The following is a 57,671-nucleotide window of genomic DNA, read 5'->3' as shown; positions in this document are numbered from 1 at the left end:
GCGCCGCGTTGATGGCGCCCGTCCGGGCGGCCAGGTCCGCGGTGATCCGGTCGGCGGCCGGGCCGTCCAGGTCGGCGATCCGCAGCCGCAGGTGCGGGCCGCCCTGCCAGTAGCGCAGGAAGAACCAGGGCCGGGGCGGGCCCCCCGGCACCCGGTCGGCCGCGAGCCCCTCGACCACCGGGACGACGGCCCGCACCAGCAGGTCCTCCAGGGCTGCGGGGCGCAACGAGTCCGCGTGCAGGTGCCAGGTGCGCCACCGCCCTCGCGGTGCGGGGGTGGTCGGGTCCGCGGCCCGTGCCGGGAGGCTTGCGTCCGCCGCCCGCGCCGGGGTGCTCGGGTCCGTGGCCCGGTCCGGGGCGCTCACGTGCGCAGGTCCAGCATCGGCTCGGTGAAGCGGGACGTTCCGCAGACCGTCATGAACACCGGGGTCTCCTCGCGGCGCAGGCCGAACAGGGGTTGCACGCGGTACTCGACGAAGGAGCGCGCCGGGCGGGCGACCAGCCCGTGCGCGGCCGCCGCCAGGCACAGCCCGTGCACGGACCAGCCCAGGCAGAGCTGGAGCAGGCCGAACGCGGACGGGCCGAAGTCGTCGAGCAGCGCGTCGACGTCCACCGAGTGGACGAAGGCCATCGCCGCGTGGCGCATCCCGGAGTCGGTGTTCGGCGCGGGCTGCTGGGCGAAGCCCGGCTGGAGCGCCGCCATGATCCCGGGCCGGGCCGGGCCCAGCACCAGGCCCCGGCCCTCCACCTGGTGGACGCCCGCGGGCAGCCCACCGACCCGCTGCAGGGCCACGCTCAGCCGGACCCGCTCGGCGACCTCGGCGAGCAGCCGCCCCGGCGGCGGACGGTCGGCCCAGGCCAGCAGGTCGGCCAGGCAGTCGGCGGAGACCTCGGCGGGCCGCAGGGCGAATCCGTACAGCCGGTCCGGCATCCGGCCCGCGGTGCGGTTCCACAGCACCTGCGCCCAGTCGACGGCCCCGGCCGCACCACCGCTCACCGGCCCGCCCCCGGCCGGCCCGCCCGAGGGGAGCCCGGTCGCGCTGCTCCCGGCCGGGCTCCCTTCGGGCAGGCCGCGGGCCGGGGCCGGGGGGCCGGGCGGCAGGCCGTGGCGGCGGGCGCTGACCGCGGCCGCGTCCCGGGCCGACGGGTCGTCGGCCCCCAGCAGGGGGTCGCGGACGTCCCGGGCCGCGGGCGGCGGGCCCGGCAGCACCCGGCCCGGAGCGGCCGGCCCCGGGACGTCGAGCCGGACGGCCAGCGGCGCGGACCAGGTGCCAGGCCCCGCCGAGCGGACCGCGGCCTCGGCCCGGGCGGTGGCCGCACCGTCCAGGGCGAGCGCGGCCGGTACCCCGAACAGGTCCGCCGCCACGCACAACGACCGCAGCGCGACCCCGAGTTCGACCTCGGTGACGGCGTACCGCAGTCGGCCGTAGGCGGCGGGCAGGTCGCTGTACCGGCCGGCCAGCAGCACCGAGGTGCCGTCCACCGGCCCCGCGGCCGCACCGCCGGACGGCGCCACGTCCACCAGCGCGTGCCGGTACGGGTCGTGGTGGCGGACCGCCGCGCCCTGGGCGAGGAAGGCGTGCACCGGGTACTTCGCCCGCCCGGAGGCGACCGAGCGGTGGTCGGCGTACCGGTGCGAGGGCTCGCGCCGCTGCAGGCCGAAGGCCGTAGTCAGCAGGTGCCCCAGCCGCTCCTGCGGCTCCAGCGCCGCGACCGCCCCGGCCCCGCACGGGCCCGGGTAGGGGGTCGCGGCCAGCAGCTCGTGCGTGCCGAGCGGCAGCGGGACGCCGGTGGCCGAGCGGGCCCGGTGGGGCGGCAGGGCGCTGGTCGTCGCGGTCCGGTCGTCCACGAGGTGCTGCTCGCCGAGGTGGCCCTTGCCGGGGCCCTGCCGGAAGGCGAAGCGGCGGACGTCGTCCGGGGTCGGCGGGACGGCCACCGACGGAAGTGCGTTCACGGGCAGGTCCGGGGGTGCGTTCACGGGCAGGGATCGGGGTGCGTTCACGGGAAGGGGCGGGGGCGCGTTCACGGGAAGGGGTGGGGGTCGAGGGGCAGGTCGGCCGGGTCCGCGTCCAGCCGCGAGAGCAGCCGGTCGAGGCCGGACAGCCGCTGGTGCGCCTGGCCGAAGCACATCGGCAGGATGCCGGGCACCACGCACTTGACCACGGACAGGCCGAGCGCGGCGTGGTCGGGGGTGGACTGGTCGACGGCCAGCACGGTGCCGAGCCCGGCCGTCCGGTAGAGGTCGAGGACGTACTCCAGCGCGCCGGTCACGTCCCCTCCCGCCGCCCGGACCAGCGGGCGCGGCCAGCCCCCGAAGGCCTCCGCCAGCGGGAGCAGCGGGCCGCCGAGCACCCGCTCGACCCGGGGCAGCAGCTCGGGGAAGGTGTAGCGGCGCCAGTGCTGGACCAGTTCCTCGACCTGCCAGGGGTCGTCGATCAGCGGCTCCAGCGGTTCCGGGTCCCAGGTCAGGCCGCCCGTCACCAGCTGGGCCAGCTCCCACAGCGCCGAGCGCACCGCCTGCTCGGGGTCGGGGTGGCAGCCCGCCGTGCTGAAGCTGGCCGGGAGGCCGCCGTCGCGCCGCACCGCCAGCGCCCAGACCGCGGGCACCGGGATGTCGGCGGTGGCCACCAGCAGGTGGACGTCGTAGCCGTGCTCCTCGGCCCGCTTGAGCAGCAGCCGGGACTGCCGGTCGCGGACGGTGGCCGGGTCGACGGCGGGCAGCGGGCGGGCCAGGTGCCACGCCTGGAGGAAGGCGTCGCGCTCGGCGAGTTCGAGCAGCGAGTGCAGGGCCGCCTCCTCGAAGCTCCCGCCGAGGGCGCAGCCGCTGGAGGACTCCAGGAAGGCGCTGCGGGTGTCCGCCGCCGCCTCGGGCCTGATCCGGTAGCCGTACCGGTAGAAGCCGACCTCGGCCGGGACCAGCCGGGGCTCGCCGCCCAGCGGCGGCCGGGCCCACACCCAGTCCAGCGGGGTGTCCGCGGTGCAGCGGCGCACCTTGCTCAGCGGGGAGGCGAACTGGCGGTCGGTGTAGCCGCCGAGGGTCGCCGGGTCGAGCGCCCGGTCGCCCAGCTCCCGGTGGGTGGTCCAGGGGACGACGGTGGCCGCGTGCGGGTAGCCGGCCTGCCGCTCCATCGCCTCGAACATGCCGACCGCCTCGGCCTCGCGGAACCGCAGGCCCCGCCCGAGGCCGGAGGGCGTCCCGGCCAGGACGTCCACCTCGCTCATCGGGAAGCTGCCCGCCGAGTAGCGGGTGATCCGCACCACCGGGCCGAACCGGGGGTCAGCGAAGGCCGCCCGCATCCGGTCCGGGTCCATCGCGAAGGGGGCCGGGCCCTGCCGGGTCGGCACCTCCGCCGCGGTCGGCCGCCGGACCGGCCGGGGCGGGACCGGCGGCGCGTCGTCGGCCGCGGCCAGCAGCGGCGGACCGCCCCCGCACAGCCGACAGCGGAAGGTCCGCATCACCCGGTGCCGGGTCACCCCGCCGGTACGCGAGACCACCACCAACTCACCGGGCCCGGGCGCGCCCTGCGCAGTGAGCACCGCACCGACCACGTCCTCCAGCCAGGGCGGTACGGGGACGGCCCGGCCGGGGGCGGGCGGTTCGGTGGTGGTCGACAGTTCGGTGACGGGCGAACTGTCGGCGGCCCGCCCGCCTTCACGTCCGCCTTCGCGTTCGCGTTCGCGCCGGTCGTTCTCGGGGCGGCGCTCGGTGTCCCAGCGGCGGTAGCTGTCGGCGGCGGCGGCGCAGCCCGGGCAGGCCGGTTCGCCGTCGGGGGTCCAGCGCGGCCCGATCTGGATCTCGGCGGCGCCGATCCGGACGGACAGCAGGTCCGTGCCGGTCGCCCGGGCCGCGGCCATCGCCCGGAGCTCCCAGTCCGGGTCGTACTCACCCCGGACGGACAGCAGGCAGCCGTCCAGCCGCCCGGCCCAGGTCTGCCAGTCCCAGGAGTCCGGCGTGCCGGGGCCGATCCGGGGCCCGGCCGTCGCGGGCCGTCCGGTGGCCTCCGCCGCGGTGGGCTGCATCGCCGCGGTCTGCGTCACCGTGGTGTCCTCGATGTCCTTCGTGGCCTCGGTCATGCGAGCTTCACCGGCCCGCAGTGGAGCGGGATCGGCCCGGCGACCGGGTCGTGGGGCAGGCGGCGGGCGCGCAGTGTGCGGCCCCGGGTGGCCGGGTCGGTGCGGAGGCGGTCCAGTGCGGAGCGCACCGCGGCGGCCGGGCAGTTCTCCAACGTGCCGGTGCCGACCGGCTGTTCGGCGAACAGGGCCCGCACCTCGGGGTCGGCCTGGGCCCGGGCCACGGCGGTGGCGAGGGCCGTGCGGGCGGCGGCGGCCGGGGTGTCGCCCCATTCGGCGGCGGCCACCGTTCCGTCCTGCTCGGTGACGGTCACCAGTGACCAGTCGAGCACCGGGCAGCGGCGGTGCGACAGTTCCACCGTCCGACCGAACCAGGACTCCAGGAGGCCCAGCAGCGTCCGGCCCTCGGTGCTGCCCAGGCCGTCCCAGCCCAGCGGCTCCCCCGGGCGGTCGAGCAGCAGTTCGGTGCCGAGCTGCCGCAGCGCCCCGTCGAGCAGCCAGCGCTCCTCCGTCGCCCCGGCCGCGCCGTCGGGCCCGGCCATCCGGCGCGCCGCGGCCAGCAGCGCGGCGACACCGGCCGCCGCCCGGTCCGCGCCCCAGCCCACGACCCGGACGGGGGTCGGGCCGGTCAGCAGGTCGGCGGTCTCCAGCGCGAACGGCAGTTGGTCCAGGTCGAGGTCGCGCCCCAGCCGCACCGGCCCGGTCCACCGGGCCGTCAGCGGTGCCCAGGCGGCGAGCAGGTCCTGCGCTCCGGGCAGCTCCCGCTCCTCCGCCGGCACCCCGGCGGGCCCGGACCGCCCGTCCCCGGCCGCCCCGGCGGACGCGGCAGGGAGCCCCGCACCTGCTGAGGCGACGTCAGCACCGCCCCCGGCCACCACGAGCGCCTCCGGGAGGGGGATGCGGGCGGTCCGGAGTTGGTGGCCGTGGATCACTGTGGCCTTCCGGGGGGCGGGGTCGATGCCGGTGAGGGCGGCCAGGACGGCGCGGGCGGCGAGGGCTCCGGCGAGGACGGCGCTGAGGGGGCGGGGGGCGGCGGCTTCGGGGTCGTCGGTGGTCCAGGCTTCGGCGCGGCGGACGGCGGCTTCGAGGGCGGCCGGGTCGGTGGTGGCGTCGGGTTCGGCCACCACGGCTGCCCGGGGCCCGGCGTGGACGGTGACCACCCGGGTGCCGGGGGGAAGCGCCGCGGGCGGGTCGGACGGGTGCTCGTGGTCGGTGACCAGGACCGTCCAGTCCGCCGCCGCGACCGCCTCGCTGCCACCGCTGCCGTCCGCGGACAGGCTCGCGGACACGCTCGTGTCCGTCACGCCGTGGCGCCGCAGCGACCGGGCGGCCGTCCCGGCGGCCGGTCCGCCGCCCAGGACGTGCACCTTCGCGGCCCGCAGCCGGGCGAAGTCCCGGTAGGGGTCGGGGCTGTGGGCCTCCAGGTAGGCGAGCGTCTCGGCGTGCCGGGCGGCGGTGGCCGGGTCGGGTGCGGGGGTGGTGAGGGCGTCGAGGTCGAGCAGGACGTCCCGGTCGAGCAGGGCGCGCAGGACGCGGTCGAGGACCGGGCGGGCGGACTCGTCGCCGAAGGCCGCGACGAGGGCGTCGACGTCCGTGCCGTCGGTGAGTTCCGCGAGGCGGCTGTCCAGGACGGTGTACAGCACCGGCGGCCCGGCGAGGACGAAGGACTCGCCGCCCCGGGTGACGTACACGCCGCGCTGGACGGGGGCGAAGTGCGTTCCGGGACGCAGTTTGACCCTCACGCGCCCTCCCCCGCGGTCGCGGCGCCCCGCGGGCGCTCCGAGCCGTGCTCCGAGCCGTGCTCCAGGTCGTACTCCAGCAGCCATTCGGCGGCCGGCACGCCGCTGCGCACGCCGGGCAGCGCCTCCTCGAAGTACCCGGCGCTGCGGCGTTCCAGGAACTTCGGCAGGGCGCGGACCATCAGCGCGCTGCCGAGGTCGAGGTACTGGGGCTTCTCCCGGCTGCGGGTCCTGAGGTAGCGGGTGAGGGCCGCGGCGGCGGCCTCGCCCGAGAGGTCCCGCCCGGCGGGCAGGCCGAGCGGAGTCTTCATGACGATCTCCTCGGGGACGTCGTGGGCGGCCCGCCAGCGCGTGGTGGCGATCAAGTGGGCGGCCTCGTCCTCGGGTTCGCCGCCGGGGGCGGTCGGCAGGTCGTCGCCGGGGTACCAGCGGCGGCGTTGCAGAACCACGTCCCCGGCGACGAGCCGGGGGTAGCGGACGGTGGAGCCGTCGGTGCCGGTGCGCCGGGCGTGCAGTCGGCCGATCGGGTCGAAGGCGACCCGGCCGGTGTCGTGCAGCCAGACGGCGAGGGTGATCGGGGTGGGCTGGAGTTCGGCCCACTTCATGCCGAGCGACATCACCCGGACCGGTCGGCCGTCCCGGTCGAGGAGGTGGAGGCGGTCGGTGGCGGGGTCGTGGGCGAGGGTGGTGGCGAGCCAGTCGGCGGGGGTGTGGGTCTCGTCGAGCAGGCGCATCCGGTGGTTGATGTTGGCGCGGTGCAGTCCGTGGTCCTCGACGAGGCGGACGCCGTCGGTGCCCTGGTGGCGGATGCGCCGGGCGATCCGGGTGGCGGCGTCGCTGCCGAGGGCGGCCTGGGCGCCGAGGAAGCGGGTGACGAGCTGGCCGTGTCCGGTGTAGCAGGCGTTCAGGACGAGTCGGCCGTCGACGGGCTGGACGAGCAGGCCGTAGGAGGCGGTGGGGAGGTGGAAGCGGTCGGGGAGGCCGTCGGCGAGCGCGGCGAGGTGGGCGGGGTCGACGGTGGCCTCGGTGGCGTCGCCGGCGTCGCGGAAGCGGTCGGCGAGGATGGCGAGGGCGCTCGCGCGGCGGCGGCGCAGTTCGGTCAGGGAGCCGTCGGCGGGGCCCCACTCCTCGGCGGTGGCCCGGGTGAGGGAGAGTTCCCGGGAGCGGACCAGGCTGACGAGGTCGTCGGCGTGGTCGATCAGGGGGACGCGGGCGCCGGGGCCGAAGCGGTCGGTGAAGGCGCGGCTGAGCAGGGCCCGGATCTCGTGGTGGCGGTCGAAGAGGCCCTGGAAGGCGGTGACCCGGCCGAGGTCGGCGAGGGCGGTGCGGTAGCCGTCGGGCGAGACGGCGGCGGGTTCGAGCAGGTAGTCCTCGTTGACCTGGAGTTTGGCGGGGCAGGCGCTGAGCCGGTTGAGTTCGGCCTCGGCGGTGCGGATCCGGGTGAGGGCGGCGCGGCGTCCGCCGACCGAGTCGCGGGCCATCAGGTCGAGGTCGGCGGCGACCGCGGCGACGGCGGCGGCGGCTTCGGGGTGGTGCTCGGCGAGCAGTTTCTCGGCCTCGGGCAGCGGGTCGGCGGCCTGTTCGTCGAGGAGCGGGGCGGCGACCAGGATCTGGGCGTCGAAGGCGGCGCCGACCAGCCGGGCGGCCTCCGCCGCGGGGACGGCGAAGCGGCGGGCGAGTTCGGCGGTGAGCAGGTCGACGGGCAGCGGGCCGAGGACGAGGAGTTTCAGCAGGGCGGTGAGCTGCTCGTTGGACTCGGCGGCGAGGGTGCGGCGGCGTCCGTCGGCGACGTGCGGGAAGCGCAGGTGGGTGCCTTCCCGGCGGAGCATCGGGTTGCGCTGGACGGCGGCGGGGGGCGGGCCGGGGCGGGGGGCGGCGGCGATGCCGTTGACCAGGCCGGAGAGGAGCGCCCGGTCGGGGGTGAGGACGGCGTGGGCGCGGCGGCGGTCGAAGGCGGGTTCGTCGAGGCGGCGGCCGTCCTCGGACCAGTGCGCGAAGCCGACGGCGGTGAGCCGGGACAGCGGGCTGACCCGGAGCAGGGCGCGGGCGAGGTGCTGGAGCAGTCCGCGTTCGGACTTGCGCTGCCGGGCGGTGGGCGTTCCCGGTGAGGTGCGGTAGCGCTGGGCGGCGTCGAGCACCTGGGGGGAGTTGAGGGCGAGCGAGAGCTGGAGCGGTTCGGAGCCGACGGCGCGGGCGAGGCGTTCGCGTTCCTCGGCGAGGAGGCCGGGGAGGCCGGTCTCCAGGGCGGTGCGGGCGAGCCGTCCGCGTTCCTCGGCGGCCAGCCAGGCGGTGACGGCGGGCGGGAGCGGGGTCTGCCAGGTGCCGTGCAGGTCGGCGGTGTCGGGGGTGCGGTCGTTGAAGACGGCGCGCTTGAGGCGCAGCAGGCGGTGCCGTTCGCGGCCGGTGGCGGTGCCGGCGAGGCGGTAGAGCTCGTCGCAGGCGGCGTCGGCCAGGGCCCGGCAGTCGCGGTGGGCGCCGAACAGGGCGCGCAGGACGGTGCCGAGCCGGTCGCCGCCCAGGCGCAGGCCGGGGGTGGGGTTGACCCGGTGGACGGGGGTGTCGGCGAGGTGCCAGGTCTCGGTCATGCCAGCTCCCTGCTGAAGGCGCGCACCCGTTCGATGGAGGACGTGCCGGTCACCTCGTCGGTCCCCTCGCCCAGCCCGTAGCAGAGGTAGTAGCGCTGCATGGGGGTGATGCCGAAGCAGGTGAGGCTGGTGTAGAGGACGTTGAGGACGATCCGGTGCGCGATGTGGCGGTAGGAGGGGCTGCGCAGCATGCCGCCGTCCAGGAGTTCGCCGATGAAGTCGCTGCGGACGGGGGTGCCGAGCGGGTGTTCCCAGTCGCCGCCGGAGGCGTTCTGCAGGACGCGGTCGTCGACGGCCTGTCCGGCGGTGTGGGCCTCGGCGACGCCCCAGGCGTACTGCATGGCCCGTTCCCAGGCGCGCAGGGTGTCGCTGTGGACGGGGGCCTGGAGGGCGTCGAGGAAGACCGGGCGGTCCTTGGCGTAGCGGGCGGCGAAGGCGGCGGTGAGGTCGGTGTGCTTGCCGGTGGCGGAGGCGACGCCCTCGGCGTGCGAGCGGTAGGGCAGGGCTCCGGCGCTGATGCCGCGCGGGTGGGTGCGGGCGAGCAGGGCGAGGACGTGGGCGAGGTGCGGCAGCAGGTCGGCCTCGGGGACGGTCAGCGAGCCGAGGACCGGTTCGAGGAAGCGTCCCATGATCTGGTCGACGGCCCGGGAGAGCGCGGGGGAGTCGGCGCGCGGCCGGTGCGGTTCGGTGGTGACGGTGCCCTGCGGGTGGTGGGGCAGCAGCTCGTCGCGGACGTTCTCCCAGCGGGCGAGTTCGCCGGCGCGGCGCAGGTAGGCGTCCCGGTCGGGGGTGCGCGCGTCGCGGGCGGCGGCCAGCGCGGCCGCGGCGGCGACGAACTCTCCGGCGTCGACGGCCCGTTCGCCGTAGGGGCGCAGGACCAGGTGGAGGTGCGAGCCGTGCAGCCAGCCCCGGCGCACGTGGACCACGGGGAGTTGCTGCGCGTCCTTCAGGCGCAGCAGGGGCTCGCTGATTTCGCGCAGCAACTCCCGCGGATTCTCCGAATAGTCAAAAATCCGTATGGCCAGGCCCGGATCGATGGTTCGCATGGCGACTCCAGGAAATGCACGAATCGGTCGGTCGGTGTGAAACCGGCGGCACGATCGCTGACGGCCGTTCGGTGGGGTTTCACCGGCTCTGCCGGTACCCGGCTACGAGAAGTCGGGTGGGCCGTTCAGGTGCTGCGAGGGGTCAGCAGCAGGAGGAGGAGGTGCTGAGCGAGCCGCTGCCGGCCGCCTCGCTGTTGAGGGAGTCCTCGGTGAGGATCTCCTCGCCGTCCTCGGTGTAGCCGAAGATGATGATGACGGAGGCGCCCATGTCGGGCAGCGCGACGGCGTCGTTGGCGTCCAGGACGGCCAGCTCGTTGACGTCGAACGCGGCGAAGTCCACAGCAGTGCTCATGGCGGTTTCCCTTCTGGTCTACCGGCGGGCTGCCGGTAACTGGTGGATGAGCTAACTGCCTGCCGGGAGACCGCGGCAAGGAATTCGGGCGGCAGCAAAATGCCGCCCGCCCCCGACTTGTCGCGGACATGAAATGCAGGTCAGGCCGCCCCCTGCGGCCATTCCGGACATTCCGGCGGATCCGGCCCGCCGCCGCTGGCACCTTCCTGTCAGCGGGCCTCCCCGGCCCGGCCGGGGCTGGACTCCGCCGCGCGGCACCGGCCAGAGTGACGCGGTGCCCGGCCGCCGCCGACGGACCGCCGGGGCCGGACCCGTCCCGGCCCCCACCGCCGCCCCCGGGCGACGACGACGCGGGCCCCGCCGCACGGGCCCCGCCTTCCGTCCGCCCGCCCCCGCGGCGTCCCGTCCGCCCCAGGCCTGGAGGAACCCCCGTGATCAGCGCGCAAGGACTCAGCCACTCGTACCGGACCCGCTTCGGCGTGGTCGAAGCCGTCCGGGGCGTCGACCTGGAGGTCGCCGAGGGGGAGATGGTCGGCTTCCTCGGCCCCAACGGCGCCGGGAAGACCACCACGGTGCGGATGCTCACCACCCTCCTGACGCCCGACGGCGGCACCGCCACCGTCGCGGGCCACGACGTGGTCCGCGAACGGGCCGCGGTGCGCCGGGCGATCGGCTACGTCGGCCAGTCCTCCGGCGGCACCGAGCACCTGGTCTCCGACGAACTGCGCACCCAGGCACGGCTGCAGGGCATGACGGCCGCCGACGCCGCCGCCCGCGCCGCCGAGCTGACCGTCCGGTTCGAGCTGGACGCCTTCGCCGGACGGCCGCTCTCCCGGCTCTCCGGCGGCCAGCGCCGCCGGGTCGACCTCGCGCTCGGCCTGGTGCACCGCCCCGCCGTGCTCTTCCTGGACGAGCCGAGCAGCGGCCTCGACCCGCAGAGCCGGGCCAACCTCTGGGACCACCTGCGCGGCCTGCGCGCCGAGCACGGCACCACGGTCTTCCTCACCACGCACTACCTGGAGGAGGCCGACCAGCTCTGCGACCGGATCGTCGTCATCGACGGCGGCCGGGTGATCGCCTCCGACACCGCCGAGGCGCTGAAGAGCCGGATCGGCGGTGACGTGGTCACCCTGGAGACCGACCGGATCAGCGACGCCGCGACCGTGGTCGCCCGCCTCGTCCCCGGCTGCGACCTGGACACCACCCCGGCGGGCGTGCAGTTCCACGTCGCGCACGCCCAGCGGCTGCTGCCCGAACTGCTGCGGGCCCTCGACCTCGCCGACGTCGCCCTGGAGTCGGTCTCCGTCAAGCGCCCCACCCTGGACGACGTCTTCCTGCGCCTGACCGGCCGCTCCCTGCGCGAGGAGGGCCGCCCCGCCCCGGCCCCCGCTCCGGCCCCCGCCGCCGAGACCGCCGAGGCCGCTGCCGAGACCGCCGCCGAGGCCGAGACCGCCACCGAGACCCCGAACACCGAGGTGACCACGTGACCACCGCCGCGACCAGCTGGATCATCTTCCGGCGCTCGATGCGCTACACCCTCCGCAAGCCCGCCTGGGTGGTCTTCGGCCTGGTGCAGCCGATGCTCTACCTCGCCCTGTTCGGCCCGCTGCTGAACCGGATCAGCCAGGCCCCGGGCTTCGACGGCGGCAACACCTGGCGGGTCTTCGTCCCCGGCCTGCTCGTCCAGCAGGGCCTGTTCTCCGCCGTCTTCGTCGGCTTCGGCATCCTCTCCGAGATCCGCTCCGGCACGCTGGACCGGATGCGGATCTCCGCGGCCGGCGAGTCCGGCCTGATGCTGGGCCGGATGCTCCGGGACGCCGTGGTGCTCACCGCCCAGGCCGTGCTGCTCACCCTGGGCGCCCTGGTCGCCGGGCTGCGGGCCCCGGTCGGCGGGGTGCTGGCGGCGTTCGCCCTGGTCACCGTGGTCGGCCTGGCGGTGGCGGGCCTGGCGTACGGGCTGGCGCTGACGGTGCGGCACGAGGAGGCGTACGGGCAGCTGGTCAACGCCCTGATGCTGCCCGCGATGCTGCTCTCCGGCGTGCTGCTGCCGCTGGCGCTGGCACCGCACTGGCTGTCCCTGCTGGCGAAGGCGAACCCGGTCTCGCACGTCGTGACGGCCGAACGCGCCCTGTTCGCGGGCGAGTTCGGCAGCAGCGACACCCTGGTCGGGGTGGCCGTCGCGGCCGCCCTGGCGGTGGTCGCCGTCTGGTTCGCCGCCCGCGCGATCCGCCGCAGCTCGTGACGGCGCCCACCGCGGCGGCCCGGCCCGCCGCCACCGCCGAGGTGCACCGGCACCGGCTGGCCAACGGCCTGCGGCTGCTCGTCCTCCCGGACCCGGGCAGCCCCGCCGTCGGCCTGGCCGTCGCCTACGGGGTCGGCTACCGCTCCGAGTCCCGGTCCGGGTTCGCGCACCTCTTCGAGCACCTGATGTTCCAGGGCAGCGCCCGCCTGGGCCCGCAGGAGCACGCCCGGCACGTCCAGGCCAACGGCGGCGTCTTCAACGCCACCACCCACCGCGACCACACCAGCTACTTCCAGGCGATGCCCGCCGAGGCCCTGGAGCTCGGCCTCTTCCTGGAGGCCGACCGGATGCGGGCGCCCCGGATCACCCCGGAGGCGATCGCCACCCAGGCGTCGGTGGTCGCCGAGGAGATCCGCCGCACCGTCACCAACCGGCCCTACGGCGGCTTCCCGACCTTCCAGCTGCCGCAGGTGCTCTTCGACTCCTTCGCCAACACCCACGACGGGTACGGCGACCACGCCTCGCTCGCCGCCGCGACCGTCGCCGAGTGCGCCGACTTCTTCGCCCGCCACTACGCCCCGGGCAACGCGGTGCTCGCCGTCTGCGGCGGCGTCGACCCCCGGCAGGCCGTCGAACTGGCCGAACGGCACTTCGGGACGGTCCCGGCCCGGACCGCCGCCACCCCGCCCGACCTCGCCGAGCCCCAACTCGCCGTCCCCCGCGTGCTGGAGCGCACCGACCGCCTCGCCCCGCTCCCGGCGGTCGCCGTCGGCCGCCGGATGCCGCCGCCCGGCACGCCCGGCCACCTGGCCGCCGTGGTCGCCGCCGCCGTCCTCGGCGACGGCGAGTCGAGCCGACTGCGCCGCACCCTGGTCCGCGAACGGCGGCTGGCCACCCAGGTGGCGGCGGTGGCCGGCCTCTCCGGCCCCTTCGACTCCCGCGACCCGGACGCCTTCCTGGTGAACGCCGTCTGCACCCCCGACGCCTCCCCCCGGCGGACCGCGCGGGCCGCCGACGAGGTGCTCACCGACCTGGCCGCCCAGGGCCCGGCCGAGGACGAGCTCCGGCGCGCCGTCCGCAGGCTGCAGACCGCCTGGTAGGCCGCGGTCCGACCCGCCGTTGGACGCCCGGCCGCGGTCCGACCCGCCGTTGGACGCCCGGCCGCGGTCCGACCCGCCGTTGGACGCCCGGCCGCGGTCCGACCCGCCGTTGGACGGGGGGCCCGCCGATGACCCCCGCCGCCGCCCCCGGGGCCGTCCTCCTGCCGCCGCTCGCCCCGCCGCGGCCCGTCCCGCCGCTGGAGGCCGTCGACACCGTCCTGCCGACCGGGCTGCGCGTGGTGGCGGCCCGCCGCGCCACCGCCCCCGTCGTCCAGCTCCGCCTGGGCGTGCCCTTCGGCGGCTCCACCGCCCGGCACGCGGCCGCCGCCGAGCTGCTCTCCTGCACCCTGCTGGCCGGCGGCCCCGGGGCCGACCGGGCCGCCGTCGACGACGCGCTCGCCGCCGTGGGCGGCAGCCTGAAGGCCGTGGTCGGACCGGAGGAACTGCTGGTCACCGGGCAGGTGCTGGCCGAGGGCCTGCCCCGGCTGCTCGCCGTGCTCGCCGACTGCCTCACCGGCGCCGGGTACGAGCCGACCGTGCTGGCGGCCGAGCGCGAACGGCTGCTGCACCGGGTCCGGCTCACCGGGTCGATGCCCGCCCGGGCCGCCCGGGCCGCCCTGCTGCGCCACTGCTTCGGCGACCACCCCGCCACCCGGGAGACCCCCGCCGAGGAGCAGGTCGCGGACGTCGGCCGGGACGAGGTCGCCGCCCTGCACCGGACCGCCCTGGTGCCGCGCGGCGCGGTCCTGCTCCTGGTCGGGGACGTCCGCCCCGACCGGGCGGTCGCGGAGACGGCCCGCCTGCTGGGCGGCTGGTCGTCCCCGCACCGGGCGGTGCGGATGGCGCCGCTGCCCGCCCCCGCCCACCGGGGCGAGCCCGTGCTGGCCGTCCCCTCCCCCGGGGCCCGGCAGTGCGAGGCCCGGCTGGCCGCCCCGTCCCTGGTCCGCACCGACCCGGGCTACCCGGCGCTGCTGCTCGCCGACCAGGTCTTCGGCGGCCACTTCTCCTCGCGCCTGGTGCAGCGGCTGCGCGAACGCGAGGGCCGGATCTACAGCGGCCGGTCCGCGATCGAGCAGCGCACCGGCTCCGCGCTCGGCACCGTCCAGTTCGCCAGCGCCCCGCAGCACGCCGCCGCCGCCGTCGACGGCACCCTCGACGAACTCGCCGCGGTCTCCGGCGACCGGCCCCCGACCGGCGCGGAGATCGCCGCCGCCCGCGGCTACGCCCTCGGCGTCCAGGCCCTGGTCCGCTCCACCCAGAAGGGCCTGGCCGACAGCCTGCACGGACCGCTGCTGGCCGGCCTGCCCCTCGACTGGCCCGACACCGTCGCCGCCCTGGTCCGCACCGTCCCCGACGACGAGGTCCGGGCGGCCGCCGCCGCCCACCTGCGCCCCGAGGCGTACGCCGCGGTGCTGCTCGGCCCGCCCGCCCCCGACCGCCCCCTCCCGTGAGGAGTGACCCCGTGCGCTTCGGCGTCTCCTTCCTGCCCGACTCCTCACCGGAGACCAAGTCCCCGGCCGACTACTACCGCGAGGTCCTCGACCTGTGCCGGCTCGCCGACGAGTCCGGCCTGGACTACGTCAAGATGACCGAGCACTACCTGCACCCCTACGGCGGCTACTGTCCCAGCCCGCTGACCTTCCTGGCCGCGGTCGCCGCGCGGACCCGGCGGATCCGGCTGATCACCGGCTGCACCCTGCCGGTCTTCCACCACCCCGTAAAGCTCGCCTCCTACATCGCCATGGTCGACGCGATCAGCGGCGGACGCCTGGAGGTCGGCTTCGCCCGCGCCTACCTGCCGCACGAGTTCCAGGCCTTCCAGGTGCCGATGGACGGCAGCCGGCAGCGCTTCGAAGCCACCGTCGCGGCGGTGCACCGCCTGCTCACCGAGGAACGCGTCACCGAGGACACCCCGTACTTCGCCTTCCGCGACGCCACCGTCCTCCCCCGGCCCACCCAGGCCCCGCGGCCCCCGTTCTGGGTCGCCGCCGTGCAGACCCCCGAGAGCTTCGACCGGATCGGCCGCGCCGGCCACGGCCTGCTGATCACCCCGACCGGCCGCGAGTTCGACACCACGCTGACCGCCCGCTACCGGGCGTCGTTCGCCGCCCACCACCCCGACGGCACCCCCCGCGTGATGGCCAGCCTGCCGCTGCTGGTCGCCGAGACCGACCAGAAGGCCCGCGAACTCGCCGACCCGCACCTGAACGAGTACCTGCGGGTCTGGGCGTCCGCCCTGGGCACCTGGGACGAGACCGTCTCCACCGACTACGCGCAGTACACCGGCCTCGGCCACGTGGTCCGCACCCTGACCGCGCGCGACCTGCGGGCCACCGGCACCGCGTTCGTCGGCTCGCCCGAGCACGTCGCCGACCAGATCGGCCGCTTCCAGGAACGGGCCGGCGTGGACGGCATCCTCTGGCAGGCCGACTTCGGCGGCTTCGGCGGCACCGACGCCCTGCGCTCGGTGGAACTCTTCGCCGACCAGGTCCGGCCCCGGCTCGACGCCCTCGCCGCGACCGCCGCGACCGACGGGGCTGCCGTGGCTGCCGGTGCCGCCGGGGCCGCTCCGACCGCCGGGGCCGACGCGTGACCGGGCCCGCCGACGTCCCCCTCCTGCTGCTCGGACGCGTCCCCGGCCGCCGCCTCACCTCGCCCGAACTGCGCGCCGCCCTCGCCGCCCTGCCCGACGCCCCCGACCGGGGAGCCGCCGAGCGGCGGGTCGCGGCCGCCCACGCCGGAGCGCTGCCGCAGGAACGCGCCGCACTGCGCTCGGCCCTGCTCGACGAGGGCTTCCGCTCGCCCCTGGCCGCCGGCCTGCCCGGCACCCCGGCGAGCACCTACCTCGCCGCGCCGGAACCGTCCGCACCGGAACCCGGCAGCGACCCGGAGCGCGGCAGCGACCCGGAGCCCGCCGTCCTGGAGCAGTTCTCCCGGGCGGTGCTGCGGCTCGGCCCACCGACCGCGCACACCGCCGTCGCCCTGGGCCACTGGGACGAACACGGCGCCCCACTGGACCGCCCCGGAGCCGACCCGACCGGCGGCCGCTCCGTCCTGGCACTGGACCGGCCGCAGCTGGCGATGGCGATCGACGGCCTGCTGTCCGCCCCGGCGGCCGGGGCTGGGACCGGGACCAGCGCCGGAACCGGAACCGAAACCGAAACCGGAGCCGGGGTGCTGCCGGCGCTGCTGCGTGCCAACTGGACGCTGCGCCGTCTGCCCTCCCAGGTGCGGTTCCACCGTCGCGACGGCGGGCAGCTCCGGCTGGTGGCCACGCCGCTGACCGGGAAGGTCCGGGCCCTGCTCGGTCCGGTCGAGCTCGGGCCGTTGCCCGCCGGGGTGCTGGTCCGGGAGGTGGCTGCCGCGCTCGGCCTGGGGCGGGAGGCGGCCGGTGCCCTGGTGGCGTCCGCCGTGGAGTTGCAACTCCTGGTCGGTGCGGCCGAGTTCGACAGTCTGGACGAGCGGCCCGCGGCGGCCGCCGCCGCCCTGCTGACCGGTCGCCGTCCCCGGGCGGCCGAGCTGCTCGCCGGGGTCCAGCAGCGGCTGGACGCCGCCGCGGACGACCGGCCCGGGGCACTGGCGCCGCTGGCCGACGACCAGCGGGCCCTCAACGCGCTGCTCGCGCACCCGGTCGGGCTGCGGGTGACCGAGGAGTACGTGCTGCCGCCGGTCGAGGTCGCCGCGGCGCCGCACCGGGCGGCCCTGGACGACCTGGCGCGGGTGCTGGAGTTCGCCGCCCTGTCCGACCGGGTGCACGAAGCCCGGGCGCTGCTGGTCGCGGCGTTCACCGAGCGGTTCGGCCCCGGTGCCCGCGTCCGGCTGGCCGACTGCGCGGCCGACCTGGTCGCCGTGGTGGTGCGCCGGGCCGGGCTGCTGACGCCTGCCAGCAGCACCGACTTCGGCCCGGCCGACGGCTCGCTGACCGAGCTGCTGCGGCTGCGCGCCGCCGCCCGGGCCCTGCTCGGCGAACGGATCGCCGCCGCGACCGCCCCTGCGACCGCCGCAGCCGCCGGTTCCCCCGGCTCCCCCGGCGCCCCCGAGCTCGCGCTCGACCCGGCCGAACTGGCCGCCCTCGCCGCCGACCTCCCCGCCCGCTTCCGCCGCCCGTCCGCCTCGTACGGGGTGCTGGTCCGGCCGGTCGGCGACCGGCTGGTGGTGCGGGGCTACCTGCCCGGCGGCGGGAGTTCCGCGCTGCGGTACGCCGGGGCGGACGCCGCGCTCGGCGCCCGGCTGGCCGAGCGGCTGGCGCGCGCCGCGGGGCCCGCCGTGCTGCTGGAGGACCGCGGGCTGCACGGGCTGGACGCCAACCACCGCCCGCCGCTGCTCCCGGGCCGGATCGACCCGGTCGGCTGGTTCGGCCTCACCCTGGCCCACGACCCGCGCACCGACGGCCTGGAGCTGCTCGACCCGGACGGCGCCCCGGTCGCCGTGCACTCCCCGGCCCTGGCCAGGCCCGGGCGGCTCGCGCCGCCGATGCGGATCGCCCTGTGGCTGCACGGCACCGGCCGCCTCCGCCCCGACCCGCTCGGCGAGGCCGCCGCCGACCTGCTGCGGGCCGCGCCCGGGGGGCGCACCGGCGGTACCCTCGCGCTGCCCCGGCTGACGGCGGGCCGGGTGGTGCTGCAGGGCCGCCGCTGGTACCCGGGCGCGGACCTGCCCGTCGCCGCCGACGGGCCCGGGCTGCTCTGCGCGCTCGCCGACTGGCGGGCCGCCCACGGCGCCCCCGAGGAGCTGCTGCTGGTCGGGCCGGGCCCGTCCGGCCCCGATCCGGACGGCCTGCTCGGCCCGCCGCCGACCGCCGCCGACCGCACCCGCTACACCGACCTCGGCAGCGCCCTGCTGGCCGGGGCCGTCCGCGAACTCCCCGCGGGCGGCCACCTGGAGGAGGTCCCCGCCGGTGTGCGGGAGGGCGTGCACGCCGTGGAGTGGGTCCTCGAGTACGACCGCGCCCCCGGCGGGCGCTTCCAGGGCGGAGTGCGGACATGAGGGTGAAGCTCCGGCCCGGGGCGCACTTCGTCCCGGTGGCGCGCGGCCTGCACTGCGCGCGGGCCGACCGCGCCTTCGTGCTGTCCGCCCCGCCGTCCGTGCAGCGCCTGCTGGACGACCGGCTCGGCGACCTCACCGACGGCGCCGACACCGCGGACCTGCTCGGCCCGGTCGCCGACCCGGCCGAGCGGGCCGCCCTGCGGCAGGTGCTGGCGGCGCTGCTCGGCCAGGGCCTGCTGTTCGACCCCGACCGGGCGGGCGGCCCCGTCCCCGACCCCGGGACGGCGGAGCGGTACGCGGAGTCCCTCGCCCACTACGAGGAGCACTGCGCCGAGCCGTACGCCGCCTTCGCCGCCCTGCGCGCGGCCGAGGTCGCCGTGCTGGGCACCGGCCCGGCCGCCCGCAGCGCCACCCGCGGGCTGCTCCGGCTGGGCGTCGGCACCGTCACCGACCGGCCGGGGCCCGGCGCCGCGGCCGCCGTCCTGGCCGCGGCCGCGCCCGCGGACCTGCCCGCCCTCGCCGCCCTGCTGCCGCCCGGCACCCCGTACGTCCCGGTCGCGGACGGGGACGGCCACCGGACGGTCGGGCCGCTGCTGCGCGGCGTGCCGCAGGCCCGGGCCTTCCGGGACGCGGCCGAACGCGCCGCCGCCTGGTCCCGCAGCCACCCCGCGGGGCGGGCGCCCGCCGTGCACGCCGCCGCCCTCGCCGGGTCGCTGGCCGCCCGCACCGTCCTCGACCACCTCGGCGCGACCGGCCTCGACACCCCCGACCTGCGGCTCGTCCACGGCCGCACCCTGCGGACGACCCCGCACCCGTTCGCCCCCCGCCCGGACGCCCCCCGCTGGTCGCCCGTCCCCGGCGGCGCGCCCGCCCGGCCCGACGACCCGGCCGACCCCGACGGGGCCCTCACCGCCCCGTGGTCCGGGCTCGGGCAGTGGCGGGACGACCTCGAACTGCCCCGGCTGCCGTTCCGCCTCGCCGCCCTGGAGGCGGTCGCGCTCCCGGACCGGCCGCTGCTGGTCGGCTGGGGGACGGAGGCCGAGGACGCCCGGCGGGACGCCCTGCTCCGGCTGTTGCGGGCCACCGCCGGACACGCCGGGACGCAGGACGGCCGTCCCGGCACCGCGGCCGCCGGGACGACGCCCCGGCGCTGGCTCCTCGACGGCCTGCTCCGGGTCCTGGCCGCGGAGCAGCAGGACGACGGGCCGCCGCTGCCGGACGACGCGACGGCCACCCCGCTGGCCCGCTCGCTCCGCCGGGCGCTCACCCACTACTTCGACCAGCCCGCCCGGCTCCACCACCGCACCCTGCCCGGCACCGGGTGGACCCTGGTCACCGTCGCCCGCACGGACACCGGCGAGCGCCTCGCCCGCCAGTGGGCGCCGTCCGCCCGGGCCGCCGCCCAGAACGCGCTGGCCCGCGCCCTGGCCGGGCTCCAGCAGGACCTGGTCCCGTTCCCGGCCCCCACCGTCGGCACCCGGGCCCTGGAGTGGGCCGACCCCGCGGAACTCGCCGCCCTCGAAGCCGCGCTCCGCTCCCCCGGGGTCCTGCGGGGCCGCACCGTCCACGCCCACCGACTCGCCACCGACCCCGTCCTCGGCCCACTGCCCCTCCCCTGCGGCCTGGTCCGGCTCACCACCCCCGACGAACCGTGACCGGCCCGCCCCCCACTGCCACCCGGCCGCGTCCGGGCCGCCGCACCGACACCGACCCGCCCGCGCCCTACGGCGTGCTGCGCTGCGCACCGGCAGCCCTGAAGACCGGCACCGACCCGCGCAGCCTGCCGACGGCGGCCCAGCCGCTCGACCTGCGGGCCCCGACCCGGCGCCCCGGCAACCGGCCGACGCCGATGCCGGCCGCCCCGTCCACCGGCCCCGTCCCGTCCACCCCGTCCACCGGCCCCGTCCCGTCCACCCCGTCCACCGGCCCCGTCCCGTCCACCTCGTCCACCGACCCCACCCGAGCCCCGGAGGAACCGTGACCGGCCCGGCCGACGTGCTCCGCTTCGCCCTGCGCCAGGGGCCGCTGCGCGGCCTGCTGCACGACCCGATCGTCGTGGACGAGCGGGTGGCGACCACCGCCTGCCTCCCCCCGCGCTCGGCCCGCGCCGACCGCGGCCGCCCGCTGCCCCCCGGCGTGCACGACCTGCTGGCCGCCGCCCCCTACCCGGGCGGCCGGGTGGCCGCCCCTGCCACCGCCCCGGGCACCGCATCCGCCACCGCCCCGGTCTCCGTCGCGGGCGCCGTGCTGGCCGCGGCGTTCGGGCCGTTGCGCCGGGAGCCGTCGAACCCCGCCAACGACCACCGGGTGACGGCCTCCGTCCGCAGCAAGTTCCCGGTGCACGTCTTCACCGTGCCGCCCGAGGGACCGGCCGGGTACCTCGACCCGTACCGGCACGCCGTGGTCGACCTGGAGCCCGGCCCGGCCGGGGGACCGGCGCCGCGCCCCGCCCCGGACGACCTGAACGTCGTGCTGGCCGGGCGCCACACCGACCTGCCCACGCCCTACGGCGTGCTGCGCTGCGCGCTGGCGGACCTGGAGGTCGGCATCAACCTGCGCAGCCTGCTGGCGGCGGCCGAGCTGTTCGGCCTGCGGGCCTCGGTCCGGCTCTCCGGCCCGGAGGTGGCCGAGGCCGCCCGGCTGGTGGCCGCGACCGGCCCGGGCAGCTGGTCGGCGCCGGTGGTGGTCACCCTGCACGGGGTCGGCGGGCTGCCCCCGGCCGGACCGCTGGAACCGGTCGGCGGCGGGACCCTGGACGACGAGCTGGACGCCCTGCTGGACGCCGAGACCGGCCACCCCAGCCTGCTGGAGACCGCCGCGGCCCTCGCCCCCCGGCTGACCGCCCCCGCGGGCCCCTCCGGCGCCGGGCGCGCGCTCCCGGAACCGCCGCCCCCGGCCGCTGCGACGGCGGGCCCCGGCCCGGACTGGGCCCGGGTGTGGTGGAACAGGTCGGCGGGCCGGGTGCCGCGGCCGCTGAGCGGGTTCTCGGCCCGGCCCGTCACCCGCGGCGAGGACTGCCTGCGGGACCTGCTGGCCTGGGCGGCGGCCCCCGCACCGGCCGCCCTGCACGAGGTGGCCGCCCGGGTCCGGATCACCGCCGTCCCCCAGCGGCTGGCCGGCCTCCCCACCGGCCGGTACGAACTCGTCGGCGGCGCACTGCAGTTGCGGGAGGCCGACCCGGAGCTGCCGCGCCGGATGGAGTCGCTCTTCGGCTACCCGCTCACCCCGGCCAACGACTGCGGCGTCCGGCACGCCACCGCCCTGTGGGTCTTCTCGGCCGACCTGCGGGCCCTGGTCGAGGACCTCGGCCCGGCGGCCTGGGGCCTGCTCCAGGTCTGGTGCGGCTGGGTCTCGCACGGGCTGACCCTGGGCGCGGCGGCCCACGGCCTGTTCGCCCGCCCGGCCCGCTCCTTCGACGAGCACCGGGTGGCCGGCCTGCTGCACCTGCCCGAGGCCGAGTCCCCGGTGTTCCTGACCGCCTGCGGCGCCACCCGCTACGCCGAACCCCTGCTCGACCTCCGCCCGTACTGAGCCCCGACCACCGGGCCCCGACTGCTGGGCCCCGGTCCGGCCCCGACTGCTGGGCCCCGGTCCGTCCTGCGGCCGTCAGGGGCCCTCCGCGCCGCCGAGCGCCTGTCGGCCGCCCTCCGCGGCCAGCAGCGCGCCCAGGGCCGTGCGGGAGGTCACGCCGAGCTTGCGGTAGACCTTCGCGAGGTGGGCGTCGACGGTGCGCGGGCTGAGGAACAGGCGGTCGGCGATCTCCCTGGTCCGGGCGCCCTCGACCGCGAGCGCGGTGATCTGGCGTTCCCGTCCGGTGAGCAGGGCCAGGTGCGGCGCGGTCTCCGGCGGGGCCTGCCCGGCCGCCCCGGCGCGCGCGGCCAGGCCCCGGCGGACGGCGGCGGCCTGCCCGGCGACCGCGGCGGCACCGGTCTCGGCGGCCAGCCGGTCGGCCTCGTCCAGCCAGGCGTGGGCCCGGCGCCGGTCCCCGGCGGCGGCCGCGACCGGGGCGCCGAGGGCCAGGGTCAGTGCGCGCTGGACGACGAACCCGGCGTCCCGGAACGACTCGGCCGCCGCCGCCAACTGCTCCACCGCCCGGGCCGGTGCGCCGCGGACGGCCGCCACCAGCCCGCCCGCGCGCCGGGCGAAGCCCTGCGGACCGGCCAGCCCGAGGCCGACCGCCACGGCGTCGGCGTGCCCGGCCCAGGACTCGGCCCCGTCGACGTCGCCGGTGGCCAGCGCGGCGGCCGAGAGCAGCGCGTACCAGAGCGGGCGGAAGACCACCTGGGCGCGCGGCAGCCCCGGCCCGCCCCCGGCGTCCAGCAGCACCCGGGTGCAGCGGTCGGCCTGTCCTGCCGCCAGCAGGGCCTGGGCGTGGACGGCCAGGGTGCTGCGGCTCCACCAGCCCTCGCTGGGCGAGGAGCGGACGGCCTGCTCGGAGAGCGCCAGGGCGGTCCCGTCCGCGGGGGGACCGGCGGGAGGTCCGGGCACGGGAAGCCCGGCGGCGGGAGGCCCGGCGCTGGGAGGTCCGGCGGCGGGCCGGGGGGCGGACTCGGTCGCCGAGGCGCGCAGGGCCAGGGCCAGGGCGCCGAGTTCGCGGCTGCCGAGCTGCCGGGCGAGTTCCTGGGCCTCCTCGGCGGTGCTCCGGGCCTGCCGCAGCCCGCCCGTCCAGAGCTGGCGGAAGCCGATGCCGAGCAGCAGGTGCGGCACCACGTGGTCCTGGCCGTTGCGGCGGGTCAGGCGCAGCGCCCGTTCGTGGTGGCGGGCCGCGTCGGCGTACCGCTCGGCGAACAGTTCGCCCCAGCCGAGTTGGCCGAGCGCCTCCGGTTCGCGGGCGAGGTCGGCGTCGGAGAGCCGGTCGGCCAGCGCGGCGCCCGCGGTCAGCTCCCGGCCGGCCAGCGCGACCCGGCCGAGGCAGACGCTGCCGAGTCCGCGGACGGCGCGGGCGGTCACCTCGGCCGCGGGGTCGCCGAGTTCGCGGGCCATCCGGGCCGCCCGTTCGACGTACGGGTCGGCGTCCGCGAAGCCGCCGGTGAGCAGGGCCACCGTGCCGTACTCGGTCATCAGCGCGACCGCCTGGGGCGAGGGGCGGCCCGCGGTCCTGGGCAGTTCGTCACGCAGCAGGGCCTCGGCCTCGGAGTAGTGGCCGAGCATCCGCTCGGTGCGGGCGCACAGCGTCGCGGTCTCGATCCGCCGCTCCACCTGGTCGGTCGGGACGCGGGCGAGCACGTCGTGCAGCAGGTCGCGGCTCTCCGCGAGGCGGCCGGAGGTGGCCAGGGCGAGGGTGCGGGCGAGTTCCAGCCGCAGGCGGCGGTCGCGTTCGGCGGGGGTGTCGGGGATGGCCTGGAGGGCGACGCCCAGCCAGCGCGCGGCGTCGCCCGGGGCGGTCCGCAGCGCGGTCTCGGCGGCCTCCTCCAGGATCCGGACGGACTGCGGGTCGGCGTCGACCAGGCACCGTTCGGCGTGCGGGGCCCGCTCCACGGCGGTGGCGCCGCCCCGGGTGAGCCGGGCGAGCGCGCGGTGGTGCGCGCCGACCCGCCAGACCGGGTCGGCGTGCTGGTAGACCAGCCTGCGCAGGACCGGGTGGCGGAACGCGAGCCGGGGCGTGCCGGGCACCGGGCGCAGGACGTCGCGCCGGGTCAGCGCGGTGGCGGCGCGACGGGCCCGTTCGGGGTCGAGTTCGGCGACCTCGGCCAGCGCCTCGACCGGGAAGCGGTCGCCGAGCACCGCGGCGGCGGCGGTGAGCAGCCGGGCGTCCTCGGAGGCGAGGGCGAGTTCGCCGAGCAGCACCACGGCCGGTCCGCCGAGGGCCCGGCCGTCGGCGCCCGGCGGGTGGGTGCCGCCCGCCGCCAGGTCGGCGAGGGCCAGCAGCAGGAGCGGGTTGCCGCCGCTCTCCCGGTGGAGCTCGTCCTCGTACGGGGTCGGGGCGTCGACCGGGCTCGGGGAGGGTACGTCGGCCTGGTCCGGGCCCGGTGCGTCGAACGGGCCGCCGCCGGACGCCGCGCGGAGCAGGGCCGCGGACCCGGCGGCGGAGAGCGGTCCGACCTCGATCCGTTCGGCCGGGCCGCTCTGGTCGGCCCGGCCGAGGGCGTCGAGCAGCCGCAGCGGTGACTGCCGGGGGCGGTGGGTGACCACCAGCAGCAGCGGCCCGCGCACCCGGTGGCGCACCAGGTGCTCGGTGAGTTCGACCGATCCCGGGTCGGCCCAGTGCGCGTCCTCCAGGACCAGCAGGACCGGCGCCCGCCCGGCCCACCGGTCGAGCAGCGAGCGCACCCGCTGGTGGGTGCGGACCCGTTCGGCACCGGCGGGTTCGGGGCGCTCCGGCCAGGCCCCGTCCGCGGGGCCGTCGCCGAGCACCGGACGGAGCGGGTCGGCCAGGCCGGGCGGCAGCAGCAGCCCGGCGGCCTCGGCCCGGAACCGGTCGCCCAGCGCGTCCTGGTAGACCCCCCAGCCGATCCCGGTCTCGGCCTCGGTCGCGCGCCCCTCCAGGACCTGGACGCCGCACGAACGGGCCGTCGCGAACGCCTCCCGGAGCAGGCGGGTCTTGCCGATGCCCGGCTCGCCGGTGATCTCCAGGACTCCCCCGCGGCCGTCCGGCAGCCGTCCGACCGCGCGCCGCAGCCGTCCGAGTTCGGCTTCCCGGCCGACCAGCCCGCCCGACCGCTCCGAGCGAACGTCCGGTACGTCCACAGGCCCCGCCCCGCCCCACTCGCACCAGCGCCGACCGGGCAGTGCCGACCTGGCAGCGCTCCCCGGCTGCCGGGACCGTGCCCGACCAGGGCTCACCTTAGGTGACGGATCATCACTACGTATATGGGTTAGGTAGTTCTGCGGATGACCGGCCGATCCCGCCGCCCCTAGATTCGGCGGCGTCGCCGCCCCACCACCACAGGGGGCGGCGACTGCGGCCCCTGTTCGCCCCCCTCCCAGGAGCAGTCTTGACGCACATCCGCGCGGCAGCAGCGGCCCCGGCAGCACCTGCGTTAACCCCCGGCGCCTGCCAGTGCCCCACCCCGCACGACCGCCCACCGCACGACCCGCCCCGGTACGACCGCCCTCCCCGCGACCTCGCCGCGCCGGGCACCGTGCCCGGCCCCGCCGCCGGCCCTGCGTCCGGCCCCGGCCCCGCACCCGGCAGCTCCGTCGGCCCCGCCGCCGCCCGGGCGGCCGCCCGCTGGCCGTCCCCGCCCGAGGTGTCGGCCGAGGTGTCGGCCGCGACCCTCAAGGCCCTGCTGGCCAGCGAGAGCACCTACTGGCGGTCGGTCCTCGACCTGGCCGGGGGCCGGCTGGACTGCCTGCTCACCATCCAGGAGCAGGTCTCCGCCGCGGCCGCCCCGGACGCCCCGGACGCCCCGGACGCCCCGGACGCCCCGGACGCCCCGGGCTCCGTGGACACCGTGAGCACCCCGGACACCCCGGACACCCCGGACACCGTGGACGCAGTGGACGCAATGGACGCAATGGACGCAGTGGACGCAGTGGACGCAATGGACGCAATGGACGCAGTGGACGCAGTGGACGCAATGGACGCCGAAGCGCTCCCGGCGCTGCTCCGCTCGCTGGCCGCCGGCTGCCGCTCCGAGGTGGGCTGGATGCGCGCCGACGGCCCGCGGCCGTCCCCGCTCGCCCCGCTGCTCGGCCGGGGGCTGGCCGGGCTGGCCGGCGGGGTGCGGGTACGGGCCCTGCTGGACTCGGCCCCCGCCGCGGCCCGCGCCGGGCGGCTGCTGGCGGCCCGCCCGGGGAACGGGGCGCACGAGGTGCGGAGCAGCCCCGGCCTCCCGCAGGAGATCCTGCTGGTCGACGACCGGATCGCCCTCGTCCCGCAGACCGCGCCGGGCGACGGACCGGTCGTCACCGTCCTGCGCGAACGGGCCGCCGTCCGGCTCGCCCGCCTCCTCTTCGAGACCGCCTGGTCCACCGCGGTCCCCGCGGCCCCGGCACCCGCCGCCGCCCCGGTTCCGGACCTGGACCCGGGCCTGGACCCGGACGCCCTGACCGACGACCCGTTGAAGCTGCAGATCCTGCAGTTGCTGGCGGGCGGCGCCAAGGACGAGTCGATCGCCCGCCGCACCGGCATCTCCCTGCGCACCTGTCGGCGGCACATCGCCGCGATCCTGCTCGCGCTCAACGCCGAGAGCCGCTTCCAGGCCGGGGCCAACGCCTTCCGCCTCGACCTGATCGGTCCGTCCGCACACCGCTGACCCGCTGCCCGCCGCCCCGGTGTCCGGGTGTCCGGGTGTCCCGGTCTCCCCACCGGAGCGCCGTCGAGGACGACGAAGACCTCCGGGGTGCGACTCCGCGCGGCGCTCCGGGCCGCGGTCACGGAACGCCGCGCGCCCCTCCGAGAGGGCGCGCGGCGCCGTCAACCCCCTTCCCTCAGCAGGCGATCGGCGCGGAGCCCAGGGCCACGTCGTCGTACCAGAGGGTGTCGGAGCCGTTCCCGTACGCCTCCCAGCCGAGGTCCAGGGTGACCGGGCGGGGGGCGGTGGTGCGGCTGAGCCACTGCTGGTCGATGTCGGCGGTGGGGACGCCGTCGTCGTGCAGGCCGGGCACCAGCTGGTCGTTCAGCCAGGTGTCCATGGACTGCTTGGTGGTGTCCACGGCGAAGCGGACGCAGACCCACTGGTTCACCGGCAGCGGCACGCTCTGCGACACGCCGACCGGGCTCTGCGCGGGCAGCGTGGCGTCGTCGGACTCGCGGTTCCACTGCAGGGCGCCGTTCTGGCCGCCCAGGCGCAGGTGCTTGTTGCCGTTGTTCGCGTCCTCCATGGTGACCATCGCGATGTGGTCGGCCGGGAGCGCGGTGGTGTGCCGGACCCAGTAGCGGGCGTAGACCACCGGGCCGACGGCGGACACGTTCTTCGTGGTGGCCGCGAACACGTGGTTGCAGTAACCGGCTTGGCCGTTGACCCGCAGCGAACGGCTGCCGCCGTGGACCACCGCGGTGTCGACCGTCACCGTGCCCGCGCCCGCGCAGTCGGGGGCGGCGACCGTCCAGTCACCGGTCAGGGCACTGCCGTTCTGGTCCTCGAAGCCCGAGCAGACCACCGCCCCGGAACAGCCGGTGCCCCCGCCGCCGGTGGAACTGGCGCTCGGGCTGGGGCTCGCGGACGCGCTCGCGGACGGACTCGGGGACGCGGACGCGGACGGACTCGGGGACGCGCTCGCGGACGGGCTCGGGCTCGGCGTGGGGCTCGAACCCCCTTGGCAGGAAGCCCCGTTGAAGGCGAAGTCACCGGGGGCGGGGTTGCTGCCCGTCCAGGTGCCCTGCATCCCGAAGGACGCCGAACCGCCGCTGGCGACCGTCCCGTTGTAGCTCAGGCTGCTCGCCGTGACGGCGGTGCCGCTCTGGCTCACCTGGGCGTTCCAGGCCGAGGTGACCTGCTGACCGGCCGGGAACGTCCAGGTCAGCTTCCAACTGCTGACCGCTGCACCCGAGTTGGTGACCGATACCTGCGCGGTGAAGCCGCCGGTCCACTCGTTGTTCGTCCAGGAGACCTGGCAGGCCGCGCTGCCCGCTCCCCAGGCCGGGGTCGGGTGCTGACCGAGCCCGGCCAGCACGCCGAGGACCACCGCGAGCACGGCGAGCACCGCCACCGGGGCGCGCCGCCCGCCGCGTACCCGCCCGTTGCCTCGCACCATGTCGAAACCTCCTTGCGTCGTCGGTGCGTGTCTGTGGGTCGTGCGGGCCCCGGGCCGGGGCCGCCGCGGACTGCACGGCGGCCCCGGCCCGGGGCGCGGGGGTCACGAAGCGGTGCAGGTGATGGAGCCGGTCGGGAAGTTGTTGCCGGAGGAGTTGGCGGTGAAGCCGAAGGTGGTGCTGGAGTCCGCGCCGATGGTGCCGTTGTAGGCGACGTTCTTCACCGTCACGTCGCTGCCGGAGGTGGTCAGCGTCCCGTTCCACAGGTTGGTGATGGTGGTGCCCGCGCCCGTCTGCCACTTCAGCGTCCAGGAGCTGACCGGCTTGGAGTTGTGGTTCATCACCTCGACCGACCCCTGGAAACCGCCGCCCCAGGAGCTGACGACGCTGTACATCGCCATGCAGCCGCTGCTCGGCATCGTCCCGGACGAGGACGGCGACGGGCTCGTGCCCGGGCTCACGCTCGCGCTCGCACTCGGGCTCGCACTCGCGCTCGTGCTCGGGCTGGTGCTCGGGCTCGCGCTCGGACTGGTGCCCGTGCTCGGGCTGGGGCTGGACGAGGAGGTCGGCTGGTGGATGCCGGTCACCTCGCCGTGGCCACCGTCGAAGACCAGGTCGGAGCAGGAGAAGAAGTTCTCCTGGCTGTCCGACCGCACCCACTGGATGAACATCAGCGCGGCGCCGCTGCGGCCCGCCGGAAGGGCCAGGTTCCAGTAGTAGTGGCCGCCGTCGGCCCCGGAGCTGCCGACCTGCGGCGGGTTGGCGACGGTGCTGACCAGGCTCAGGTCGGCCCAGGCCAGCGGGGTGGTGGGGGACCAGCCCTGCTTGGTCAGGTAGACCCGGAACTCCCCGGGGTGGGCAGCCCAGTTGGAGTAGTCGACCTCGATCGTGGCGCCGGAGGTCAGGTGCGTCTTGGGCCAGTCGTCGCGGGGGGCGTTGTACGCGGAGAAGTCGTACGGGGACTTGTTCCCGGCGCTGCACAGGGTGCCGTCCGGAACGTACCCCTGGCCGCGGCCGCCCGCGTTGGAGTCCAGCACGGCGAACCAGTTGTAGAGCGGCGTGGTGCCGCTCTGCGCAACGGCCGCCTGGCAGGCGGGGTTGGTCGGCGTCAGGGCGCCGTTCCCGGTGAGCCCGTCCTGGTAGCACAGGTACGTGCGCGAGCCGGGCACGATCGCCACGCCGTGCGCCTGGGCCGAGGAGAGGCCCAACAGCAGCGCACAGATCGTCGCGACCGCGGTTGCGAGAGCCGCGACGATCGTGGGGGTCTTACGTCGTGACATGAAACTTTCACCACCTCGGTGGAGGGGGCCTGCCCGTGCCGTCCCGGCGGGGCAGGCCTTCTGACTGGGGAAAAGACGTGCTCATGCCATGAGCGTGGGGGTTTCTGGGAGCGCTCCCAGGCCTCAAGGTAACGGGCTGTCAAGGGCGTGTAAACCGTCGCCCTGAAAGCCTGAAAACGATCAAGTCCCTTGGTGTGGAACGAGGTTGGCGGCGCACGCCCCCGCCGGGCGCCGTTCCCTCCTCCACCGTGCCTATCCTGCTCCGGTACCGCTGCCGTCGCTCCCGGCGAGCCGTCGGCATCCCGCACCAGGAGGCCCCGTGTCCCACGACGACCGCCCGACCCCGGAGTTCGCCGCGGCCGTGCCGCAGCCCGACGGCACGCCCGAACGGCTGCGTCGGCAGATCGAGTTCGTCATCGAGGTCGACCAGCTCAAGAACGTCCTGCGGCAGAGCCCGCTGCTGGCCGCCGACCGGCGGGAGAACGACGCCGAGCACTCCTGGCACCTCGCGCTGATGGTCCTGGTCCTCGCCGAGTACGCGGACGAGCCGGTCGACGTGGTCAAGGTCCTCGCCATGGTCGTGCTGCACGACCTGGTGGAGATCTACGCCGGGGACACCCCGCTCTACGACTCCGCGGCGGGCGCCGACCAGGAGGAGCGCGAACGGCTGGCCGCCGACCGGCTGTTCGCGATCCTGCCCGACGACCAGCGCGACCGCTTCCGGGCGCTCTGGGACGAGTTCGAGGAACGCGGCAGCGCGGAGGCCCGGTTCGCCAAGGCGATGGACCGCCTCCAGCCGCTGCTGCTCAACTACGGGAACCGCGGCGGCACTTGGCGCACGCCGGGGGTCACCGACGCCGAGGTGCTGGCCCGCAAGTCCGCCATCGGCGACGCTTCCGCCGAACTGTGGGACTACGCCCGGACGTTGATCCGCACCGGCGCCGACCGCGGGTGGGTGCCGCGGGCCGATCCGGAGGCGTGAAGGGGACGTTGGGGGGGGACGTTGAGGGAGCTGCTGAGGGGGCGGGGAGGGGACGCTGAGGGGGCGGCTCACTGCGCGCCGGGCACCAGCCCGGCCCGGTGGGCGAGGACGACGGCCTGGACGCGGTCGCGCAGGCCGAGCTTGGCCAGGATCCGGGACACGTAGGTCTTGACGGTCTCCGGCGTGATGAACAGCGCCGCGGCGATCTCCGCGTTCGACGACCCCTCGGCGATCAGCCGGAACACCTCCAGCTCGCGGGGGGTCAGCGCGCGCACCACGTCCTGCCCGGCCGTCCCGGAGGCGGCGGCCGGGCGCAGGTGCCGGGCGAAGTGGCCGATCAGGTGGCGGGTGACGGCGGGTGCCAGCAGGGCCTCGCCGCGGGCGACGGTGCGGATGCCGTTGACGAGTTCCAGCGGCGGCGCGTCCTTGAGCAGGAAGCCGCTCGCCCCGGCGCGCAGCGCGTCGTAGACGTGGGCGTCGACGTTGAAGGTGGTGACGACCAGGACCTTCGGCGCGCCCGCCGCCTCCGGCCCGGCCAGTTGCCGGGTCGCCTCGATGCCGTCGAGCAGGGGCATCCGGATGTCCATCACGACCACGTCGGGGCGCAGTTCCCGGGCGGCCCGGACCGCCTCGTGGCCGTTCTCGGCCTCCCCGACGACCTCCATGTCGGGCTGCGCGGAGAAGATGGTGACGTAGCCGGTCCGCACCAGCGCCTGGTCGTCGCAGACGAGCACGCGGATCGGCGCCGGGGCTTCGTTCACGGTGGTCACTGGGCGGTCACTCCTGGAGGGGCTCGGACGGGATCGTGGCCCGGACCGCGAAACCGCCCGCGGGCCCGGGGCCTGACTCCAGTTCACCACCCAGCATCCGCACCCGTTCGCGCAGCCCCGCCAGTCCGCGTCCGCCCCCGCGTCCGTCCCCGCGTCCGTCCCCGCGGGCCGCGGCGGCAGGGGCGGCGGCAGGGGCGGGCCCGTCCGTGGCCACCTCGATCGCGAGGTGCGCGTCGCCGTAGCGGAGCAGGACCCGGGTCGGCTGCCCGGCCGCGTACTTGAGCGCGTTGGTGAGCGCCTCCTGCACCACCCGGTAGGCGGCCAGTTCCACGTCCACGCCGTGCGGGCGCCGCTCGCCGTGCCGGGTGAACTCGACCGGCTGCCCGGCCCGGCGGGCCCGCTCGACCAGGTCCCCCACCCGGCCCAGGGTCGGGGCCCGGTCCGCGGCCGCCGACTCGGCGGTCGCCGCGTCACCGGTCGCCTCCAGGACGCCCAGCAGGTAACGGAGTTCGGTCAGCGCCCGGCGTCCGGTGTCGCTGACCGCCGCCATGCTCTCCGCGGCGCGCTCCGGCGCGGAGCCGACCAGGAACTGCGCCGCGTCGGCCTGGACCACCATGGCCGTCACGTGGTGGGTGACCACGTCGTGCAACTCGCGCGCGATCCGGGCCCGTTCGGCCGTGGTGGCCGCCTCGGCGGCCGTCCGCCGCCGCTGCGCCTCGTCCGTCCGCCGGGCGCGCACCGCGCCGCCCAGCAGCGCGGCCGCGGCCAGCACCAGGAAGAACGCCAGGTAGTCCGGCACGGACTGCGGGGAGCCGAGGCGGTGCAGGACGACGGCCAGCGCGGCGTAGCCCGCGGCCGCGGCGGCGGCCAGCGCGGGGCGGTGGCGGGGCTGGTGGGCCCCGGCGGAGTACAGGGCCAGGTACAGCCCCGTGCTCGCGAACGTCGTCGCGAAGCCCAGCGCCTGGTGCACGGCGAACGCGGTCCCGACGGCGGCCAGGCAGGCCGCGGGCCACCTGCGGCGCACCGCCAGCGGCAGGGCCTGGGCCAGCACCAGCCCGAGCCCCAGCGCGCTCGCGGGCCGCTCGGGCAGGTCGCCGATCTGCGCGCCGATGCCGGCCAGGGTCGGCACGAAGGCCGCCAGCGCCAGCACCAGGGCGAGGGCACCGTCCCCCAGCGGGACGCTCCCCGGTGGGACGCTCCCCGGCAGGGCCCTCCCGAGCTGCGCGCCCCGCTCCCGCCACCGGTCGAACCGCGCAGGGAGCCAACGCATCCGACGGGCCGTCACTTCCGTTTCCTCCTCCAGCAGTTCCGTGCTCAACGGCCCGCGCTCCGACGGGCCTTGATCCCGCCGTCGCGGCGGGCGAGGACGAGCATCCGGGCGGCCAGCGCCAGCGCGATCAGGACGGGCACCACCGACGCCTCCAGGCCGAACCCGCCGCCGGTCAGGAACGTCGAACCGTGCGTGGTGACGGTGAACAGGCCCTCGGGGGCGTGCCCGGAGACCGGGATGCCCAGCAGCTGCTCCGCGGTGTTCCAGGCGAAGTGCAGGCCCACGACGAACCAGATGCTACGCCGCCACAGGAACGCGGCCCCGAGCAGGGCGCCCGCCTCCAGCACGATCGACAGCCCGCCCCACGCCGTCGCCCCCGGCGTGCCCAGGTGCGCCACCCCGAAGAACAGCGAGGTCACCGCGAGGGCGGCCCGGCTGCCCCACAGCTGCTCCAGGGCCTGCAGGGCGAGGCCGCGGAACAGCAGCTCCTCGCTGACCGCCGCCCCGACCTGCAGCGCGACCGCGCCCCCCACCAGCGACAGGACGCCGCCCCCGCCCGTCCAGGAGAACGAGTAGCCCCCGAGGGCCGTGATCAGGAACGCGGCGGCGAGGACGAACCCCAGGCCGATCCCGCCGCCGAGCAGCAGTTCCCGCCCCGCCCCGCGCCGGGCCACCTCCGGCACCGGACGCCGGGCCACCCGCTGCCCGACCAGCCGGTACACGGCCACCGCCGCGACCGCCCCCAGCACCGGCACCGGCCCCGGCCCGGTCGCCGTCAGGCCCGAGACCAGGCCGACGCCGACCATCCCCGCCACCATCCAGCCGAGCGGCGACCGCACGGCCCGGCCGAGCCGCCCGCCGCGCGCCCCGCGGTCCGCGCGCTCGTCCTCCGGCGTCGAAGCGGTGGTGTCCGATGCGGCAGTCCCCATGATGCCCTCCCCAGTCGTGGCCGGACCCTCACCGGCCTGACCACCACGCTAGGAAACCGCCGCCCGCCGCGAATCACCCGCGACGGGACGGCCCGGGTAGCTCTCCCGGGGGATGCGCAACCCCTTCGGGACCACGGCAACCCGGCACCACGGCGGCCCGGGACCGCCCCGCAACGGCACCGCCCCGCAACGGCACCGCGGACCGGATCAAAAGCTCGGCCAACTCCCCCGGTACGGTGACCATGCGGTCGTGGCCGCTGCGCAACTCCCGGACCCGCGCAGGCCAGTCGCCCGACCGCACCGCGGGGACGGGCGACGGACGACACCGTCCGGCAGGCCGTCGACACAGTGCACGTACGTCCGGGGCAGAGGCGACCGTCCCGGCATGGCTGTGCCCGGCCAGGACCACACCGGTGAGGTCCTCGGTCGGCAACAGGCCGACGAGGTCGGCGACATGGGTGTCCAGTGCCGCGTCTCGGGGCCGAGCAGGTGCACGAGCCGCTCCCGGAGGCGGCCGCTGTGCCAGGCGCCGTGGACGAGGACGTAGGTGTGCGTGCGCGATGCGGTCACGACGGGGACGCCACGGACCCGGCAGGAACCTCCCGGTGCCTACCGCACTCGCTGGCCTCCGACCCGTGCCCGAACCGATCGCCGCCCTGACCGCCTGGGCCCGCACGTGCGGCGGGGCCGTCGTCGACTTCCAAGAAGCCTCCCGCGAGGGCTCCTGACGACTCGTCGCCGTTCCGGCGCGACCGCCTCCCGCCGGACGGGGCGTCAGACCCGGGTGTCCGGCTGGAGCAGGTCGTCGACCGAGGCGACGAGGGAGCGTTGGAAGGCCGGGTCGAACGGCCCGTAGGTGCGCAGGCCGTCCTCGGTGCGGGGTGACATCAGGTGGCCCAGCCGCGGGTGGACGTGCAGGTGCGAGCGCAGGCCGTGCGCCAGGGCGGCGCGGTGCAGCAGGTGGGCCTGCCGGACGGGGGTGGTCCAGTCCTCGGCGCCGACGTGGACGGCGATCCGGCCGGTGATCCCGGCCAGGCGGCGGTACGGGGCGGGCTGGGCGTACCAGTCGCGCCAGAACGAGGCGGGTGCCGACGCCTCGTCCCCGGCCAGCGCCGCGTCCTCCCAAGCGTCGTACTCCAGCGCCAGTTCGGCGCGCAGCACTTCGAGGTCGGCGCGCGGGCCGAAGCGGCCGACCAGGTCGAACGGCTCCCACCAGCCGCTGCGGCCGGTGGTGTCGGCGAGCGCGGCGGCGAGGTCGACGGTGCCGTCGGCGGCGGTGAACCCGGCGGCCAGCCACTCCAGCCGCCGGTCCAGGCCCAGCCAGCGCTGGAACACCGGGCGGGCCTCGGCGCTGGGGGCGACCGCCACCAGGCGGCTCTCGCCGCCGAGGCGTTCGGCGGCGGCCAGCGCGACCTCGGCGCCCATCGAGACGCCCAGCAGCAGCACCCGGTCGGCGTCCACCGCGGGGTGGGCGCGCAACTGCCCGACCGCCCGGACGGCGTCGTCGACCAGCCCGGTGAAGGTGAACCGGGGCGAGCCCGCTCCGCCCTGCGGGTCCTCGGTGCGGAAGCGGGCGTCGTAGGAGAGGGCGCCGGTCCCGGCGGCGACCAGGGCGGCGCCGAGGTCGGCGAAGAGCCGGACCGGCCCGTTCCCGGACTCCTCGGCGGACAGCTGGGCGTCGCGGTCCCAGGCCCCGAACGGGTGCAGCAGCACCACGGCGGGGACGGGCGGCCCGCCGGGCCGGTCGGCGGGCAGCCGCAACTGCGCGGTGCGGCCCCGGTCGAGGGGGACCCCGTCGGTGCGCCCGGGCGCGTGGTCGTCGGTCATGCCTGACACCGTCCCAGACCCGCACCGGGCCGCTGCGCGCGGGTGGTCAGCGCAGCCGGTGCGGTCAGCACAACCGGTGCGGTCAGCGGAGCGGGTGCGGTCAACGCAGCCGGTGCGGTCAGCGCAGCCGGTCCCGGGCCGGGGGCCCGGGGGTGGGTTCGCCGAGCTGTCGCCAGAGCGCCTCCTCGGCCGGGCTCATCTCCAGCCACGGGCAGAGCCGTTCGGGGTGCCCCGGCGGGGGGCCGCCGTCCGTCGGCTCCAGCAGGCCCGGTGGGTGCGGGAAGTGGATCCACAGCCCGGCGAGGCCGATCAGGCCCTGCCACAGCCCGCCGCACATCCGGCCCACCAGTACCCGGTACGGCCGGTGCACCGACATCCCTCGTTCCCTCCGGGTTCGCCGCTCGCCACTCGCCACTCGCCAGGTTTCCGCGGTCGCCCGATTGTGCCGCGGTGGGCTAAAGCCGTTCTAAAGGGTTCCGGCGGGGGCGGCGGCCCCGGCACCCCGGCCGTCCGGGGCGAACGGTGGGACGCCGTCATTCCCTCGAATCCCCCGACCCGTTCGCGCTACCCTGCGGAAGCGGCGGCGACTTCCGCCGTCCGGAACGGCATGAGGACGGACGATGAATTCCGAGGCGCTCGCCCACGACACCTGGATACGGACCTTCGGCTCGGCCGGGGGGAATTCGGGCAGCCGCGCGAGGGACGCATTCCAGCTGGTCTGCTTCCCGCACGCGGGGGGTTCGGCGAGTTTCTATTTCCCGTTCGCCAGGGCGCTGCGGCCGGAGGTGGAGCTGCTGGCGGTGCAGTACCCCGGCCGGCAGGACCGGTGGGGCGAGACCTGCCTGGAGTCGGTCGACGAGTTCGCCGACCGGGTGGCCGCGGTGCTGCGGGAGCACCACCGCGGTCGGCGGCTGGCCCTGTTCGGCCACAGCATGGGCGCGGCGATCGCCTTCGAGACCGCCCGGCGGCTGGAGCGGGAGGGCGGGCCCGAGGTGGTGCACCTGTTCGCCTCGGGGCGGCGTGCGCCCGGGGTGTTCCGGCCGGAGTTCGTGCACCTGCGGGACGACGACGGGCTGGTCGCCGAGTTGCAGGCGCTCAGCGGCACCGACCCGGCGGTGCTGTCGGACCCGGAGCTGCGGGCCGTGGTCCTGCCGCCGCTGCGCAGCGACTACCGGGCCATCGAGACGTACCGGTGCGAGCCGGGGGCGTCGGTGGCCTGCCCGGTGACGGTCCTGACCGGGGACGCCGATCCGCGGGTGTCCCCGGAGGACGCCCGGCGCTGGGAGGGCCACACCGGCGGGGCGTTCGACCTGCGGGTGCTGCCGGGCGGGCACTTCTACCTGGAGCGGGAGCGCGCCGCGGTGGTCGACCTGGTCCGGGCGGCGCTGCGGCCGGAGCTGCGCCCGGTGCCGTGAGCGGTGCGGTAAGCACTGCCGCGGGCGGCGCGGTAAGCACTGCCGCGGGCGCCGCCGTGAAAACGGGTGCCGCCGGGCGGGGCGGGGCCGCCCGGCGGGCCGTCACGCGGCTTCCAGGGAGAGTTCGCGCAGGCGGTCGGCGAGCTTGGTGCGGCGGGCGACGCCGAGCTTGCGGTAGACCCGGGTGAGGTGCTGCTCGACCGTGCTGACGGTGATGTGCAGCAGGTCCGCGATCTCCCGGTTGGTGCAGCCCCGGGAGGCGAGCTGGGCGACCCGCTGCTCGGCCTCGCTGAGCCGCTCCTCGGTGCGGGCGGGTTCCTCGCTGCGGGCCGGTTCCCCGGCCCGCGGCGGGGGACAGCCCGCCGGGTCCGCGTCCGGCCGGGTCCGTGGCGCCGGCACCCGGGCGGGCCGCTCCTGCTCCAGCAGGGACTGGGCCCGCCGGGCGGCCGTCCGGGCCTGCTGGGCCTCGCCGAGTTCGACGTAGGCGCGGCTGAGCGCGAACATCGTCAGCGCGGACTCGCGCGGGTGGCCGCACGCTTGCAGGAGCCTGGCGGAGCGCTTGAGCAGGGCGGCCTGGCGGGCGGGTGACTCGGTGGCGGCCGCGAGGTGGCGCAGGGTCATGCCGTGGGTGGCGCCGGTGGTGTAGCGCACCAGGTCGAGCTGCTCCTGGGCGAGGGCGCGGGCCTCGGCCTGCCGGTCGAGCCGGAGCAGGGCCTGGGCGAGGTCGGTGCGCCAGGGCACCAGGGCGGGCAGGTCGAGGCCCCACTCGGTCATCAGGCGGCGGCAGGAGGTGAAGTCGGCGACGGCGGCGAGCGGGCGGCCGGCGGCGAGCTGGGCGTGGCCGCGGGCGTGCAGGTAGCGCAGGCCGTGGCGGCTGCGAAACAGGCCCCTGGGCAGCGGCCGTCCGAGCAGGTCGGCGGCGGTCTCGTGGTCGCCGCGCCCGGCGGCGGCCAGGACCAGGGCGCTGATCGGCCCCGCGATGCCGGTGCCCCAGGCCCGTTCGGGCATCCGGGCCAGCGCGGTGCGGGCGTACCGTTCGACGACGGCCGCGGGTTCGCCGCGGCGCTGGGCGATCTCGGCGCGCCAGCCGGCCAGCACGGCCTGCCACTGCGGGACCCGCCGGGCCTCGGCCTGCCGGAGCAGGTCCTCGCACTCGGCGGCGGCCAGGTCGAGGCGTTCGGTGTAGACGGCGGCGGCCAGCCAGTCGAGGACCGGTTCGACGGTGGCGGGGGTGAGCCGCCGCCCGCTGACGACCCGTTCGACGCGGCGCAGGTCCTCGTCGGTGGCCCGGCGGGTGAGGACGGCGTGCAGCAGGTCGACGGCCCGGCGGGGTTCGACGGCGGGGGCGGCCGGGTCCGCGGGGGCCGCGGCGGGGGCGGCCAGTGCGCGGACGTCCTCGGGCAGGGCGCGGAACTCGCCGGGGAAGGAGGTGGACAGCCAGCGCAGCGAGAACGCCAGCTCGGAGGCGTCGGCGAAGTCGGAGCGGGCGGCCGGGTCGGCCAGGGCGAGCAGCGCCTCGGTGCCCTCGTCCGGCAGGCCCTGCCGGAACAGTAGCCGCCCCAGGGTGCCGAGGTGGCGCCGCGGCAGTTCGCCGGCCCGCATCGAGGCGAGCACCCCGGCGGTGCAGCAGGCCGCGGCGGCGGGCCGCAGCTGCCAGTCGGCCTGGGCGAGCAGGGCGCCGACGGCGGCGCGCCGTTCGGGCTCGTCGGCGAGGCGGCGGGCGAGCCGGAGGTGGGCCGCGGCCGTCTCGACGTCGCCGCAGGCCAGCAGGTGCTCGGCGGCCCCCTGGAGGGTGTCGACCGCCCAGGCGGGGAACGGGCCGTCGCTGTCGACGAGGTGCTCGGCGACGTCGGTGGCCGGTCGGCCGGCCTCGTACAGGACGCGGGCGGCGTAGTGGTGGATGCCCACCCGGCGGGCGGTCGGGACGGTGGCGAGGACGGTCTCCCGGACGGCGGCATGTCGGAACCGGTGGTGCCGGTCCAGCAGTCCGACGGCGCTGAGGCGCTCGGCGGCGTACCGGCAGGAGGGGTCGGCGGCGTCGTCCTCGCGCTCGGCCAGGGCGGCGGTGACGGGTCCGAGGACGGCCATCCGCTGGGCGGCGGAGCGGATCTCGGGGGGCATCCGGTGCAGGGCGAACAGCACCGCCTCGCGGAACGCGGGGCCGGGGACGTCGGCGGGCCGGCCGTCCGGGGTGGTGGCGGCGCGGTCGCCGGCCAGGCCGAGGACGAGCAGCGGGTTGCCGCCGCTGACGGCGTGGCAGTGCCGGGCGGTGGCCTCGTCGGCGGGGCGGCCGCCGGGGGCGCGGGCCAGCAGTTCGGCGACGCCCTGCCGGGACAGCGGGGCGAGCTGGAGGCGCTGGAAGTCGAACCGGTGGAGGAGTTCGAGCAGTTCGTGGTTGCGGATCGAGTCGACGTGGCCGTTGCGGGTCAGCAGCAGGAAGAGCGGGGTGCGCTGCAGCCGGGGCGCCAGGTTGGCCAGGACGCGCAGCGACTCGGCGTCGGCGTCCTGGACGTCGTCGACGCCGAGCAGGACGGGGCCGCGGTCGAGGGCCCGCAGCAGGATCCGGCCGAACTCGCGGCCGGTCCGGTCGACCCGGTCGGTCCAGTCGGTCCGGTCCACCCAGTCGGTCCGGTCGGTCCAGTCGCTCCGGTCGGCGCCGGGCTCGCCGCCGGGCCCGCTGTCGGCGGTGCCGACGAGTTCGGCGACCCGGCCGCGGGCCTCCGGGTCGAGCGGGGCCTGCCGGAGCAGCTGTTCGAGCACGGCGAAGGGCCGGTCGCGTTCGGCGGGCGCGGCGAAGGCGAGCAGCACCCGGGCGCCGTGCCGCTCGGCGTGGGCCGCGGCGGCGTCGAGCAGGCGGGTCTTGCCGATGCCGGTGGCGCCGGTGATCAGGGCCGCGCGGCCGCGTCCGCGCTGGACCTCGGTGTACATCGCGGCCAGTTCCCGCATGTGTTCCGCACGTTCTATCAGGTGCATGCCAGTCCCCCGTTGCTCCCTACGTTCCCACCGTGCCCTCGTCCGACCGCTCCGGCCCGGCCCGGCCCGCCGCCCGACCTGCCGCCCCGGCCCGCTACCCGGCCCGCAGGCCGTCGCAGAAGATCCGCAGCACCCGGCGCGACAGCCCGGGATCGTGGCCGCTGCGCCGGGTGGCGATCAGCGTGCTGGCCATCACGGCCATCAGTTCGGTGACCGTCACGTCCTGCCGGATGCCGGCCTCCTGGGCCCGGGAGAGCAGGACGCCGAGGACCTCGTCGAGGCCGCGGGTGGCGGCTCCGGTGACCTCGCCGACGTCGACCCCGGCGCCGATCAGGGCGTCCACCAGGTCCTTCTTGACGGCGCCCTCGTCCAGCACGTCGAACAGGAAGTCGAACAGCGCGGCCGCCGGGTCCGGCATCGCGGTGAGGCTCCGGGCCTTCTCGGTGAGGCGCTGGATGCGGGTGATGACCACCGCTTCGAACAGCGCCTCCTTGGTCGGGAAGTGCCGGTGCACGGTGCCCGGGCCGACCCCGGCCCGGCGGGCGATCTCGTCGAGCGAGACCGAGTGGCCCTCGCGCGCGAAGGTCTCCAGGGCGGCGGCGAGGATCTGGTCCCGGTTGCGCCGCGCGTCGGCCCTCAGCGGGCGCGGCGAGGGGGGCGCGTAGGGGATGGACGAGTCGGTGCCCGGTCCGCCAACAGCCATCTCCAGCCTCCCCGCCAACCGCGTCGCGGCAGTCAGTGCCCGCCGTCGGCGGACGCTCGATTCTAGCTGTGATCTGCGGATTCGGAAGTGCCTATTTCCGACACGGAGAGTCATACCGTACACGCAACATCCTCCTGGAGCAGGCACGGTGGCCACTCGAAGCGATCATTGACAACCGGGTCGGGGGCCCCGTATTTTCCTAACCGGGTCCAAGGCCCCGGTTATGCGCCGCCGGATCCGCCCGTCCCTTCGAATCCGGGGAGTCCCTCCGTGTCCACTTCAGCGGCGCCCAGCGCCAACGCAGGCATCCGCGGCGTCCTGCCCGGTCTGATGCTCGCGCTCCTGCTCTCGATGCTCGACGCGATGATCGTCACCACCGCGCTGCCCACCATCGCCGGCGACCTGGGCGGGTTCAGCCGCCTCTCCTGGGTCATCACCGCCTACATCCTGACCTCGACGGTCTCCACCCCGCTGTGGGGCCGCCTCAGCGACGTGTTCAGCCGCAAGCACCTGCTGCTCGCCGCGATCCTGGTCTTCACGGTCGGCTCGGTGCTGTGCGGCATAGCCCAGTCGATGACCGCGCTGATCGTCTTCCGGGCGCTCCAGGGCATCGGCGCGGGCGGCCTGATGGTCGGCGTGATGTCCGTCATCGGCGTCATGGTCGCCCCGCAGGAGCGCGGCAAGTACCAGGGCTACATCGCCGCGCTCAGCGCCGTCGCCACCGTCGGCGGCCCGCTGCTCGGCGGCGCCCTGACCGACCACGCCACCTGGCGCTGGGCCTTCTACCTGAACGTGCCGATCGCCGTCGTCGCGGTCTGGTTCGTGGCCTCCCGGCTCGACCTGCCGCACAACCGCGGCACCGGCCGGCTCGACTACCTGGGCGCCGCCCTGCTGACCGTGGCCTCCACCGCCGTCGTGCTGTTCACCACCTGGGGCGGCACCGAGTACGCCTGGGGCTCGCCGACCATCCTGGGCCTGATCGCGCTCGCCGTGGTCACCGTCGCCGCCACCGTGGTGGTGGAGCGCCGCGCCGCGCAGCCGATCCTGCCGCCGCACCTGTTCCGCTCCCGCAACTTCACCTCCAGCCTGGTGCTGGGCTTCCTGGTCGGCATCGGCCTGTACGGCTCCATCACCTACCTGCCGGTGTACCAGCAGAGCGTGCAGCACCTGTCCGCCACCAGCAGCGGCCTGCTGCTGCTGCCGGTGCTCGGCGGCATGCTGGTCGCCTCGATGTACAGCGGCCGGCTGATGAGCGACCCGGGCCGGCACCGGCTGATCCTGGCGGGCGGCGGCGCGCTGCTCAGCGTCGGCGCCTTCCTGCTCTCGCTGATGACCGCCGACACCTCCTCCGTGGTCTCCTCCGCCTACATGGTGATCTTCGGCCTGGGGCTCGGCCTGGTCTTCCAGAACGTCATGGTGGTCACCCAGAACAGCGTCGAGCTCAAGGACATGGGCGTCGCCAGCGGCACCCTGACGTACTTCCGCTCGGTCGGCGGCTCGTTCGGCGTCTCGCTGTTCGCCGCGGTCTTCACCAGCCGGCTCGCCGACTCCCTCGACTCCCAGCTCTCCCCCGCCGACCTGGCGGCCGTGCACAGCAACGGCGGCCGGCTGGACTCCGACGCGGTGCAGTCGCTGTCCGAGGCCACCCGCAGCGCCTACGTCGAGGCGGTGGCGCACGCCACGCAGGGCATGTTCCGCTGGGCGCTGCCCTTCTTCGTGGTCGCCCTGCTGGTGGCCCTGTTCCTCAAGGGCAGGCCCAAGGAGGCCGCCCCCGCCCCGCAGGCCGCCCCCAAGCAGACCGAGCCCGCGAGCTGAGCCCGCCCCGGCCGACCGGCGCGGCCCCGTGGCGAGTGCTCGCCACGGGGCCGCGGTCGTCGATCCAGGCACCGCCGTCAGCCCGCGTACGCCGCGAGGGGCACCCGGCTGCGGTCGTCGGTGGCCAGCACCGCCCGCTGCAGCTCGCGCAGCCGCAGGCCGGGCTCCAGGCCCAGCTCCCGGCGCAGCACGTCCCAGGCGTGGCCGTACACCCGCAGGGCGTCGGCCCGCCGCTCGGAGGCGAACAGCGCGCGCATCAGCTGCGCGTAGAACACCTCGTGCAGCGGGTGCTCCGAGGTCAGCCGGTAGAGCCGGCCGACCAGCTCGCGGTGCCGGCCGAGCACCAGCTCGGCCTCGATCTGCATCTCGATGCACTCCAGCCGCAGCTCCTCCAGCCAGCCCGCGAAGCCGGTGACGATCGGCCCGTTGCAGAGCTGGCCGAGGGCCGGGCCGTGCCACAGCTCCAGCGCGGCGGAGAGGGTCGCGACCGCCTCCGCGCACCGGCGCTCGACCAGCTCCCGGCGCCCGCGCTGCACCAGCCGCTGGAACACCAGGCAGTCCAGGTCGTCCGGCCCGACCTGGAGCAGGTAGCCGGCCGCCGAGGTGACGATCGGGCCGACGGTCTGCCGGGCCGGGCGGTCACCGGCGTCGGCGCCCGCGAGCAGCTTGCGCAGCTGCGAGATGTAGACGTGGATCGCCGGGGTCGCCCGTCTGGGCGGGTTCTCGCCCCAGATCTCCAGGGTCAGCTGCGGCACGGAGACCACCTGGTTGCCCCGCACCAGCAGCGTGGCCAGCACGCTCTCCATCTTGGGCGCGCTGATCGGCCAGGCCGCGCCCCGGTCGATCACCCGGAGCGGACCGAGCACCTGGTACTTCATTCGCCCTCCCCCGTACGGTCGGTTGACTCTCCCCCGTCGGCCGCCCGCAGGCACCCGGCCAGCCGGGCCGGGGTCGGGTGCTCGAACAGGTCCGCCAGCTTCAGCCGCACGCCGGTCAGCGCCTCGGCCTCCTGGACCAGCAGTGCCCCGAGCAGCGAGTGGCCGCCGTGGGAGAAGAAGTTGGTGTCCCCGGACACGTCCTGCCGTTCCAGGACCCGCTGCCAGAGCCCGACGAGGTCCGCGACCAGCTGGTCCCGCACCTCCCCGGCCTCTTCCTGCGGCCGGTCCTCCGGCGCGGCCGGCCGCGGCTGCCGGGCGGCGAGCGCCACCAGCGCCGGGTAGTCGGTCTTGTCGTTGAGCGTGGTGGGCAGGCTCTCCAGGACCAGGAAGCGCTGCGGCAGCACGGCGCGCGGCAGCCGCGACCCGGCGTGCTCCCAGAGCCGGTCCGCCAGGCCGTCCGCCGCGTCCGCCCCGTCCGCCGCGGCGGGGGAGGCGGGTTCGACGAAGGCCCACAGGACGGCGTCCGCCGCCGGGTCGCCGACCACCGCGACGGCCGCGCCGCGCACCTCCGGGTGGGCCAGCAGGACGGACTCGACCTCGCCGAGCTCGATCCGGTTCCCGCGCAGCTTGACCTGCCGGTCGGCCCGGCCCAGCAGCTCCAGGGTGCCGTCCGGCCGCCAGCGGGCCAGGTCGCCCGTCCGGTAGAGCCGGCCCAGCAGCGGGTGCTCCGCGAAGCGCTCGGCGGTCAGCTCCGGACGGCCGTGGTAGCCGTCCGCGAGGCCCGCGCCGCCGATGCACAGCTCGCCGCGGACGCCGACCGGCAGCACGGAGCCGTCCGGTGCGAGCACCCGCACCCGGGTGTTGGCGATCGGCCGGCCCACGTGCACCGGCCGGTCCGGGTCCGTCAGCACGCCCGAGGTCGACCAGACGGTCGTCTCGGTCGGGCCGTACACGTGGTGCAGGGTGCAGCCGGTGGCCAGCAGCGCCGCGACCAGCGGCGGCGGCGCGGGCTCGCCGCCGCACAGCACGCGCCGGCCGCGCAGCGCGCCGCCGACCCGGTCCAGCACCAGCCGCCAGGTGGTGGGGGTGGCCTGGACGACCGCGGCGTCGTGCCGCTCGACCAGCTCGCGCAGCACCGCGCCGTCGGTCCTGGCCTCGTCGGGGGCGGCGACCGCGCTGCCGCCGTGCGCGAGCGGGACGAACAGCTCCAGGCCGGAGATGTCGAAGGAGAAGGTGGTCAGCCAGATCGCCGCGGCGCCGGGGCCCGCGGCCAGTTCGGCGCCGAAGTGGGCGACCAGGTTGGCGAGCGCGCGGTGGCCGACCACGGTGCCCTTGGGGCGGCCGGTCGACCCGGAGGTGTAGATCAGGTACGCGGGCGCCGCCGGGTCGGCGGCCACCGGGGCGTCCGGCAGCGGGCAGGGCCCGGCCTCGGCGGCCGGGGCCAGCGGCAGCACCGGCAGCGCGCCGGTGCCGGGCAGGACCACGCCGGGGCCGGTGAGCACCGCGCGGACCCCGGAGTCCGCCAGCTGGTAGGCGATCCGCTGCTCGGGGTGCTCGGGGTCGAGCGGCAGGTACGCGGCGCCGGCCAGCCAGCTGCCGAGCACGGCCGCGGCCAGTTCGGGGCCGCGGGCGGCGGCCACCGCCACCACCTCGCCGCGTCCGGCGCCGACGGCGGCGAGCTGCCGCTCGACGGCGCGGGCCGCCCGCCACAGCTGCCGGTAGCTGGTGGCGCCCGCCGCGCCGTGCACGGCCGGGGCGTCCGGTGCCTGCGCCACCCGGGCGGTGAACGCCTCCAGCACGGTGGCGGGGTCGATCGGGGCGGCGGTCCGGTTGGCGGCGCCGATCACCTCGCGGTCGCGGGCGCTCCACACCGGGATCTCGCCGACCGGCCGCCGGTCGTCCTCGGCGAGGGCGACCAGCAGGGCGTCGTAGCGCTCCAGCAGCGCCGTGACCTCCTCGGCGGTGAGCAGTTCGGTGCAGTGCACGGCCCGGATCCGCAGCCGGTCGGCCGAGGAGAGCACGAAGAACTCCAGGTCGAACTTGCTGTAGCCGTTCTCGACCACCAGCGGTTCGGCGTCGGCGCCGCCGATGGTGAAGTTCGGCAGCACGGTGTCCGGCACGTAGTTGAACAGGTGCCGGAACAGCATGTTGCGCCAGGACGACCCGCTGCGCGGCACCGTCCCGGTCAGGTGGTCGACGGGCACGTCGGCGTGCGCGAGCGCGTCGAAGAACGTCTCGCGGGCGGCCCGGACGAACGCCCGCACCGGCTGCTCCGGGGTCACCCGGGTGCGCAGCGGCAGCACGTTCACGTGGTAGCCGATCGCACCGGCCGCGTCCCGGGGGCGCACGTCGACCGGGGAGCCGACCGCGAGGTCGGGTCCGGCCCCGTGCGCGGCCAGCAGCAGCTGGTAGGCGGCCAGCAGGACCACCGCCTCCGGTGCGCGGGCCGAGCGCCGCAGCCGGGCGACGGCGTCCCGGGCCTGCTCCGACAGCTCGTACGAGACCCGGCCGCCGAGCAGGGTGGGCTCGGCGGGGTCGGGGGCGCCGCACCACAGGTCGAGCGCCCCGGGGTCGTAGTCGGCGAGCTGCTTGTGCCAGAACTCCAGGCTCTCCTCGCGCGCCTCCGGTTCGACCAGGGCGGGCACCGTCCGCAGCAGCGCGGGCGGCGGGGCGCCGTGGTCGAGCAGGGCGGTGTAGGCCTCGGCGAGTTCGGCGAGGAACGGCACCGCGGAGAGGGTGTCGAAGACCAGGTGGTGCACGGCCAGGCAGACCACCTCGCGGTCGGCGCCGCGCAGGACGGCGGCGCGCAGCAGCAGGCCGCCGTCGAGCTCGAAGCGCCGGCCGACGAAGGCGGTGAGGTCCGCGTCCAGGGTGTCGGGGGCGGTGTCCAGGACGGCCGGGACGAGCCGCACCCCGGCCGGGTCGAGGACGGTGCGGGTGAGCCGGGCGCCGGAGACCCGGTAGACGGTGCGCAGTGCCTCGTGCCGCCGCACCAGCAGCGAGAGGGACTGCTCCAACAGGTCCTCGCGAATGCTCCCGGCCACCGCGAAGGCGACCGAGAGGTTGTTCGCGGCGCTCTGCGGGGCGAGGCGCTCCAGCAGCCAGAGGGCTTCTTCCTTGCGGCTCGCGGCGACTGCTCCGGTGCCCTCCCCGGCCCCGGTCGACGTCCGGATTTCCGACGTGTGCATGACCTCTCCTTCCTCGGCTGGTGCCGTCACGCGAGTAGCTGGGCCACCGTTCGCGCGACCTGGTCGTCGCGCAGCAGTTCGGTGTGCGGCAGGTCGAAGGAGATCTCCCGGGCGACCAGCCCGGTGCGCTCCTCGGGGGGCAGCGGGTTGAGTCCGCTGTGCGGGGTGGCGGAGCTCAGGGCGGTCGCCCCGGCCCACTGCGGGCGCGGGTCCAGGTCGGCGGCCGCGACCAGGTAGCCGAGGAAGGAGGCGAAGGTGGCGACCACCTCGGCCCCGCGCTCGGCGTCCAGGCCGGTGCGCCGGAAGGCCGGCTCGCCGTACTCGCGGAACAGCCCGCACAGGGCGGCGGCGAGCGGGCGCATGCCGTCGTGCTCGTGGCGGGCCCGCTTGCCGGCCTGCCGGGCCTCGTCGATCTCGGGCGCGGAGAGCAGCGGCGCCAGACCGCCGACGAGCTCGTGGTAGTGCCGGTGCAGCAGGTCCGGGTCGGGCCGTTCGGGGTCGAACAGGACCAGCCGGGGCGGCTCGTCCTGGTGCCGGGCGATCTCGGCGGCCAGCCCGGCCGCGAACACGCTGCCCACGCAGAACCCGAGGACGGTGCGGACCGGGCCGCCGGTGGCGTCGGGCAGCCAGCGCGCCAGGTAGTCGGCGCCGCTCATGGCGGCCTCGCTGCCGGTCGGCGGCGGCGCGGTCTCCCACGCGTCGGCGGTGGTGCCGAGCCGGGCGACCAGGTCACCGAACCCGGCGACCGTCCGGCCGGTCGCCGGGAAGTCGGAGGCGAGAATCGTTGCGGGATTTCCGTTTCCACTCAGGACGTTCCACGAATTCGAGCGCATCGGTCCGTTCCTAGAATTCAATGGCGGGATTTTGCGAGTGCTTTACCATTACTCTTCAGCAAATCGCGCTCCAACCTTCGGCCACGATTTGATTACACACGATGAATGGGCGAACCGGAGCCCCTACCGTCCCCTACCGGCCTTACCGGGAACCCCGATCGCTTTACTTCCGGGCGGGCCGCTCCGGCCCGTTCCGAAACGCGACCAGGGCCAGCACCAGCGCGCAGGCGACGAAACCCGTGGCGATGGTGAAACCCGTCTCGATGCTGTGCACCAGGGGGGCGTGCCCGGCCTTCGGGGCGGCGCCGTGCCCGCCCGCGCCGCTCCGGCCGCCCGCGCTGACCAGGACGGCCAGGCCCAGCGAGGCGCCGATCCGCAGCATCGCCTGCTGCAGCCCGGAGGCGGCACCGGCCTCGCCGCGGCCCACCCCGGTCAGGATGATCGCGTTGAGCGGCATGACGGTCAGGCCGAGGCCGAGGCCGACCAGGACCAGCGGGGCGGCCAGGCCCTCCAGGTAGCCGGTGTGCTCCCCCGTCCGGGAGAACCAGAACGTGCCGGCGCCGAGCACCAGCGCGCCGCCGACCAGCAGCGGCCGGGCCCCGAACCGGGCCAGCGCCCGGGGGGCGGCCACCGCGGAGACCACCATCAGCACCGCCAGCGGCAGGAACGCGAACCCGGCGCGCAGGCCGCTGAAGCCGAGCACGGTCTGCAGGAACTGGGTGAGGAAGAAGAACAGGCCGGAGACGGTCGCCCCGACCAGCAGGGTGTCCAGGTACGCGGCGGCCCGCTCGCGCCGGGCCAGCAGCCGCAGCGGCACCACCGGCTGCTCGGCCCGCAGTTCGACCCCGACGAACACCACCAGCAGCACCGCGGCGGCGGCGCCGGAGGCCAGCGTGCGGCCGTCGCCCCAGCCCCTGGTCTGCGCCTGGACGAAGGTGTTCACCAGCGCCGCCATGCCGAGGGTGGAGGTCAGCGCGCCCGGCAGGTCGAAGCGGCCGCGGCGGCGCTCGGACTCCTCGACGTAGAACGGCGTGACCGCCAGCACGGCCAGGCCGATCGGCACGTTGAGGAACAGCGTCCAGCGCCAGGAGGCCAGCGAGAGCAAGCCGCCCAGGATCATGCCGACGGCCGTTCCGGCACCGGCGACCGTGGAGAACACGCCCAGCGCCCGGTTGCGTTCGGGCCCCTCGGCGAAGGTCGTGGCGAGCATCGCCAGCGAGGTCGGCTCGGCCAGTGCCGCGCCGACGCCCTGGCCGACCAGGGCGGCGATCAGCACCGGCGCGGTGGGCGCGAGCGCGGCCAGCAGCGAGGAGGCGGTGAAGACCGCGATGCCGGTGAGGAAGACCGCGCGCCGCCCGAGGATGTCGCCGAACCGGCCGCCGAGCAGCAGCAGGCCGCCGAAGGTCAGCATGTAGGCGTTGACCACCCAGGACAGGCTGGTGGGCGAGAAGCCGAGGTCGCGCTTGATGCCGGGCAGGGCGATGTTCACCACGGTGGTGGCGACCACGATCATCAGCTGGCAGCTGACGATGACGGCCAGCGTCACCATCGGGTGCCGCACCGACCGGGCGCCCGCGGCCGGGGCGGCCGCGTCGGCCGGGCCGGGGCCGGCCAGCAGGGGGGAGTCGGCGCTCACTGGTCCTCCGTCCGGGACAGCAGGGTGATGGCGTGCTCGGGGCAGGCGGCGGCGCCGCGGGCGGCGGCCGGGCGCAGCGCGGCGGGGACGGTGAACTCCCCCATCACGTTGAAGCCGCTGTCCTCCTCGACCTCGTACACCTCGGGCGCCATCGCGTGGCACAGCGCGTAGCCCTGGCAGGTGTCGCCGTCGACCCGGACGGTGGTGCTCCGCTGTTCGGCCGGGGCGCTCATCGGGCGGCTCCGGCAGCTCCGGCAGCTCCGGCGGCTCCGACCGTGAGGTCCAGCCGGTCCAGGCCGCGGATCGGCGAGTAGCGGGCGACCGGCTCGGTGCCGGGGGTGATCCGGTACGCGGGGATCCGGGCGTGCCACTCCTCCAGCGCGACCTTGACGATCCGGCGGGCCAGGTGCATGCCCAGGCAGCGGTGCGGGCCGATGCCGAAGGCCAGGTGGCGGACGGAGGTGCGGTCGAAGTCGACCCGGTCCGCGTCCTCGAAGACCTCCGGGTCGAGCCCGGCCATGCCCCAGGACATCATGACCCGGTCGCCCGCCCGCATCTTCACGCCGTGCAGTTCGACGTCGCGGGTGACGACCCGCGCGGTGGAGACCATCGCCTCGTGGCGGATCAGCTCCTCGGCCATCGCCGGGATGCGGCCGGGCTCCTCGACCACGGTGCGCTGGGCCTGCGGGTGCTCGGCGAGGTGCCGGAAGACCATGCTCAGCAGCGAGTTGGAGGTGTCCAGGCTGGCGAACATCGTCATCAGGATGATGTTCACGATCTCGTCCTGGGTGAGCGGCCGGCCGCCGTGCTCGGCCCGCAGCAGCGAGCTGATGACGTCCCGTCGGCCCTCGGTGCCCTCGGCGCGGCGGCGGTCCACGGCGGCGCTGAAGAACTCCCAGAGCGGGCGGCCCGCGGCGTGCAGCTCCTCGTCGTTGCGGGCGTTGGGCAGGCCCTCGCGGCGCAGCCAGTTCTTGTGGTCGAGCAGCTCCGGCAGGTGGGAGCGGTCGATGCCGAAGTTGATCAGGAAGGTCTCGGCGGGCAGCCGGACGGCGAAGTCCTCGACGAACTCGCAGGAGCCGCGGGCGGCGATCGGCTCGATCGCGTCGACCGCGGCCTGCCGGATCTGCGGGGTGATGGCGTTGACCACGCCGGGGTTGAACAGCGCGGACAGGGCCTGCCGCCAGGTGCGGTGCTCGTCCCCGTCGAGCTGGATCGGGATCAGTTTGTCCTTGTATATCTGGCGGTTGGGGATGCCGATGTCGGCGCTGGAGAAGACGTCCGCGTTGCGGGCGGCCCACTCCAGGTCGGCGTAGCGGGTCAGGATCCAGTAGCCGCCGAACTCCTCGGAGCGGACCACCGGCCCGTGCTCGCGGATCTCGTGCCACGGCCCGACCGGGTCCGCCTGGAGCCACGGCTGGTAGGTGCTCCACCGCCGGATCCGCTCCTCCGTGGTGCCCGGCGCCACCGGACACCCCCCGTGCTGCTCCGCTGTCCGGTCCATCCCGGAACTCCCTCCGACGTCAGGGGGGTGCGCGACCGGCCAGGCCCGCACCCCGCACCTTCCGCCCCAGGATGCTCGTCCGTGCCAAAGCCGCCCTTAAGTCCGGGTTAGGCCGGATCGGGGGATCGGCACGGGCGGGTGCGGGCGGTGCGGGTCGGTGCGGGGTCGCGTCGGAGGGGTGCCGGGCTACCGCGCCGGGTCGCCGAACCAGTGGGCGACGGCGGCGAGCAGCCGCCCCGGGTCGGGCGCGCCGGTGTCGACCAGGACGACGTGGCCGTCGGGGCGCACCAGCAGCCGGCGGACATCCGGGGCCGGGGCCTTGGCGGCGCGCGCCACCCGCAGCCGGTCGGACCAGCCGGACAGGTCGGGCGGCGCGCCGTCCTCGTCGAGCACCAGCAGCAGGCCGCGCCCGTCGGCGAGCGGCGCGGCGGCGTCCACCCCGTCCTCCGCCAGCAGCCCGGCCGGTTCCAGGTCGGGCAGGACGGCGCCGAGCAGCGGGTGGTCCGGGTCGGCGGGGGCCGGGTCGGTGACCGGGTAGCGGACCTCGGTGACGGCCTGCACCAGGATCCGGTTGACCTCCGGCACGGCGATCAGCTCGGTGAACAGTTCGCGCAGCGGCTCGGCCCGCTCCGGCGGGTACTGCAGCGGGACCTGGGCGAGCGCCCGCAGGCAGGCGCGCCGCCCCACGGGGTGGCGCTCGCGGTGGTAGCTGTCGAGGAGGCCGGGCGGGGCCCAGCCGTTGACCGTCGCGGCCAGCTTCCACCCCAGGTTGACGGCGTCGTGCAGGGCGGTGTTCAGGCCGTTGCCGGAGGACGGCGGGTGCGGGTGGGCGGCGTCGCCGGCCAGCAGCAGCCGCCCGTTGCGGTAGTCCTCGGCGAGCCGGGTGGGGCTGCCGTAGCGGGTCGTCCAGCGCGGCTCGGCGAACTCGGCGTCGGCGCCGGTGATCCGGCGGATCGCGGCGCGCACCTCGGCGACCGTGACGGGGGTGTCGGCGGCGGGCGGCTCCTGGTCGAACTCGACGGTCATCAGGCGCACTTCGGACGGGTCCGCGGGGTTCATCGGCAGCACCCCGAACTGCCCCCTGGGGTGCACCCCGGCCCGGAAGTGCTGCTGCGCGTCGCCGCTGACGGCGACGTCGGCGATGACGCCGTAGTACGAGGGGGCGAGCTCGCGGAAGGCGAACCCGCCGAGGTCGGCGACCGCGCTGTGCGGGCCGTCGCAGCCCACCAGGTAGGCGCCGGACAGCACCCGGCTGCCCGCCGCGGTGGCGACGGTGGCCTCCACCCCGTCCGCGTCCTGGCGCAGGCCGGTCAGCCGGTGGCCGGTCAGGACCTCCGCGCCGAGTTCCCGGGCGCGTTCCTCGAGCAGTTCCTCGGTGCGCCACTGGGGGACGATCAGGTCGTAGTGGTCGGTGCCGAGTTCGGTCAGGTCGAGCCAGAGGAAGGCGAAGTGGGTGCGCGGCCAGACCGGGGTGGCGGCGGTGCGGAACCGGTCGGCGAGGCCGCGGCGGCGCAGCGCGTCGATCGAGCGGGCGTGCAGCAGCATGCCGCCGGAGGCGCGTTCGCGGTGCGGCCGGGCCTCCAGGACGACGGCGTGCACCCCGGCGAGTTCGAGTTCGCAGGCGAGCATCAGGCCGGTCGGCCCGCCGCCCGCGATCAGCACGGTGGCGTTCATCGGGTCTCTCCTCCGGTGAGTTCGCGCCGCAGGTAGGCGGCCATGGCGAGCGGGGTCTCCAGGTCGTAGACGACGCTCGGCGGCAGCGGCAGGGCGGTGGCGGCGCACAGCCGGTTGCGCAGTTCGACGGCGGTCAGCGAGGAGAAGCCGATGTCCATGAAGTCGTCGTCGGGCGCGGGCTGCGCCGGGTCGGACAGTCCGAGGACGGCGGCGGCCGTGGTCCGGACGAGTTCCAGCAGCAGGCGTTCGCCCTCGGCCCCGTCGAGGGCGGCGAGCCGCGCGGCGAGCGCGGCGGGGGCGTCCGGGTCGCCCTGGTCGTCCGGTCCGGCGCCGCCCTCGGCCGGGAGCGGCCCGAGCCGTTCCCGCAGGGCCGTCAGCAGCGGTGCGGCGGCGGCCAGTTGGTCCTCGTCGAGGTGGAGCGCCGCGGCGATCGCGGCACCGTCCCCGGCGGCGACGGCCGCACCGAACCAGTCGTCGGGGCCGGCCGGCTGCGGCAGCCAGTAGGGGCGGCGCTGGAAGGCGTAGGTGGGCAGGTCGACGGTGCGGGCCGGGGGCACCAGCGCGGCCGGGTCCAGCGGGACGCCGTGGGCGTGCAACCGGGCCAGCGCGGCGTGCACGGCCGCCGGTTCGGGCCGGTCCCGGTGCACGGCGGCGACGGTGAGCACGGGGGCGGCGACCGGGTCGGCGGTGAGCGACTCGGCGGCGAGCGGGGCGAGCACCGCGTCCGGGCCGAGTTCCAGCAGGACGGTGGCCCCGGCCGACTCCGCGCTGCGCACCCCGTCGGCGAAACGCACGGCCTCCCGGATCTGCCGGGTCCAGTACGCGGGGGAGGCGAGCTGCTCGGCGGTGGCGGGCCCGCCGGTCAGGTTGGAGAGCACCGGCACGGTCGGCGGGTGGAAGCGCAGACCGGCGGCGAGGGTGCGGAAGCCGTCCAGGGCCGGGTCCATGTGGGACGAGTGGAAGGCGTGGCTGACCTTCAGCCGGTGCACCCGCACGCCCTGCTCCCGCCAGTGCTCGGCGAGCCGGTCCACGGCGTCCGCGTCGCCCGAGACCACCGTCGAGCGGGGGGAGTTGACCGCCGCGACGCCCACCCGGCCGTCGTCCGGCAGTGCGGCCGCCACCTGCGCCTCGGGGGCGCGGACGGCGAGCATCGCGCCGCCCGCGACGGCGTCGGCCATCAGCCGGCCGCGGGCGGCGACCAGGCGGCAGGCGTCCGGGAGGTCGAGCACGCCCGCCGCGTGGGCGGCCGCGAGTTCGCCGACCGAGTGGCCGAGCAGCAGGTCGGGCGCGGCCCCGTGGGAGCGCAGCAGCCGGTACAGCGCCACCTCGAAGGCGAACAGGGCGGGCTGGGTGTGCTCGGTGCGGTCGAGCAGGTCGGCCGGGCCGTCGAACATCAGCGTGCGCAGCGAGCGGCCGAGCAGCGGGTCGAACTGCTCGCACAGCTCGTCCAGGGCTTCGGCGAACACCGGGAAGGCGTCGTACAGTTCGCGGCCCATGCCGACCCGCTGGGCGCCCTGGCCGGTGAACAGGAACACCGTCCGCGGCCGGGCCGCCGCGGTGCCCGGGAAGACGCCGGGCGCGGGGACGTCCCGGGCGAGGGCGTCGAGCCCGGCGAGGGCGCGGTCGCGGTCCGGGGCGAGGACGACGGCGCGGTGCCGGAACAGCGTCCGGGCGGTGGCCAGGGTGTGGGCGGCGTCGGCGAGGCCGGTCTCCGGGTGCTCCGTCAGGTGGGCGTGCAGGCGGGCGGCCTGGGCGCGCAGGGCTTCCGCGGAGCGGGCCGAGAGCAGCAGCGGGGCACCGTCCGCCCGGGCGGGGGCGGGGTGTTCGGCCTCGGGGGCCTGTTCCAGGATCAGGTGGGCGTTGGTGCCGCTGATCCCGAACGAGGAGACCGCGGCGCGGCGCGGGCCGTCCCCGATCCACTTGCGGGCCTCGGTCAGCAGCTCGACCGTCCCGGCGGACCAGTCGACGTGCGGGGACGGCGCGTCGACGTGCAGGGTCTTCGGCAGCTCGCCGCGCCGGATCGCCTCCACCATCTTGATCACGCCGCCGACCCCGGCCGCGGCCTGGGTGTGCCCGATGTTCGACTTCAACGAGCCCAACCACAAAGGCCGTTCGGCACTGTGCTCGGCCCCGTAGGTCGCGATCAGCGCCTGCGCCTCGATCGGGTCACCCAACGTGGTGCCCGTGCCGTGCGCCTCCACCGCGTCCACGTCGGCGGCGCTCAGGCCCGCGTCCGCGAGCGCCTGCCGGATCACCCGCTGCTGGGCGGGCCCGTTGGGCGCCGTCAGACCGTTGGACGCACCGTCCTGGTTGACCGCACTGCCGCGCACCACCGCCAGCACCCGGTGCCCGTTGCGCCGGGCGTCCGAGAGCCGCTCCAGCAGCAGCAGGCCCGCGCCCTCGGCGAAACCGGTGCCGTCCGCGGACGCCGCGAACGCCCGGCAGCGCCCGTCCGGGGAGAGGCCGCGCTGGCGGCTGAACTCCACCAGCACCCCGGGGGTGGACATCACGGTGACGCCACCGGCCAGGGCGAGCGTGCACTCGCCGGCCCGCAGCGCGCGGGCGGCCAGGTGGATCGCCACCAGCGAGGACGAGCAGGCGGTGTCGACCGTCACCGCCGGGCCCTCCAGGCCCAGCGCGTAGGCGACCCGGCCGGAGGCGACGCTGCCCGCGCTGCCGCTGCCGATGAAGCCCTCCAGGTCGGCGGGGACGCGGCGGAGCCGGCTGCCGTAGTCGCCGTACATGGCGCCCGCGTACACGCCGACCCGTTCGCCGCGCAGCGCGTCGGGGCGGATCCCGGCGTGCTCGACGGCCTCCCAGGCGGTCTCCAGCAGCAGCCGCTGCTGCGGGTCGACGGCGAGCGCCTCGCGCGGCGAGATGCCGAAGAACCCGGCGTCGAACTCGGCGGCGTCGTACAGGAAGCCGCCGCTGCGGGTGGTGGAGCGGCCGGGCCGCTCCGGGTCCGGGTCGTAGAGCTCCGGGTCCCAGCCGCGGTCGACGGGCAGGCCGCCGATCGCGTCGCCGCCCGCGGCCAGCAGCTCCCACAGGCCGTCGGGGCCGGTGACGCCGCCGGGGAAGCGGCAGGCCGTGCCGATCACGGCGACCGGTTCGCTCCGGTCGGCCTCCAGCTCCGCGAGGCGGGCCTTGGTCCGCTGGAGGTCGGCCGTCACCCACTTGAGGTAGTCGACGAGTTTCGCTTCGTTTGTCATGGCGCTTCAGCCTCTTCAGGAAACGGCCGCGGTCAGCCGGCGGACCGGCCGAGCTGGTTGTCGATGAAGGCGAGGAGTTCGTCGGTGGAGGCGTCCTCGATGCCGTCGGCGGGGCCCTCGACGGGGCCGCGCCAGCGGGCCAGCACGGCCTCCAGCCGGGCGGCGACCCGGGCCCGGGTCGGCCCGTCCGCGGCCTCGGCGGGCAGGGCCCGCTCCAGCGCGGCGAGCCGGTCGAGCACCAGGTCGGCCGGGGTGGCCTCGGCGGGCAGCAGTTCCGCGCCCAGGTGCTCGGCGAGCGCGCCCGGCGTCGGGTGGTCGAAGACCAGCGTGGCGGGCAGCCGCAGCCCGGTCGCCGCGTTCAGCCGGTTGCGCAGCTGGACGGCGGTGAGCGAGTCGAACCCGGTGTCCTTGAACGCCTGCTGCGCGTCGACGGCGTCGGCCGAGGCGTGGCCGAGGACGGCCGCCACGTTCGCCCGGACGAGTTCCAGCACCGCCGCGGGGCGCTGCTCGGCGGGCAGGGCGCGGATCCGCTCGATGCTCGGCCCGTCCGGTGCGGCCGCGGCCGCCCGGGCGCCCGCCGGGGCCAGGCCGGTGAGGACGGCCGGGAGTTCGCCGCGGGCGGCGGCGGCGCGCAGCGCGGCCGGGTCCAGGCGGACGGGGGCGGCGGCGGGCAGGCCGGAGCGCAGCGCGGTGTCGAACAGCGCCCGGCCGTCCTCGTCCCCGATCGGGGCGACCCCGCCGCGGCGCAGCCGCTCCAGCCGGGCGCGGTCCAGGGTGCCCGTCCGTAGTTGGCCTGGCCGGGGTTGCCGATCAGGCCGGAGATCGAGGAGAACAGGACGAACGCGGCGAGCTCCCGGTCCTCGGTCAGCTCGTGCAGGTGCCAGGCGGCCGCACCCCGTACGCCGACACCAGATGCCGGGCGAACAACGCACCCAACCCGCCCGTCCCACCGGTGACCAGCACCGTCCCCGCCGGATCCAGGACCGGCGGCGTTTCGCCGGGTGCGGCGGCGGCGAGCGCGGGGGCCAGCAGGCGGTGGCCGCGCAGGGCGAGCTGCGGGGCTCCGGCGGCGAGCCGGGCCAGCGCGGGGCGGGCCGACTCGTCCAGGTCCCGGTCGCCGTCGCCGTCGAGGTCGCGGTCGCCGTCGAGGTCGAGCAGGGCCAGCCGGTCGGGGTGCTCGGACTGGGCCGAGCGGACCAGGCCCCACACGGCGGCGTCGGCGAGCGCGGTGACCCGGTCGCCGGCTTCCGCGGCGACCGCGCCGCGGGTGCAGAGCACCAGCCGCGAGTCGGCGAACCGCTCGTCCTCCACCCACGCCTGCACCAGGGCCAGGGCCCGGTGCAGTGCGGTGCGCACCGCCTCGGGGCCGCCGTCGCCGGGCGCGGCCGACGGGCGCACCAGCACCAGGTCCGGCAGCGGACCGGCGTCGGCGAGCCCGGCGAGCGCCAGCAGTTCCGGGTCGACGGACGGGTTGCCGGTGGAGGTGCCGACGCCGTCGGCGCACTCCAGGCGGACGGCGGTGACGGCGGGCGGCCCCGCGGGGGCGGGCGCCTCCGTCCAGACCAGCTGGTGCAGGGGCAGTTCGACCGCGCCCCGGGCGGCGGCCAGCTGCCGGGCGCTGATCGGCCGGACGGTCAGCGCGTCGACGGCGGCCAGCGGTCGGCCGTCCTCGCCGCTCAGCGCGAGGGAGACCGTGTCGGGCCCGGCCGGGGTGACCTCGACCCGGAGCGCGGTGGCGGCGTCGGCGGGCAGCCGGACGCCGGAGAAGGCGAACGGCAGCCGGATCCCGTCGTCCCCGGCGGGGCCGTCGGCCGCCTCCAGGGCGAGCACGTGCAGGGCGGCGTCCAGCAGCGCCGGGTGCAGGACGAAGCCCTCCGGGCCCGGCGCGGGCAGCCGCACCTCGGCGAAGCGCCGCTCCCCCAGCCGCCAGGCGGCCCGCAGGCCCTGGAAGGCCGGGCCGTAGCCGTAGCCGCGGGCGGCGAGCCGCGGGTAGAGGTCGGCGGTGCCGACCGGCTCGGCCCCGGCGGGCGGCCAGGGCGCGGCGGCAGCGGGCCCGGCGGACGGGAGGGGTGCGGCGGCGGGCCGGGCGGTGCCGGCGGCGTGCCGCAGCCACGGGGCGTCCGGGTCGGCGGCCGGGCGGGAGTGCACCGTCACCGCCCGGCGGCCGTCGGCGTCGGCGGCGCCGACCAGCACCTGGAGGCGGACGGCGCCGCGGGCGGGCAGCACCAGCGGCTGTTCCAGCGTCAGGTCCTCCAGTTCGGCGCAGTCGACCTGCGCGGCCGCGTGCGCGGCGAGTTCCAGGAAGGCGGTGCCGGGCAGCAGGACGGTCCCGTCCACCGCGTGGTCGGCCAGCCAGGGGTGGGCCTCGGCCGCGAGCGACCCGGTGAGCAGGAACCCGGCCCCGTCGGCGAGGGCGACGGCCGCGCCGAGCAGCGGGTGCCCGGTGCGGTCCAGGCCGAGGGCGGCGGTGTCGCCGGACGGCGCTTCCTGGTCGAGCCAGAAGCGCTCCCGCTGGAACGGGTAGGTCGGCAGCGCCGCCGTCCGCTCCGCACCGTCCGGGAACAGCCCGGCCCAGGCGACGGGTGCGCCCTGCACGTGACGGGGTGGCGCAGGTTGCGGTACCAGTAGCCGGCGTCGAAGGCGGAGTCGTCGGCCCAGTCGCCGGTGAGGGTGGAGAAGACCGGGACGCGGGCCGGTTGCGGCGCCAACCCGGCCAGCAGCTCGGCGAGTTCGTCCTCGATGGCCTCGACGTGCGGGGAGTGCGAGGCGTAGTCGACCGGGACGCGGCGGTTGCGGATGCCCGACCGGTCGCACTCGGCGGCGAGTTCGTCGAGCGCGTCGCCGTCACCAGAGACCACGACGGCGGCGGGGCCGTTGACGGCGGCCAGGGCCAGCCGTCCGGGCCGGTCGGCGATCAGTCCGGCGACCTGCTCGGCGGGGGCGGCGACGGAGAGCATCCCGCCCCGACCCGCCAACGCCCGGATCGCCCGACTGCGCAACGCCACCACCCGCGCCCCGTCCTCCAACGACA

At 76.8% G+C, this 57,671-nt stretch carries 39 protein-coding genes and 2 pseudogenes (1 of these 41 running past the window's edge); 13 read left to right on the top strand and 28 right to left on the bottom strand.

Features of this window, described 5'->3' with window-relative positions; translation table 11 throughout:
- The 7 genes from OO57_RS44115 to OO57_RS26215 form a co-directional block, all read right to left on the bottom strand.
- Positions 1–364 carry the start of a thiopeptide-type bacteriocin biosynthesis protein gene (locus OO57_RS44115; protein WP_051778264.1) on the bottom strand. The gene continues 713 nt to the left of window position 1, outside the view, so 364 of the gene's 1,077 nt are visible here — the first part of the coding sequence; the start codon lies at positions 362–364; the stop codon falls past the left edge of the window.
- A complete protein-coding gene (locus OO57_RS44110; protein WP_158715230.1) occupies positions 361–1,953 on the bottom strand; it encodes a hypothetical protein in 1,593 nt (530 codons plus the stop codon). The genes OO57_RS44115 and OO57_RS44110 overlap by 4 nt, the downstream gene beginning before the upstream one ends.
- 68 nt (positions 1,954–2,021) lie before the next feature.
- Entirely contained in the window at positions 2,022–4,073 is a 2,052-nt protein-coding gene (locus tag OO57_RS26235) for a YcaO-like family protein (protein ID WP_051778263.1), read from the bottom strand.
- On the bottom strand, positions 4,070–5,812 hold the full coding sequence (locus OO57_RS26230) for a hypothetical protein (RefSeq protein WP_033255129.1): 1,743 nt from the start codon (positions 5,810–5,812) through the stop codon (positions 4,070–4,072). The genes OO57_RS26235 and OO57_RS26230 overlap by 4 nt, the downstream gene beginning before the upstream one ends.
- Positions 5,809–8,394, bottom strand: coding sequence for a lantibiotic dehydratase (locus OO57_RS26225; RefSeq protein ID WP_033255128.1), 2,586 nt, complete (start codon positions 8,392–8,394; stop codon positions 5,809–5,811). Before OO57_RS26225 ends, OO57_RS26230 begins: the two co-directional genes overlap by 4 nt.
- A complete protein-coding gene (locus tag OO57_RS26220) occupies positions 8,391–9,377 on the bottom strand; it encodes a hypothetical protein (RefSeq protein WP_033255127.1) in 987 nt (328 codons plus the stop codon). Before OO57_RS26220 ends, OO57_RS26225 begins: the two co-directional genes overlap by 4 nt.
- A 205-nt stretch (positions 9,378–9,582) precedes the next feature.
- Positions 9,583–9,792 carry a hypothetical protein gene (locus OO57_RS26215; protein WP_158715229.1) on the bottom strand — a complete coding sequence of 70 codons (210 nt, stop codon included), beginning with the start codon at positions 9,790–9,792 and terminating at the stop codon, positions 9,583–9,585.
- A 431-nt stretch (positions 9,793–10,223) separates the two neighbouring features.
- On the opposite strand from OO57_RS26215, the gene OO57_RS26210 reads away from it, so the two are divergent.
- The 9 genes from OO57_RS26210 (at position 10,224) to OO57_RS26170 (ending at position 21,651) form a co-directional block, all read left to right on the top strand.
- The gene (locus tag OO57_RS26210) at positions 10,224–11,279 is read left to right on the top strand and encodes an ATP-binding cassette domain-containing protein (protein ID WP_063737646.1); all 1,056 of its coding nucleotides are present in this window, start codon (positions 10,224–10,226) and stop codon (positions 11,277–11,279) included.
- Entirely contained in the window at positions 11,276–12,034 is a 759-nt protein-coding gene (locus OO57_RS26205) for an ABC transporter permease (RefSeq protein WP_033255125.1), read from the top strand. The genes OO57_RS26210 and OO57_RS26205 overlap by 4 nt, the downstream gene beginning before the upstream one ends.
- Complete coding sequence (locus OO57_RS38625; RefSeq protein ID WP_051778262.1) at positions 12,031–13,134, top strand: M16 family metallopeptidase; 1,104 nt, start codon at positions 12,031–12,033, stop codon at positions 13,132–13,134. The genes OO57_RS26205 and OO57_RS38625 overlap by 4 nt, the downstream gene beginning before the upstream one ends.
- A 128-nt stretch (positions 13,135–13,262) precedes the next feature.
- On the top strand, positions 13,263–14,585 hold the full coding sequence (locus tag OO57_RS26195; RefSeq protein ID WP_033255124.1) for a M16 family metallopeptidase: 1,323 nt from the start codon (positions 13,263–13,265) through the stop codon (positions 14,583–14,585).
- An 11-nt stretch (positions 14,586–14,596) separates the two neighbouring features.
- Complete coding sequence (locus OO57_RS26190) at positions 14,597–15,727, top strand: LLM class flavin-dependent oxidoreductase (protein WP_051778261.1); 1,131 nt, start codon at positions 14,597–14,599, stop codon at positions 15,725–15,727.
- Positions 15,724–18,120: a hypothetical protein gene (locus OO57_RS26185; RefSeq protein ID WP_033255123.1), complete on the top strand. Its 2,397-nt coding sequence runs from the start codon at positions 15,724–15,726 to the stop codon at positions 18,118–18,120. The genes OO57_RS26190 and OO57_RS26185 overlap by 4 nt, the downstream gene beginning before the upstream one ends.
- Positions 18,117–19,775, top strand: coding sequence for a hypothetical protein (locus OO57_RS26180; protein WP_158715228.1), 1,659 nt, complete (start codon positions 18,117–18,119; stop codon positions 19,773–19,775). Before OO57_RS26185 ends, OO57_RS26180 begins: the two co-directional genes overlap by 4 nt.
- Positions 19,772–20,101: a hypothetical protein gene (locus OO57_RS26175; protein WP_033255121.1), complete on the top strand. Its 330-nt coding sequence runs from the start codon at positions 19,772–19,774 to the stop codon at positions 20,099–20,101. Before OO57_RS26180 ends, OO57_RS26175 begins: the two co-directional genes overlap by 4 nt.
- Positions 20,098–21,651 (top strand): hypothetical protein, encoded by a 1,554-nt coding sequence (locus OO57_RS26170; RefSeq protein ID WP_033255120.1) that lies wholly within the window; start codon positions 20,098–20,100, stop codon positions 21,649–21,651. The genes OO57_RS26175 and OO57_RS26170 overlap by 4 nt, the downstream gene beginning before the upstream one ends.
- Before the next feature lie 75 nt (positions 21,652–21,726).
- Here OO57_RS26170 and OO57_RS26165 read toward each other — a convergent pair whose 3' ends face one another.
- Positions 21,727–24,807 carry a helix-turn-helix transcriptional regulator gene (locus tag OO57_RS26165; protein WP_033255119.1) on the bottom strand — a complete coding sequence of 1,027 codons (3,081 nt, stop codon included), beginning with the start codon at positions 24,805–24,807 and terminating at the stop codon, positions 21,727–21,729.
- A gap of 248 nt (positions 24,808–25,055) precedes the next feature.
- Here OO57_RS26165 and OO57_RS39815 point away from each other — a divergent pair, with 248 nt between their 5' ends.
- A complete protein-coding gene (locus tag OO57_RS39815) occupies positions 25,056–26,318 on the top strand; it encodes a helix-turn-helix transcriptional regulator (protein ID WP_158715227.1) in 1,263 nt (420 codons plus the stop codon).
- A gap of 175 nt (positions 26,319–26,493) precedes the next feature.
- On the opposite strand, the gene OO57_RS26155 is transcribed toward OO57_RS39815, so the two are convergent.
- Together OO57_RS26155 and OO57_RS26150 are read right to left on the bottom strand one after the other, a co-directional pair.
- Complete coding sequence (locus OO57_RS26155; protein WP_033255118.1) at positions 26,494–27,759, bottom strand: cellulose-binding domain-containing protein; 1,266 nt, start codon at positions 27,757–27,759, stop codon at positions 26,494–26,496.
- A 102-nt stretch (positions 27,760–27,861) separates the two neighbouring features.
- The gene (locus OO57_RS26150) at positions 27,862–29,037 is read right to left on the bottom strand and encodes a lytic polysaccharide monooxygenase (RefSeq protein WP_033255117.1); all 1,176 of its coding nucleotides are present in this window, start codon (positions 29,035–29,037) and stop codon (positions 27,862–27,864) included.
- 319 nt (positions 29,038–29,356) lie between these two features.
- Between OO57_RS26150 and OO57_RS26145 the strand changes: the two genes are divergently transcribed.
- Complete coding sequence (locus tag OO57_RS26145; protein ID WP_081973976.1) at positions 29,357–30,019, top strand: HD domain-containing protein; 663 nt, start codon at positions 29,357–29,359, stop codon at positions 30,017–30,019.
- Between the two features lie 68 nt (positions 30,020–30,087).
- Here OO57_RS26145 and OO57_RS26140 read toward each other — a convergent pair whose 3' ends face one another.
- The 5 genes from OO57_RS26140 to OO57_RS42895 all read right to left on the bottom strand — a co-directional run bounded on the left by OO57_RS26140 (position 30,088) and on the right by OO57_RS42895 (position 35,191).
- Positions 30,088–30,780: a response regulator gene (locus OO57_RS26140; RefSeq protein ID WP_033255138.1), complete on the bottom strand. Its 693-nt coding sequence runs from the start codon at positions 30,778–30,780 to the stop codon at positions 30,088–30,090.
- 16 nt (positions 30,781–30,796) lie between these two features.
- Positions 30,797–32,059, bottom strand: a complete 1,263-nt coding sequence (locus OO57_RS26135; RefSeq protein WP_081973975.1) for a sensor histidine kinase — start codon at positions 32,057–32,059, stop codon at positions 30,797–30,799.
- Positions 32,060–32,103: 44 nt separating this feature from the next.
- The gene (locus OO57_RS26130; RefSeq protein ID WP_033255116.1) at positions 32,104–32,988 is read right to left on the bottom strand and encodes a CPBP family intramembrane glutamic endopeptidase; all 885 of its coding nucleotides are present in this window, start codon (positions 32,986–32,988) and stop codon (positions 32,104–32,106) included.
- 774 nt (positions 32,989–33,762) lie between these two features.
- Entirely contained in the window at positions 33,763–34,815 is a 1,053-nt protein-coding gene (locus OO57_RS26125; protein ID WP_033255115.1) for an alpha/beta hydrolase family protein, read from the bottom strand.
- 118 nt (positions 34,816–34,933) lie between these two features.
- On the bottom strand, positions 34,934–35,191 hold the full coding sequence (locus OO57_RS42895; RefSeq protein WP_033255114.1) for a DUF6059 family protein: 258 nt from the start codon (positions 35,189–35,191) through the stop codon (positions 34,934–34,936).
- 244 nt (positions 35,192–35,435) lie between these two features.
- Between OO57_RS42895 and OO57_RS26115 the strand changes: the two genes are divergently transcribed.
- Positions 35,436–36,230 carry a thioesterase II family protein gene (locus OO57_RS26115; RefSeq protein ID WP_033255113.1) on the top strand — a complete coding sequence of 265 codons (795 nt, stop codon included), beginning with the start codon at positions 35,436–35,438 and terminating at the stop codon, positions 36,228–36,230.
- 102 nt (positions 36,231–36,332) lie between these two features.
- On the opposite strand, the gene OO57_RS26110 is transcribed toward OO57_RS26115, so the two are convergent.
- Both OO57_RS26110 and OO57_RS26105 read right to left on the bottom strand, forming a co-directional pair.
- Positions 36,333–39,203, bottom strand: a complete 2,871-nt coding sequence (locus tag OO57_RS26110) for a helix-turn-helix transcriptional regulator (protein ID WP_081973973.1) — start codon at positions 39,201–39,203, stop codon at positions 36,333–36,335.
- 94 nt (positions 39,204–39,297) lie between these two features.
- On the bottom strand, positions 39,298–39,906 hold the full coding sequence (locus OO57_RS26105) for a TetR/AcrR family transcriptional regulator (RefSeq protein WP_063737645.1): 609 nt from the start codon (positions 39,904–39,906) through the stop codon (positions 39,298–39,300).
- A 270-nt stretch (positions 39,907–40,176) separates the two neighbouring features.
- Between OO57_RS26105 and OO57_RS26100 the strand changes: the two genes are divergently transcribed.
- Positions 40,177–41,721: an MDR family MFS transporter gene (locus tag OO57_RS26100; RefSeq protein WP_051778259.1), complete on the top strand. Its 1,545-nt coding sequence runs from the start codon at positions 40,177–40,179 to the stop codon at positions 41,719–41,721.
- Positions 41,722–41,798: 77 nt separating this feature from the next.
- On the opposite strand, the gene OO57_RS26095 is transcribed toward OO57_RS26100, so the two are convergent.
- The 11 genes and pseudogenes from OO57_RS26095 to OO57_RS45960 all read right to left on the bottom strand — a co-directional run.
- Positions 41,799–42,599, bottom strand: a complete 801-nt coding sequence (locus OO57_RS26095) for an AfsR/SARP family transcriptional regulator (protein WP_033255110.1) — start codon at positions 42,597–42,599, stop codon at positions 41,799–41,801.
- Positions 42,596–45,787, bottom strand: a complete 3,192-nt coding sequence (locus OO57_RS26090) for a non-ribosomal peptide synthetase (protein WP_033255109.1) — start codon at positions 45,785–45,787, stop codon at positions 42,596–42,598. Before OO57_RS26090 ends, OO57_RS26095 begins: the two co-directional genes overlap by 4 nt.
- A 26-nt stretch (positions 45,788–45,813) precedes the next feature.
- Positions 45,814–46,620 (bottom strand): hypothetical protein, encoded by an 807-nt coding sequence (locus OO57_RS26085; protein ID WP_033255108.1) that lies wholly within the window; start codon positions 46,618–46,620, stop codon positions 45,814–45,816.
- A 163-nt stretch (positions 46,621–46,783) separates the two neighbouring features.
- On the bottom strand, positions 46,784–48,256 hold the full coding sequence (locus OO57_RS26080; protein ID WP_106974107.1) for an MFS transporter: 1,473 nt from the start codon (positions 48,254–48,256) through the stop codon (positions 46,784–46,786).
- Complete coding sequence (locus OO57_RS26075; RefSeq protein WP_033255107.1) at positions 48,253–48,489, bottom strand: ferredoxin; 237 nt, start codon at positions 48,487–48,489, stop codon at positions 48,253–48,255. The genes OO57_RS26080 and OO57_RS26075 overlap by 4 nt, the downstream gene beginning before the upstream one ends.
- A complete protein-coding gene (locus OO57_RS26070) occupies positions 48,486–49,757 on the bottom strand; it encodes a cytochrome P450 (protein ID WP_051778258.1) in 1,272 nt (423 codons plus the stop codon). Before OO57_RS26070 ends, OO57_RS26075 begins: the two co-directional genes overlap by 4 nt.
- A gap of 186 nt (positions 49,758–49,943) precedes the next feature.
- A complete protein-coding gene (locus OO57_RS26065) occupies positions 49,944–51,431 on the bottom strand; it encodes an FAD-dependent monooxygenase (protein ID WP_033255106.1) in 1,488 nt (495 codons plus the stop codon).
- Complete coding sequence (locus OO57_RS26060; protein WP_033255105.1) at positions 51,428–54,640, bottom strand: type I polyketide synthase; 3,213 nt, start codon at positions 54,638–54,640, stop codon at positions 51,428–51,430. Before OO57_RS26060 ends, OO57_RS26065 begins: the two co-directional genes overlap by 4 nt.
- A 254-nt stretch (positions 54,641–54,894) precedes the next feature.
- A pseudogene (locus OO57_RS47430) lies at positions 54,895–55,478 on the bottom strand (beta-ketoacyl reductase); the annotation flags it as partial.
- A 26-nt stretch (positions 55,479–55,504) separates the two neighbouring features.
- Positions 55,505–57,235: a polyketide synthase dehydratase domain-containing protein gene (locus tag OO57_RS45965; RefSeq protein WP_033255103.1), complete on the bottom strand. Its 1,731-nt coding sequence runs from the start codon at positions 57,233–57,235 to the stop codon at positions 55,505–55,507.
- A 53-nt stretch (positions 57,236–57,288) separates the two neighbouring features.
- Positions 57,289–57,645 (bottom strand): annotated as a pseudogene (locus OO57_RS45960) (acyltransferase domain-containing protein); the annotation flags it as partial.
- Positions 57,646–57,671 lie beyond the last annotated feature (26 nt).

The organism is Kitasatospora phosalacinea, assembly GCF_000717185.1.
GTDB classification, from domain to species: Bacteria; Actinomycetota; Actinomycetes; order Streptomycetales; family Streptomycetaceae; genus Kitasatospora; species Kitasatospora phosalacinea_A.
This window is presented reverse-complemented; position numbering and strand designations above follow the sequence as displayed.

Excerpts from the sequence above, each read along its gene's own strand:
- OO57_RS26235 (WP_051778263.1), bottom strand. The coding sequence starts at position 4,073 with ATGACCGAGGCCACGAAGGACATCGAGGACACCACGGTGACGCAGACC.
- OO57_RS26225 (WP_033255128.1), bottom strand. The coding sequence starts at position 8,394 with ATGACCGAGACCTGGCACCTCGCCGACACCCCCGTCCACCGGGTCAAC.
- OO57_RS26215 (WP_158715229.1), bottom strand. The coding sequence starts at position 9,792 with ATGAGCACTGCTGTGGACTTCGCCGCGTTCGACGTCAACGAGCTGGCC.
- OO57_RS26195 (WP_033255124.1), top strand. The coding sequence starts at position 13,263 with ATGACCCCCGCCGCCGCCCCCGGGGCCGTCCTCCTGCCGCCGCTCGCC.
- OO57_RS26180 (WP_158715228.1), top strand. The coding sequence starts at position 18,117 with ATGAGGGTGAAGCTCCGGCCCGGGGCGCACTTCGTCCCGGTGGCGCGC.
- OO57_RS26155 (WP_033255118.1), bottom strand. The coding sequence starts at position 27,759 with ATGGTGCGAGGCAACGGGCGGGTACGCGGCGGGCGGCGCGCCCCGGTG.
- OO57_RS26150 (WP_033255117.1), bottom strand. The coding sequence starts at position 29,037 with ATGTCACGACGTAAGACCCCCACGATCGTCGCGGCTCTCGCAACCGCG.
- OO57_RS26135 (WP_081973975.1), bottom strand. The coding sequence starts at position 32,059 with ATGCGTTGGCTCCCTGCGCGGTTCGACCGGTGGCGGGAGCGGGGCGCG.
- OO57_RS26130 (WP_033255116.1), bottom strand. The coding sequence starts at position 32,988 with ATGGGGACTGCCGCATCGGACACCACCGCTTCGACGCCGGAGGACGAG.
- OO57_RS26125 (WP_033255115.1), bottom strand. The coding sequence starts at position 34,815 with ATGACCGACGACCACGCGCCCGGGCGCACCGACGGGGTCCCCCTCGAC.
- OO57_RS42895 (WP_033255114.1), bottom strand. The coding sequence starts at position 35,191 with ATGTCGGTGCACCGGCCGTACCGGGTACTGGTGGGCCGGATGTGCGGC.
- OO57_RS26115 (WP_033255113.1), top strand. The coding sequence starts at position 35,436 with ATGAATTCCGAGGCGCTCGCCCACGACACCTGGATACGGACCTTCGGC.
- OO57_RS26110 (WP_081973973.1), bottom strand. The coding sequence starts at position 39,203 with ATGCACCTGATAGAACGTGCGGAACACATGCGGGAACTGGCCGCGATG.
- OO57_RS26105 (WP_063737645.1), bottom strand. The coding sequence starts at position 39,906 with ATGGCTGTTGGCGGACCGGGCACCGACTCGTCCATCCCCTACGCGCCC.
- OO57_RS26095 (WP_033255110.1), bottom strand. The coding sequence starts at position 42,599 with ATGAAGTACCAGGTGCTCGGTCCGCTCCGGGTGATCGACCGGGGCGCG.
- OO57_RS26090 (WP_033255109.1), bottom strand. The coding sequence starts at position 45,787 with ATGCACACGTCGGAAATCCGGACGTCGACCGGGGCCGGGGAGGGCACC.
- OO57_RS26085 (WP_033255108.1), bottom strand. The coding sequence starts at position 46,620 with ATGCGCTCGAATTCGTGGAACGTCCTGAGTGGAAACGGAAATCCCGCA.
- OO57_RS26075 (WP_033255107.1), bottom strand. The coding sequence starts at position 48,489 with ATGAGCGCCCCGGCCGAACAGCGGAGCACCACCGTCCGGGTCGACGGC.
- OO57_RS26070 (WP_051778258.1), bottom strand. The coding sequence starts at position 49,757 with ATGGACCGGACAGCGGAGCAGCACGGGGGGTGTCCGGTGGCGCCGGGC.
- OO57_RS26065 (WP_033255106.1), bottom strand. The coding sequence starts at position 51,431 with ATGAACGCCACCGTGCTGATCGCGGGCGGCGGGCCGACCGGCCTGATG.
- OO57_RS26060 (WP_033255105.1), bottom strand. The coding sequence starts at position 54,640 with ATGACAAACGAAGCGAAACTCGTCGACTACCTCAAGTGGGTGACGGCC.